Here is a 57,562-nt window from a genome sequence, read left to right on the forward strand (position 1 = left end):
TCAGGCTTGGACCAAAAGGCGTGAGCTTGCCACGCAATTGCGGTTGCTGGGTATTGAATTAAACACCATTATGAAAGTTATGCTCTGTGAGGCCTTATCGTTAACATTATTGGCGAGTATACTCGGTATGGCTATTGCCTTTGTTTTAGTGTCTTTTATATTGCCATTATTGGGCTTGACGCTAGAGCAACTTTATCAATTACAAGTTAGCGGCCAATTTCAATGGCAATGGCAATACAGTTTATGGGCCTTTGCGATATCGTCAATTGCTGTTATGGCGGCGTTACTGAAACAATTTAGACTGATTGGCTCAGCAAAAATCGCCTTCTCTGCACGGCTATCCCAACAACATTTTAGTTTTAAAACCACAGCCATAGTCGCTGCTATTCTCTTAGTTTTATTTGTTTTTTGGCCCGATAATAACTGGCATCATTTGATGTTTAAATACGGCTTGCTGTTACTCGCCAGTGTCGCGATATTGCCTAATTTGTTGAAGTTTTTTCTGCAAACATTGGCATTAATCAGCCGATCTTTTCGCTTAAAGTTTATTTTTCAAGATGCCAGTCAGCAAGTGGGTAGACGTTATCTGCCCATTGCCGCTTTTTATTTAGCCTTAACCGCCAGTATTGCCGCCGCTTTAATGGTGAATAGTTTTCAAAGTGCCTTTGTGTCTTATTTAAATCAGTTACTTAATGCCGACTTGTTCGTGCGTTACAACGCAGAGCAAAAACAGCCATTAAGCCAATGGTTGCAAAAACAAAACGGTGTTGAAGAATATGTTTTATTTACCAGCACGGTGGCAAAGTACCAAGCAGACACTGTTGAGGTCCATCGCCTGAGCTCGAAAAAGCAGCAACAAAGCTTGTCACTGAAATCAGGTCAGCTGGCTTCCCTTAATAGCACAGAAAGAAGCTGTTATATTAATGAACAACTAGCCTACAAACGTTTGATTAGAGTACAAGAGATCATTGAAATAAAACAAGGTCAACAAAGTTTATCTTGTCGTGTTCAAGCTATTTATTACGATTATGGTAATCAAGCTTTTGCCATAAAAATACCATCAAAACTCAACATTGATGAATTATCAGCGTGGCAAGAAACAGGCTTTGGACTGTTTTTAACCTTAGATGCCAATGTTATTAAAGAAGCGCTTATTGATGATGTCGGCATAGACAACAGCCAAATGTATCAACCAGAGCAAATCAAAAAACTGGCGCTAGCTGTGTTTGAGCAAAGCTTTGCTTTAACACAAGCTATTGCTTTTGTATTACTTTCTATTGCTTGTTTAGGTTTGTTTTTATCAGCGAATAGTTTGGAGTTAGCCCGCAAACCCGACTTACATATTTTAAGCAGTTTAGGCTACAGCCAGTTCGAGCTTTTTAGCCATATGCTATGGCAATGGTTGCTGTTAGCTTTTGGTGCTATTTTGTTAAGTTGGCCTGTTGCTACCGCCTTGGCAAATGCGCTGGTGAGCTTGATTTTACCAGCCTCTTTTGGTTGGTCAATGCCCTTGGTTTTTGAAATAGGGCCATTTGTGGTGAGTAGTGTACTCGGTATCTTGATGCTGATCCCTGCATTGGCTCTGCCATTATATAAACTTAACGTTAGAGCTAGTTTGTCATGATAAACCGTCCGGTATTGAGTAAATTTTTTCTGCCAACACTGCTTAGTTTTTTTCTGCTTGCGGCCTGTAGTGATGAAAAGCCAGCAAAACGCTCAGCTTTGAAAGGGCTTAGTGATACGCTTGGCGATTTTGAGCAACCGATTAAAGACCATGTCATTACATTTGAGCAAGCACAAGCTCCACATAAAAATTTTCAACAAGAGTGGTGGTATTTAACGGCTAATTTAACCACCGAAAGTGGTGAGGAATTGGCCGCGCAGTGGACCTTATTTCGTCGAGCAGTAGAAGACAAGCATTGGTACTTTGCTCATGCTGCATTAGCGGATGCAAACCAGCATCAATCGGCTTTTCGCAGCGGACGCGAAGAGTTGGGTAATGTGGAAATTACAACACAGCCTTTTAAGGCGGCAATTGATAATTGGCAGTGGCAATCAACACAAGGGTTATTACCGGCTAATTTACGCTATGGCAATGTTATGAGTGCTAATACTGAGCAACCGTTAGCCAGTTCATTAAAGCAACAGCCACTTGCCAATAAATTAACGGCTCAGCCGCCAATGAGTGATAAGGCAATTGTTGTCGAGCCAGCTGTCGAGCCAGCTGTCGAGCCAACTGTTGTAGCGACAGCTGAGCAAGCACAAGGCTGGCAGGTAAATTTGAATTTAAGCCTTGATGAAGCGCTGATAGGAAAAACACCGTATTTCCTACAAGGCGAAAATGGCTTTAGCCAAAAACATCATAGCTTAGCGATCGCCAGTTATTATTATTCACAACCTTTTATTAACGTCAGTGGCGAAGTGTTTTGGCAAAATAAATGGCAAAAAGTAACAGGTAATGCTTGGTTTGATCGTGAGTGGGGTTCACAAATGTTGGCAGAAGATCAACAAGGTTGGGACTGGTTTTCACTACGCTTAAATGAAAATACGGCGCTAATGGTTTACCGAATTCGTTCAGACATTAAAGATTACCTTTATGGCAGTATTATGCGGCGCGATGGCACAATTAAAACATTATCATCAAGCGATATCAGCTTGACTAGGATCAAAGCGAATACCAAGTCGCAATCATCAGGTGACAGTTCATCCTATCCTGAGCACTTTTCAATTGTCATTGCCCATGACGATATCGATATTGAGGTTAGCGTGATTAACAATAAACAAATTATGCGCTTTGGTATTGAGTATTTTGAAGGTATGGTGTCATTTTCGGGGAGTCATCAAGGCAGTGGCTTTTTAGAAATGACTGGCTATGTGAATTAAATTGGTTTTTAGTTAATTATAAATATGTAACTTACTGTGTAAATGTGCGACTTATTGTGTAAATATGTGACTTATTGTGTAAATATAGAAATAATTCAAAGTAATAGCAATAATTTTTAATTTTCCTTATGGACCACGTATAATGTTTAAGATTATAGATTAACGGATGTAGTTGAGTTCCAAAACAGGTTCACTAATGCAACAAAATGGCCTGTTTTATGATACGAAATAACTTCACCTATGCTTTTGTTAATTATATCTATTAAATTAAAAAATGTGTTAATTTAATAGATATTTAGGTGTCTTATTTACTCGGTTTTCAGTTGGTTTTCAGTTGGTTTTCAGTTGGTTTTTTGCAAAATCCAGTATAAATAAACACCTGTACGAAAAAATTTCAGCCTAATATTTATGACTAAGGTCGTTGGTTTGCTCAAAATTAACCTTTAGAGCGGCTTACGAGTAGTTTGAAAACTCGCTCTATATAGCAATTACATTTTTAATTTATATATTAAGCATTAAAGGAATAACGGATTTTGAATATCTTTAAGATAGTGGCTAATAAATTTTTTATATTTCCTGTGATATATTTTTGTTTTTTATCTGTAATTAATTCGGCATTCGCCAATGATTTGAACCTTACCTTGAATAGTATTCAACCATCACATAATTATGTTTGTCCAGTGGACAAGGTGTTGAGTGATCAAGTTGAATGGTTTTTAACAAACTCGCCTAATCTATCGACTCAAGCACGCTCAAAATTACTCTGGCAAAAAGCGACTGTTATTGGCTGTAAGTATGGGTTTAGTGAGGATTATTTAAGATACTTAAAAAAAATAACGCTTTTGCCTAGTAGCGAAGTAAATAAGAATATTTTATCCTTCGCTATTTATGATTTAACAGACTTTTATTATCAATATTCACCAACAAAAGCCTGCGATTTTTTGCATAAGAATCGGCTGTTGGTGACCAGTGCGTCACCAGAGTTTTTAAAGTACTTAGATATGGCTGAGCTTCAGTATTGCGCTGAAATGACCGCAGTTGAGAAAATTAAAGCCTTTGTTAGGCTGCGGGAGGTAAGTAAAGGCGATAACCCTTTTGTAGCTAATATATACCTGAGCATAGCTGAAATATATTCATCTTTGGGTCAGTTTACGCTTGCCGCGAACGAATTCAAAAAACACTTGTCTTATATCAAGGATGATTTCGATATACATTGGACTTATTATTTTATTGCGACTGAATTATTAGATGCAGGTGAAATTGAAGAAGGTAAGCGATATTTTAGAAAATTTGAATCAGGAGCCGAGCTTTTCGTAGACACTGAAAGTTACAACGTTTTACTATTGATTTTGAAAATAAAAATTGCCTACATGGAAAAAAAGTTTGCTCTAATGTTGGTGCTTATTGATGAATTTGAGCCCCATCAAAGTAGGATTCAAAAGTCGCAATCAAACAATAAAATGCTATTGTATAAAGCGATAGCCTGTGTAGAAAATAATCGAACTCAATGCGTTAATAGCTTTATCGCAAAGAAAGCAGCATTAATTAAGCAAACAAACCCATCAAACCTGCGTTATTTGTATGAGTTTTTGACCAAATATTATATTACTCAAAATCAGGCTGAAGCATCACAAAAACACTTTGAAAGTTACATTAATATTAATCAGCAAGCTTTGATTAATCAACAAAACTCGGTTCCTATTCTAGACATTGCCGAATTACAACAAGACATAGTGACACTGGAACTGAGTTTAGTTTCAGCAAAAGTAGAGCAATCAAAAATCACTTTAGTTCTATCCAGTTTATTAATATTTGTTCTACTCGCTATCGGCTTATTTATATGGCGTGAAAAAAACAAACAAAAAATATTGTTAGAAACTGATGAATTAACCCGTATTTACAATAGACGCGCTATTTTTGAACAAATAGCGAACCTAAAAAACACCAAGAACAATGATATACACGCTATTATCCTTTTTGACCTAGATAATTTTAAAGCCATTAATGATAAATATTCACATGTTATTGGTGATAAAGCACTGAGACATATTGTCAAATTAACTAAAGATAATATTCGACAGCAAGATTTATTTGGCAGAATTAGTGGCGAGGAATTTGTCGTTTGTTTAAAGGATTTAGAAAAAGTATCTGCGCAAATTATTGTTGAACGTATCCTCAGTAGTTTTGAAAACAATCCTATGTTATTAAATGATGCAAAAGAGATAAGGGTTACAGCAAGTTTTTCCATTACCTACATTGAAAAATCTATTACTGATTTTGAATCAATTTATCATAACTTAGATAGTGCGCTTAATAAGACAAAAGACCTAGGTCGAAATAGAGTTGTTGAAGTTTAATTGCTTAAGTACAGCCAACTAAAGGCTCTAATAATCGGCTCTAATAATTTACACTTGGCTTTTTACTAATGGACCTAGATGTTCAATGTTGTTTCTGAGCATAATCACCTTGCTTGATAATCATACTCTCTGCTTAATTTAAATTTACTGGCTAAACTTGTGAGTTAAGGCAATTTCACTCAGAGAAAAACTTTACGGTTGAAGCCTGTCAGCAATTAACTTACACTGCCAGTTCGTTTTTAAGAGAGCTTTGCCTGTGTTCAATCGCTTGTTAATTATAATGTTTGCACTATTGTTTGCCGGTCAAACAATTGCTGCTGCCTTTGATTCACACCGTAGTCATCAGGAAACAGACGGCGCTCAAAATATTTCCCATCGCAGCGTAGACTCGTCACATCAGTCACATCAAGAAGGTGCATTAACAGCGACTAATAATGCTGAGCAGGACCCATTCGATTGTCATCATTGCTGCCATTGTCATGCACCGACAGGTGTTTACATTGCTAGTGATTCAGTATCAAGCGTCATCCATAAATCTAATGATAATATTTTGACCAGAAAAATAGCATTATTATCGTTTTGGATCACACCAGAACACCGCCCTCCAATAGTTTAAAACTTACCTTAAATTTATAAGCACTTAAACGAGCATTTTTTGCTGGTTTAAGTATCTGGTTTATAAATCGGCATAGTGTTTTTTTTCAGCGAATTCAACAGGATTTCTTGTCTTTACGCTATTAATATCTGCGGCTATTGTTGAATGATAAGTTCAGCTAACTGCTCGGATAGTTTCGATTTATTAATCTTAAAAAGAAAATTAAGAGTATCAACATGCATAAGTTTTATATCAGCAGCCTCACTATGGCAGCACTATTTTTTCGATCTTCAAATATCAGCTTTTTAGCACATATCGCTATTTCTCCACGAGTATTAATGGGCTTGTTTAATGCGAAGCTACTATTGGTTTTAGTCTTGCTTGTGGTGTTTAGTGCTTCAGCGTTAGCCGTTAACATTGCACCCACAGCAATACCAAGCTCGAAATCAATAACAACCTCGCAATCAATAACAAGACACCATACAGAAGATGAACAGCAAGTCAGTCACCCCCTCAAGCAAAAAGAGCATGCTGCAGATGAAGTCAGCTCAAGACATGAAGATAAGGCTGAAAAACATTCACACCAACATGGCAATGAAGCACAAACGCTTATAGGTTCTGTACAAAGCGCTAAATCAAACTCTAGCCAAGATCTGATAGAAAACGCTTTAAAAGGTAATGAATCTGCAGCAGCATCCCATAAAGAAAGTGTCAGCTTAAGCCCTGAAAAAATGGCGATTGCGGGTATTGAAGTTGCCGAGGTATCCGCAAAGGTGTTTACCAATCATGTGTATGCGCCGGGTGAGATTAAAGCTAATGGCTATAAAAGCTATATTGTTTCACCGCGCACTGAATCTGTGGTGGTTTCTCGCCACGCCACGTTAGGGCAGCATGTGGAAAAAGGCGATGCGCTAGTCACATTATTTAGTGAGTCTGTTGTAGAAGCACAAGCGAAATACCGTGTTGCTTATAATGACTGGCAAAGAAATAAAAAGCTGGGTAAAGCGAGCGTTAGTGAAAGCCAATTATTAGCGGCCGAAACTGATTATATTTCGGCGTACAGTCGTTTGAAAGCCTTTGGTTTAACAGAGCAGGCTATTGCCTATGTGGTTAAAAACAACTCGTCAAATAATCATTTAGAAGAACTTGGCGAATACACCTTGATTGCACAGCGGGCTGGTGCGGTATTAAGTGATGATTTTTATCAGGGGCAACGGGTGTCTGCAGGCGACGCCATTATGGTGTTAGCAGACGAAAGTGAGCTCTGGGTTGAAGCACGGGTTTCGCCCAATAAGCAATTAAACTTACCCAAAGGTACGCAAGCTGTGATTGAAATGGCCAAGCAATTTTTTGTCGCCACTGTTATTCAAGAAGCGCACACCATAGACCCAAAAACCCGCACCCGCATCGTACGTTTAGTGGTTAAAAATGACCAGGATCGTCTTCATCCAGGTATGTTTGTTAATGTAAATTTTAGTTTTAAAACTGACACAAAAGTGATGGCCGTACCTGAGTCGGCATTGATGCGCTCAAGCGATGGTGATTGGACGGTATTTGTTGAAGATCACCCCGGAGAGTTTACCGCAGTAGAAATAACCTTAGGTCGTTCGTTAGGCGAATATCGAGAAATAATTGGCCTTGCGCCAAACACACGCATTGTTACTCAAGGCGCGTTTTTTGTTGCCTCTGAAATCGCCAAAGGCGGCTTTGACCCGCATAACCATTAAAGCCTAGCATTAGCGAAGAACCAAGGAATAGAAACTATGTTTAATAAAATAATTGATTTTTCTGTCAACAATCGCCTATGGGTGATTTTGATGTTAGTAGCAACCCTGATTGGCTCAGTGTTTATTATTCCGCAGTTAAATTTGGATGCTTTTCCGGATGTAACTAACGTACAAGTGGCGGTAAATACCGAAGCGCCGGGCCTAGCCGCAGAGGAAGTTGAACAACTCATTACTTATCCTATTGAAGCGGTAATGTACGCCATGCCTGATGTTGAGCAAGTGCGGTCAATTTCTAAAACCGGTTTATCAGGAGTGACGGTAGTTTTTAAAGCGGGTACCGATATTTACTTTGCCCGTCAATTGGTTTTTGAGCGCTTACAAGCAGCGAAAGAACTGATCCCCAAAGGTGTGGGTACGCCAGAAATGGGCCCCAATACTTCAGGGTTAGGGCAAGTATTTCAATACTTACTTATTGCCGATAAAGACGCTGGTTATGACGCAATGGCGCTGCGCAGCTTAAATGACTGGGTAGTTAAATTATTACTGATGCCGGTTGATGGTGTTACTGATGTTTTGTCATTTGGCGGCAATGTTCGTCAATACCAAGTTAATATTGAACCTAGTAAATTACTCTCTTATGAGCTTAGCCAAAGCGATATTGTTAGCGCCTTAGGTAATAACAATAGCAATGTTGGCGGTTGGTACATGAACCGAGGCCAAGAGCAGTTAGTGGTTCGTGGCACGGGTTGGTTTAGTGGTGGCGCAGCGGGTATAACTGATATTGAGCAAGTGCCGGTTAAAATCGTTGATGGTACGGTTATTACCGTGGCTGATGTTGCTAGCGTTGAACTGGGTAGTGAAATTCGCCAAGGTGCGGCCACTATGACTCGCCGAGCAGAAAATGGCGATATTGAAGTATTAGGTGAAGTGGTTTCGGGCATTGTGCTTAAGCGTATGGGGGCTAATACAAAATCAACCATTGATGGCATAAATGCCCGGTTACCCTTAATTGAGCAAGCACTACCAAAAGGGGTGCGCTTTGAAGCTTTTTACGATCAATCTGACTTAATTGTAAAAGCGGTTAATACCGTGGTTGACTCACTTATTTTGGCGTTTATTTTTATTGCGCTTGTGCTGGCCTTATTTTTGATGAATTTAAGGGCAACCTTCTTAGTATTAATCTCTATTCCTATTTCAATCGCAATGACCTTAATGATCATGTCATATTTAGGTTTATCGGCGAACTTAATGTCACTGGGTGGCATAGTCGTAGCGATGGGCATGTTGGTTGATGGCTCAGTAGTGATGGTTGAAAACATGTTTAGACATCTTAACCGAGCAGATGAAGCACAGCTAAGTGCCGCCACTCTTGGTAATGAAAAGGGTGCCTTGTCTATAAATAGTGAGTCTATTGATATAGCAGACAATGACAGAATAATAACTGACAGCGGCCCAGATGCTTTGGCAGATAAGCGCAATGCTATTCCTTTGAGATTAACACAAGCCGGCAAAGAGGTTGCTCGGCCGATATTTTTTGCCGCCACCATAATCCTAGTGGTATTTATGCCGTTATTTAGCTTTGAAGGTGTAGAAGCTAAATTATTTCAACCTATGGCCATTAGTATTATTTTAGCCGTGGTTTCTGCTATTTTTGTTGCTTTAATTGTCGTTCCTGCCCTAGCTACTTATCTGTTTAAAAAAGACGTTAAAATACGTGAAAGTATTATTTTACGACCACTAGAGCGTTGGTATCGTCAAGCTTTAGCGCTTGCCATGAAACACACCAAAGTTGTTATTAGCTCATCAGTGCTTTTATTACTCAGTGCTATCACCTTAGTACCACAAATAGGCACAGAGTTTGTGCCTGAGTTAGAAGAGGGCACGATTAATTTAAGAGTGACCTTAGCACCGTCTTCAAGCTTAGCTACCGCGTTGCAAGTTGCCCCAATATTAGAAAAAATGCTACTGACTTTTCCTGAAGTTGAATACGCGTTAAGTCGCATGGGACGTGCTGAAATTGGCGGCGATCCAGAGCCGGTAAATAACATTGAAATTTATATTGGCTTAAAGCCGGTTAATGAATGGACCAGCGCTACCAATCGTGATGAATTACAGCGCCTAATGGCCCTTAAGTTAGAACAATTTCCGGGTTTGTTACTGAATTTCTCTCAGCCTATCGCGACCCGTGTTGATGAATTACTGTCTGGCGTAAAAGCACAATTGGCCGTTAAGCTCTTTGGGCCTGATTTAGATGTTCTCGCCTCGAAAGGGCAAGAGATAGAAACGGCAATTAAAGCGGTAGAGGGTGCGCGCGATGTTGCTATGGAGCAAATTGTTGGTGAAGCGCAATTAGTCATTAAACCCGATAGGCAGCAACTTTCTCGTTTTGGCTTTTCTGTTGCTGATGTGATGGACTTAGTTAAAAATGGTATTGGCGGCACTACCGCAGGGCAGGTCATTAATGGCAATGAACGTTACGATATTTATGTCCGCTTACAGGAGAAAAGTCGTAACAACCGTGATGTTATCGCTGATTTACGTTTACAGTCACCTACTGGCGCTTGGGTGCGTTTAGGTGATATTGCTGATATTTCGCTAGCATCAGGCCCGCCGCAAGTGCGTCGTGATGATGTACAACGCCGCGTTGTTATTCAAGCCAATGTACAAGGTCGAGATATGGGCAGTGTAGTGACAGATATTCGTGCGGCTATTGCCGCTAGTGTTGATTTACCTGCGGGTTACTCTGTCGTTATTGGTGGTCAATTTGAAAACCAACAACGGGCACAAGCTAGGCTCGCTATTGTTTTACCTGTGTCGTTAGGTTTAATCGCACTATTACTCTATTTTGCTTTTGGCTCAAGCGGCCAAGCACTATTGATTTTAGTGACTGTGCCCTTAGCGGTTATTGGTGGTGTGTTCTCACTGTATTTTTCAGGACAATATTTATCAGTACCCAGCTCTGTCGGCTTTATTACCTTGTTTGGTGTCGCTGTGCTCAATGGTGTGGTGATGGTAGAAAGTATCAATCAACGTATTAAAGCAGGCTTGGTGGTATCAAAAGCGGTATTTGAAGGCGCTACCTCACGGTTACGCCCAGTGTTGATGACCGCGATAACTTCAGCTTTAGGTTTAATTCCTATGCTAATGTCAAACGGCGTAGGCGCTGAAATACAGCGACCTTTAGCGAGTGTTATTGTTGGCGGGCTAGTGACCGCGACATTGCTGACGTTATTTGTTTTACCTGTGCTGTTTTCCTGGTTTTCAAAGGAAAAAATAGCGCAGTTAACACACTAGTTTTATCGGGTTTAATCGCTATGGTATAAAATGTCTGTTTTTTATAGCGTGATAATCCTCTTTATCACGCTATTATTTTATTGTTACAGATAAATATTTAAGAGGTAAAAATGTCTCACTCACATTCACATTCACATTCTCAATCACATAAGGACAACGGTAAATTGACCTTTGCCGTATTGATTAATGTTTTATTAACCATAGTGCAGATCATGGGTGGTGTACTCTCGGGCAGCTTATCGTTAATTGCCGACGCCTTGCATAATTTAAGTGATGCAGGCGCGATTGTTATTGCGATTTTTGCGCGTAAAGTATCGGCTAAGAAAGCGGATGAAAATATGACTTTTGGTTATCAAAGAGCTGAAATTATTGGTACTTTGATCAATAGTATTACGCTGATTATTGTTGGCCTTTATCTTATTTATGAAGCAGTCAGTAAATATTTTAATCCAACAGAAATTAATGGCTGGATAGTGATTTATATCGCAGGTATTGCTTTGGTTATCGATATTGCCACCGCAGTATTAACTTATATGTCAGGGGCAAAAAGTAGCATGAATTTACGCGCAGCTTTTATTCATAATGTGTCTGATGCCTTGGCGTCGGTTGCAGTGATTATTGCCGGGGTTTTGATCATATTTTATCAGTGGTATTTTGTTGATGTGATAGCGACTGTTTTAATTTCAATATACGTACTTTATCACGGCGGATTACTTGCACTTCAAAGCATAAAGATATTAATGCAAGCGGTGCCTGAAGCGTTTGACATAAGTGAACTTAAAGCAGATATTGAGTTAAACGTAGCGGTGAATGCCGCGCTAGATATTCATGTTTGGCAACTCGATGAACATAAGTTGTTTTTAGAATGTAAATTACAACCTGCAACGAATATTGACCATATAGATTTAACTGAAATTAAAACCATGTTATTAGATAAATATGGCATTAAACACTCAACAATCGAAGTTAACCCATCTGGCCAAACGTTAGTGCCTAGTTGTTATTGAAGGGTATTTTATCTTAGTGGTAATTATTCCCTTTAAAACTTCATAACATACTAATAATTAACTTTAAAATTTGCTAAAGTAAGATTTATTGTCCAGTTACAACAACTCACTGCAATGTCAACAAGGATCAGCAACAATGAATTTCGAACAAATTGTCTCGAGCATAAATAATGTTTTATGGGGTGAAGGGCAAGTTCTCATTTATGTTTTGTTATTCGCAGGTTTTTGGTTTTCTTATAAGCTAAAGTTTGTTCAAATTCTCAATTTTCGTCATATGTTTTCTGTTTTAAAAAACAGTGCTAAAAATGATAAAAGCTCGACAGACAGCTCAGGCATAAGTTCGCTACAAGCGTTATTTATCGGTTTGTCGGCACGGGTAGGTACCGGTAATTTGGCTGGCGTGGCGGTCGCTATATCACTTGGGGGGAGTGGCGCAATATTTTGGATGTGGGTTATTGCCTTATTGGGTATGGCAACAGGTTTTGCCGAAAGCATTTTAGGCCAGCTCTATAAAGTCAAAGACGACCATAAAGAATATCGAGGAGGCCCCGCTTATTACATCCAAAAAGGTCTTAACCAACGTTGGTTGGCCATTTTGTTCTCACTATGTTTGTTTTTAGGTTACGGCTTTAGTTTCAGTGCGATGCAAGCTAATACCATTGCCGACTCGTTAAATCATGCTTTTAATATTCCTACAATGTACTCGGGGGCATTAATTACGCTACTTGCCGGTGCGATTGTGCTGGGTGGTTTAAAGCGTATTGCACGCTTTGCCGAGTTAATTGTGCCTTTTATGGGCATTGCTTTTATTTTGGTGGCGCTAACCATCACCTTAATGAACCTGAGTGCCGTACCAGCGATGCTATACGATATTATTACTTCCGCTTTTGGCTTACAAGAAGCTGGCGCTGGCATGTTAGGTGCTGCGATTAAAAATGGTATTCAGCGTGGATTATATTCCAACGAAGCCGGTGCAGGTAGTGTGCCGCATGCCGCCGCGAGCGCAAGACCTGTGCCTAATCATCCTGTTACCCAAGGCTACGTGCAAATGTTAGGGGTGTTTTTAGACACTATGGTGTTGTGTACCTGCACCGCGTTTATTATTTTACTTGCTGATATTAACATTAGTGGTGAAATGGAAGGTATTCGTTTAACCCAAAGTGCTATTACCCATCATTTAGGCGCGAACGGGGTTTATTTTGTTTCGGCAGCGATTAGCTTATTTGCTTTTACTTCGGTGGTCGCAAATTATGCCTATGCCGAAAGTAACTTACATTTTTTCAAACTGGATAATAAAGTTGGACGCACAATCTACACGGCAATGTATTTGGCGATGGTTTTTTGGGGCTCAAGTGCCAGTTTAATTCAAGTGTGGAGTATGGCTGATGTCGCGTTAGGCTTAATGACTTTAGTTAACGTTATCGCTATTGTACAACTTACGCCGACGATAGTGGCCCTAACAAAAGACTATAATGCTAAACGTCAGCTTGAAAATGTTAGCGATGCAGATATGGAATTTAAACAAGCCGATATTGAATTTCAAGGTAAAGTTGAGCCAGGTATTTGGCATAAATAACTTGAATTTATAGCCACATTTTTCTAAAATCTTGATGTTAAGTATTTATAAAGCTTTTATTGTGCCAAAAAATATACCAAAATAAATTATGGTATGATTAATACTTAAGTGAGTACCTTGAATTTTAGTAAAATATCAGCTGTAAACTTGTAACCCCCCTACAGGTAAGCTGATAAAGTGTTTTTACTGCGTTGTGGATTTTGATGATATAGCCATATTGAACGGTGTTATTAGGGCAACTGCGTGATAGTTTGCTCTAGCCTCACCATCTAAGATGTTGTCTTAAATCCATACTCTGTCTACACGGATGTATTTACTTAGGCTCAGTCTGAAACGATGAATCTGTTTAGCTAAGCCTTTCTCAACTCGCACCAATTTGCAGCTTGAAGTAGAGCGGGTATTTAGCTAAGAAAATTAACGATTAGATTGTTAGCCTAACTTTGCTTTTTTAATTACTCTTATCAAAGGATAAGTAATGACGTTTTCTGATATTTCATTTAAAAATAAAATCTTTATAGTATTGGCCTTACCACTTATTGGCTTTTTGTGGTTGAGTATTTTAACGATTAAACAAAGTTATATTGTTAATAACGAGATGAAAAACCTCACTGAATTGACTCAATTATCGATTAGTTATAGTGAATTAGTTCATGAGTTACAAAAAGAGCGTGGCACTACTGCTGGCTTTTTAGGCTCTAAAGGAAAAACCTTTGTCACTAGGTTGAATAAACAACGCATCGCCACCGATGAGAAATTAACTTCGCGTGATGACTTTTTAAAGCTTAATGACTTTAAGCAAGTGTCAATTGTGAAGTTAAATCAAGAGATTGCTGCTGAGTTAGAAAAATTAAACCTTATACGCTCGCAAGTGAGTGACTTAGCTATAGACAGTAGCAAAGCGATTGCTTACTACACAGGACTCAATACCAAGCTACTCTCGGTTTCTTACATCATTGCCGATCTCAGCATCAATGCAAAAATAACAGAGCATAGCATTGCCTATTACAACTTTCTTCAGGGTAAAGAGCGTGCTGGAATTGAGCGTGCTTTACTTAGTAGCACCTTTGCTCGTGATGAATTTAGCGATGGTACATTTGTTAAATTTGTTGCTTTAGTGACGGAACAAAAAATTTTTATGGCTAATTTTTTAGCTTTCACTAGTGCTGAAAATATCAGTTATTACCAAGAGCAGATGGCTCACCCAGCCATAAAAGAAGTGATAAAACTGCGCGCCATAGCTGAAAGTAAAACATCAGGTTTTGGTGTCGACCCGCTGTATTGGTTTCAACAAGCGACATTAAGAATCGGTCAGTTTCAAAAGAGTGGTCAGCAAATAGCTGACAACTTACTTTTATTTGTTAAAAATGCACAGGCCACCGCGTTTAATACTTTAGCTGTAAGCATTGCTGTAACCATAGCTTTACTGATTTTAGTTATTGTGATCACCCTTGTGTCAATTAAGGATTTAACTTCACGGGTAAATGAATTGACTCAAGTCATGAGACTGGTTAGAAACGAAAGTGATTTAACGGTACGAACAAAATTACAAGGTAAGAGTGAGCTAGGGCAAATTTCAATAGCATTAAACCTTACTTTGGAGCAATTCTCGAATACCATTAATGAAATTTTTAGCGCTAGCTTAACGCTATCTGCAGCAGCGGAAGAAACCTCAGTTACTTGTGAACATAATGCTATTACATTAGCGGAACAACAAGAGGGCATTGTTGCTATTGCTACTGCCGTAGAAGAATTGTCAGCAACGGTAAAAGAGGTTGCTGGTAATACCCAAGCTACCGCAGATTCAGCCAGAGAGGCTGATAGCCAAGCAAAAAGTGGTCTTGATGTTGTGCAGCTTTCCTATCACTCAATTGAAGAGCTTTCGCAAGAAATTGACAGATTAGCGCAAAGAATTAACAGCTTACATGCAAGTAGTGGCAATATAACTAAGGTTGTTGACGTAATTAAATCAGTTGCTGACCAGACTAATTTATTAGCACTTAATGCTGCTATTGAGGCCGCCAGGGCCGGAGAGCAAGGGCGAGGATTTGCTGTGGTTGCTGATGAAGTGCGAACGCTAGCTAAACGTACACATCAATCCACCTTAGAAATTGAGAGCTTTATTGGTTCATTACAAGCTGATGTAAATGCTGCCCATCAAGTTATCGAAAATAGCCAACAAAAGGCGAGTGTTGCGGTAGAGAATTCAAAAAATGTCGAGCATAGCTTGCAAGAAATAACCTCTACGATTAGTCATATTTTTGCTATGACAGAACAAGTGGCTACTGCGATTGAAGAGCAATCAGTTGTGACACAAGATGTTGCGCAAAATATTATTAATATAGAACTGAAATCTTCAGAAACTTCTGCAGGAGCGACACAAATAGCGACAACAGCAAAAGAACAAGCTTACTTAGCCACCAGAATGCAAGATTTAGCTAATCGTTTTCATATTTAAATTTACTGCTGTTAATATGAATAAATTTATCTAACGGCTTGTTGAAAATAAAAAGATAGCTTATTTATTAAGTTTAACTCGTTACTTAGCAATAAACTTAGTAGATAGCTTGAGAATGAGGTTGGTAATAGGCAGGTACTGTTGTGGGCAGCAGTAAAGAAAATAAACTCATGGTAGTTTCTCGCCCTGTTAGTGTTGCCAGTCACTGTCTATTGATAAGTTAGAATTTTTTATAAGTAAAAAGCTGCTGAAAAGCTTTATTTAAAATAAATTTATATAAAAACATCAGTCTGTGACACGTTTTATTTACTAACATTTGAACCGACATTTGAACCGACATTTGAACTGAAATTTTAAATGTCGGGGGTTACTTAGTGCGCTTGGTTGCCTTTTAAAAGTAAAGTGGCATGATTATCTAAACTCATCAAACTCATTAAACTCACTTCACAGTATTTATAGTGAGTTTATTATATTTAGATTCTTATATTTGCCAACTCGCATCAGGCTGCCAGTTATTGATCCAGGCGGGAATGTCGCTAGCGGGCATAGGTTTGGCAATGCCATAACCTTGTGCTAAGTCGCAACCTAGTTGCAGTAACGCAGTGCCATGTTCAATTGTTTCAACACCCTCGGCAATTACCTGACGTTTGAATGATTTAGCTAACGCTATTACGCCTTCAACAATGGCTAAATCATCAAGGTCAATTAACATGTCTCGGATAAAGCTCTGATCTATCTTGATCAAGTCTGCGGGCAGTCGTCTCAGGTAAGTTAAAGACGAGTAGCCGGTGCCAAAATCATCTAAGGTAAAGCTTACACCTAACGCGATACATTTATTCATGGTGGCTGAGACGTGATATACGTCATCTAGAGCAATGGTTTCCAGCACTTCTAGCTCTAAATAATGGGGTGCTATATTGGGGTGGGCGGCCAGTAGTTTTTTTAGTTTATGGGTGAAATCAGGCTGCTGCAATTGTACGGCAGCAATATTTACGCTAGTTTTTAGTGGGCGATTAAGGCCCATTTTTTGCCATGCGCTAATTTGTGTCAGTGCGGTATCAATAACCCATTCACCCATCTCAATACTCATGGGGTTATTCTCAATAAATGGCAAAAAATCAATAGGATTTAATAAGCCTAGTGTTGGGTGCTGCCAGCGAATAAGTGCTTCAACACCGGTCACTAAACCTGTTCTCATATTAACTTTAGGCTGATAATGGAGCACAAATTGATGGTGGTCTAATGCGTGGCGAATGGCTTCAAGATTGTCTTGTTGTAATTTAATGGCGTCATCTTGAGCGGTATCAAATAAGTGATAACGATTCTTACCTGATTCTTTAGCGACATACATGGCTTGGTCGGCATGGCGCATCAGTTGGTCGGTGTCAGCACTGTCTTGTGGGTAGATGGTAACGCCAATACTGGCTGAGACTTTTAATACAATGTTATTAATGGTAATCGGCTTAGACGCAGCCAATAACAGCCGTTGTAATACCGGATCACAGTCTGCAACTTTGGATAAATCAGCTAATACCGCAACAAACTCATCACCGCCAAACCGAGCTAAAGTATCACCTTCACGTAATGCCTCTTTCATGCGAAGTGAGAGGGCAATTAGTAGTTCATCACCCACTTTATGACCATGGGCATCATTGACACTCTTAAAGCCATCTAAATCTATAAATACCACCGCGAGTGACTGTTGATGACGGCTGCACTGTAACATGGCTTGAGATAATCGGTCGGCAAGTAAAACTCGATTGGGTAAATTAGTCAGTATGTCGTAATGAGCAATATGCTCTAGTTGATTTTGGTGTTCTTTTATTGGGGTAATATCCGTGAATAAGGCCACGTAGTTATTTGTTTGGCCATGAGCATTTTTGATTGAACTCATGTTGAGAATTTCACTGTACACTTGACCATTTTTACGGCGGCTCAATACTTCACCAGACCAAAAACCTTTTTCCAATAACACTCGCCATATATTGTCATAAAACTCAGGCGCTTGTTGATCCGACTGAAGCATACTTGGGTGCTGTCCAATAACTTCGTCACGGCTATAGCCGGTTATCGTCGTAAAGGTATTATTAACGTCAATAATCAATCCGGCAGCATCGGTAATGAAAATACCTTCACTGGCGTTGGTAAAAACGCTGGCGGCTAATTGCAGGCGAGCTTCAGCCTCTCTCTTACGTGCGGTATTATCGCTAGCAATTAATAGGTAGCCAATAATAATATTTTGGGCATCACGCAATACCGTTACCGACACTTCTGCTGGGAACCGGCTGCCATCTTTGCGGATATAGGTCAGTTCATAAATATCTTCAATGCTATGATTCGCTTTGTAAACCAAAGCTTCAAAGCCGGCACTAATGTTAGTATTAAATTCGATACTAAGGCCTTCAGCGCGCACAATCAGCTCTTGTGGATCAGAAATATCGGCTGGGGTGAGTTTATTCATCACCTCCGCAGCGCTATAGCCCAACATATGCTCTGCACCGGCATTAAATAGCTGAATAATTCCTTTGGTATCGGTGGCGATACTGGAGAAATTTTTACTTTTAAACATAGCGTTCTGTAAAACTTTGGCCTCCATGAGCGCTAATTCAGCTTTTTTACGCAAGGTATTATCGGTAGCAATTAATAGATAGCCAATAATCACACCATGAGGACTGTGCAATGGTGTTACCGACACCATTGCCGGCAAGTAGCTGCCATCTTTGCAAACATAGGTTAGTTCATAAATATCTTCAATACCGTGTCTAGCTTTGTAAACCATGGCCTCAAAGCCTGCGCTAATGGGCGTGTTAAGTTCGACGCTGAGGGCTTGGGCCCGAGTGATTAGTTCTTTTTTATTAGAGAAATCGGCGGGTGTGAGTTTATTAATTACCTCTTTAGCCGTGTAGCCCAACATATGTTCGGCGCCAATATTAAATATTTGAATAACACCTTTGGCATCGGTGACGACACTGGAGAAATTAATGCTGTTGAAAAGAGCAAGCTGTAATGCTCCGGCTCTGACCAGGGTACGTGCGGTATTATCGGTACCAATTAACAGGTAGCCAATAATATTTTTTTTAGCATCACGCAAGGCAGTCACGGATACTATCGCTGGAAACCGGCTGCCATCTTTGCGGATATAGGTCAGTTCATAAATATCTTCAATACTACGTGCAGCCTTGTAAACCAAAGCTTCAAAGCCGGCACTAATGTCAGTATTAAATTCAATACTGAGGCCTTCAGCGCGAACAATAATCTCTTGTTTATCAGAAATATCGGCTGGGGTGAGTTTATTCATCACCTCCGCAGCGCTATAGCCCAACATATGCTTGGCGCCAACATTAAATAGCTGAATAACGCCTTTAGCATCGGTGGCGATACTGGAGAAGTTGGCACTGTTGAAAATAGCGTTTTGTAAAGCCTCTATACTAACGAGCGCTGCTTTAGCCTGCTTGTTGTTATAATCATTTGATTGCATGATTTGACTCTTTAAGGATCAGTAATAAAAGGATCAGTAATAAAGATTTTTATAGGTTCACGTTGTTACTATTAATAATAGCAAATACTAAATTATTGACGGTTATACTTTAGTGTTAATGACAAGGTTGTTATCAACTGTATGTTAATAAAGTGATTTTTAAAACCGCCAAAAGGTATTGAGAAAAAGGGTGTCATAAAGTAGTGGTTGATTATGATGGTAGGCTTGTTGGTAAAGTTGGCATTAACGTTATTAACGTTATTGGCGTTAATGCCAACTCTGCGCTCAGAGCAGTTTAAAAATGGCATGGTTTTATAATTGTAGCGTACAAACCGTTACCTTAAAGTTTCACTGCTGTAAGTTCGAGCCTAAGCTAGTGGCTGACACTGTGATTGATAGTGCTTTTAGTGTTTGTAACTTAGTGAACTTTTCAGGACAGTATTGACTTATGTTTGCTGCAACTGACTAAATTATTTTTGTGCTCGCTCGATTAAACGACGTTTCTCTATAGCTTTGGGGATGATGTTATTGGCCAATTTTTTCTCCCAGCCTAGCATAAAGTAAACTTCGGCCATCAAAAACAAAGGGCCAATAGCTAAACCCATCATATCATCTAAGAAAGCCGGTTTAGCTTTTTCAAAGATATGGCCAATAAATTGAATAATCCAACCAACAACAAACACTATAATGGCTAGCCATAATACGTTTTCCATATCGGTGACTAAACTAGCAAGGTATAGGTTTACAGCGACATATATCAACATGCCAATGGCTAATTTTATATGTAATGTAAAGTAGTAAAGCATAGCAATAGTGAACAATATTATTGCGGGTGTGTAGGTAACTGTTTGTTCTGCTAGCACTAGGGTAAAAGTATTTAAACTTAACAAAACGGTAATCGCCCAAACAATCAGCGGCACGCCAATAAAGTGAGTGTGGATATTACGTTTATTCAAGTGCACACTTTTGTAATTTGATAATTGTTCTTCGACTGTTTTCATGACAGTTCCGCGTTATTATTTTATAAAATATCATGGCAAGTTATCGCTTAAAAGTAAAGCGAGCAGGCTAGGGGAGTGTGGCAAGATTTATTGTTTTTAACCAGGTATTTGATAAATAAGATAAGCATATAACGCGCTTGATTAATGTATTCTAATTGCCTTATTGCAGTTATGTTGCCTTACTCATACAATAAAGATATTTTTTACTGAAAAGTTAATATTATGTCCTCAGATACATTAGGCTCTAGCCTTAATTATAAACGCGAAGAGCAAGGTTATCGCGACCGAGCATTGAAATTATACCCTTGGGTTTGTGGACGCTGTGCGCGCGCGTTTGAATATTCAAATCTCAGAGAGTTAACAGTGCACCATGTCGACCATGATCACACGAACAACCCCAATGACGGTACTAATTGGGAGTTACTGTGTATTTACTGCCATGACAATGAGCATGCAAAATATACCGATCATGCAAAGTATCAGACAGAAATTAAAGCGGGCGATACCAATCAAGACACCGCAACCTATAACCCGTTTGCAAATTTAAAGTCGATGTTAAAAAAATAACTGATTAACTAACGTGTAATAGCAATTTAATAGCGAGTTAATAGCTTTGGTATAACGCTATTTATAAAAGGAGTTAAAGGTGGCAGGTTCGAGTTTATTAACCTTACTTGATGATATTGCAACGGTACTCGATGACGTGGCTATTTTATCAAAAGTAGCGGTAAAAAAAACCGCAGGTGTTCTCGGCGATGACTTAGCACTGAATGCCGAACAAGTTTCGGGTGTTAAGGCCGATAGAGAGTTACCTGTGGTTTGGGCTGTTGCCAAAGGCTCGTTTCTCAATAAATTGATTTTAGTGCCTTCTGCTTTGTTTATTAGTGCTTTTGTACCACCACTGATCACTGTGTTATTAGTGATTGGGGGCTTATTTCTTTGCTTTGAAGGTTTTGAAAAGGTTTCCCATAAATTTCTTCATAGTAAAAAAGCCTTGGCAGATGAACAGCAAGCACTACTTAACGCCGTTAACGATGAAAATATTGACATTGCGGCTTTTGAAAAAGAAAAAATAAAAGGCGCTATTCGTACTGATTTTATTCTTTCTGCAGAAATTGTGGTTATTGCTTTAGGCACAGTACAAGAAGCGGCGTTTCAAACACAAGTGCTGGTTGTTTCAACATTAGCTATAGCGATTACTGTTGGGGTTTATGGGCTGGTTGCTGGTATTGTCAAATTAGATGACTTAGGTCTTTATCTGCTGAAAAACTCGGTGTCAGGGCACTTTAAGGCTTTGCAAAGCACTATGGGTCGCGGTTTATTGATGTTTGCGCCATTTTTAATGAAGCTATTAACTGTGGTAGGTACCATTGCGATGTTTTTAGTTGGTGGCGGTATTATTGTTCATAGTTTTTCATGGCTTGGTCGTCAATTTCATTACCTTGAACTTTGGGTAGGGCAATATTTTGGTAGTTTATCTGAAAGTATTTTATCGATTTTACTTAATAGCATCACAGGGATTATTGCCGGTGGTATAGTATTGGCAGTGGTTAGCTTAATGTCACGGTTGAAAAATAGGCGATTAACCATAGAGTAGACCTAAGTTTATATTAATTTAATATAGGCTTTTCAATTGCATAGCGTAAATGCGACAAAATATTTCATTTTAGCTATTGTATTTTGTCGCTTTCGCCCTGAATATATAATTGAAGACAACCAATAAGGTAGCAATATGAAAATAATTATTTCCGGACATCACGTTGAAATTACCGACGGTATTAACCAAGCAGTTGAAAGCAAATTTGCTAAAATTGCTAAACATTTCCCAAGCTTAATGACCTTAGACGTCATTATCACCGTAGAGCCCAATCAACAAAAACTAGAAGTTTCTACCACTTATGAAGGCGCTACTGTCTCAGTTAACGCTGTCGACAAAGAATTGTATGCCGCGATAGCAAGTGCAGCGAGTAAGCTTGAAGCGGCTTTAGCACATCGTAAAGGTGTATTATCGGCTAAGCAAAAAAAGAAGTTTGAAGTAGAGCAGTCAAACGCTTTTGAAAGTCCTTAAAGCACGTCAGTTAGTATTAACTAACAGTTAAAACTAAAAATAAAAGTTAAATACCAAAGGCCGTTATTAAACGGTCTTTTTTATATTCAGGCCTATTTCAAACCTATTTTCTTTTGAAGCATGCGTGCGCTGATTACATTGCTAAATACATAGCTCAATACATGCCCCTAGTGAGTTAAAGCCAGTTACTTATATCTACATCAGATGAAATAATGCCAAGATATTACTCCTAGTTTATCCCGCTTGTGAATATTGCGAAAAAGCGCACTTTAATCTACTAAGATATAAAATTTAGCTACCCTTGAGGTTATTTACTTAACAATTAGATGAAGTATGGCTATTACTTAAATGTTTACGTAAAATAGCCCTATTGGCTTTATATGACAAAAACTCACTATAAAGCGTACTTTTATCTCCTCCAAGGAATTCCATGAAAAAAACATTCGAGTTAACTCACCCTAAAATTAAAGTCGCTAGAATGGTTGAGTCAGCGAAACACGAAGTTAAAAAATATTTAAAACGTGAGCGCAATAAAAAGCTACCTGAAGATGCGGATTATTGGGATTTTGATTGTAAAATTGGTAAGTCAGAGCAAACAGCTGACGTTATTCATGTGACAGCGATTAGCCAAGAAATTGATACGCTTGTAGCGGCAGAGTTAAACGCATTTTATCTTGAAATATTGGTTAAACCAGCGGTTCGTACTTTTGAAGAAAAATAGCGACTAGCAGCATTGATAGGGCTTTAAAGATCACTATTTACCCTGCTATGACCTAAAGCAAATGCTTTAGGTCAAGTTTACTTAAGCCAAAGGCTAGTGGTGATTATATTTCAACTAATAGCCAATTAAGCCATTAATATGTGCGACCGCACTTCTGCCTAAAGCGTTTAGAGCATATCCACCTTCAAGCACTGAGACAATACGCCCTTGAGCATATTTATCAGCAAGCGTTTTAAGTTGGTCAGTTACCCAACGATAATCTTCATCCACTAAACTCACTTGTGACATATCATCTTCGATATGCGCGTCAAATCCGGCAGAAATAAATATTATTTCTGGTTTAAACTTGTTCAATGCCGGCAGCCAAGTATCAAGAATAGCTTGTCGAAAATCAGCACTTTTTGCTGTCGCAGCTAATGGTGTGTTAATGATGGGGGGCGTAGTACTTTCTTTAATTTCAAAGGGATAGAATGGGTATTGATAAGTAGAACAAAATAAATAACCTTTTTTATTTTTTATAATATCTTCTGTACCATTGCCATGATGAACGTCAAAATCAACAATAGCCACGCGCTTTAATTTATAGTGCTCTTTGGCGTAGGCGGCGGCAATAGCGACATTGTTAAAAAAACAAAAACCCATACCTTTATTATATTCAGCATGATGGCCGGGTGGTCTAGTCGCGCAAAATGCCGATGAAATTTCTTTTGACATCACTAAGTCTACTGCGTCTTTGGCAGCACCGGCAGAAAGTAAGGCGGCATTAAGGGTATCTGGGGTCATAATGGTATCGTCATCAACATTATAAGTGCCTTCACTCGGGGCATTGGCAAAAATTGATTCGATATAGTTTTTGTCATGTGCTAAATAAAGTAGTTCCTTATCAATAGGTTTAGCGTTAAATTGTCGAATAACATAATCCAAACCGCTACGAATAAGCTGATCCTGAATAGCCGCCATACGTTCTGGCGCCTCAGGGTGATGCTCTCCCATATCGTGGGTCAAGCAATGGTGGTGACTAATTACGCCGACTGTCATATTTACATTCCTTTATCTCTGAGCTATTAAGTTATTTATAACTTACTTATCACTTAATAGTAGTTTAGTTGCTTAAATTTTCTTTTGTGTGCTTATACCCAATTGATTAACTATAGTGTGTAAACCAAGCTTACTTCGTCATAATCTTGTGAAGGTGCTCTTAAAAACCCTGCATTTTCAAATACTTTTAACATAGGAGCATTATCTCGTCGTACACTAGCTATCAATTGCGTTAAACCACGAATTTTAGCGATAGCGATTAATTCACTCAGTAGTGCTTTTGCCATACCTTTGCCGCGTTTACTCTCTTTAATAACAAAAGCCACTTCAGCACTATTACTGGCTTCAAGGTAATAATAGCGAGCAACACCTTGTATAGATTCACCTAAATCATCTCGTTCAGTTAAACACAAGGCTAAATCAACCTGCTGGTTGACACTGACGAGATCACAGGACTTTTCTCGGGTCATTTGTGTCATATGATGGTTGTATCGCATCATTAATGTTTCTTGGTTATGAGAATAAAAAAACTCTTGTAGTTTACGTTCGTCTGAAGGCGATAAGGGTCTAAGGAAGTATTCAGAATTAGCAAAAGTAAAACGTTTGATCTCAACTTTACCCAGTTCAGGTACTGATGTTGGCGTGTTTTCTTGGTATTCAGGCACCCAATAATGTTTTCGCACATCTTTAAGTAGTTGAGCGCGAAATTTAGGGTGGGCAATACGTATTAATTCTAATGCGCGTTCACGAATACTTTTACCTTGCAGCGAAGCGATACCATATTCAGTGACTACATAAGCCACATGACCCCGTGAGGTAACTACACCACCACCCTCGGTAATGTGTGCGACGATACGAGATATTTTGCCATCTTTGGTTGTCGATGGCAGGGCAATAATGGGTTTACCGCCTTTACTTAATGAGGCGCCACGAATAAAGTCAACTTGGCCACCAATACCACTATAAAAATAATAGCCGATGGAGTCAGAAACCACTTGCCCGGTTAAGTCAACTTCGATGGCGCTATTGATAGAAACCATGTTGTCGTTACGGGCAATGTTCACTGGCGAATTAATGTGTTCGCTCGGGTAGAACTCTACATGGGGATTACCATCAACAAACTTATATAAGCGACGAGTGCCGATACAATAACTGATGACGGTTTTTCCTTTATGAAAGGTTTTTTTGCGATTGTTGATAACACCGGAAAGCATTAAGTCGATAATGCCGTCAGATATTAATTCACTGTGTACACCTAAATCTTTATGGTTAGCTAAGTAACGCAAGATAGCAGATGGAATTTTACCAATACCAATTTGGATAGTAGAACCGTCTTCTACTAACATAGCCACGTATTGACCTACTTGTTCTGTGACCTGATCAATTTCAGGTTCGGGCAATTCGGGTAAATATTGTTCAACGGTGATGTGAGCGTGAATTTGACTCATATGGACAAAACTATGACCATTAGTGCGTGGCATTTTAGGGTTAATTTGTGCGATAACCACCTTAGCTTTTTTAATGGCTGCGGGTACAATATCAACCGTGACCCCAAGCGAACAATAACCGTATTCATCGGGTGGGCCAACCATGATTAAGGCTACGTCTAAGGGTAAAATATTTTCATTAAATAGCCTGGGGATTTCAGATAAAAATGTCGGGGTATAATCAGCGCGCCCTTCATTAATTGCCGTACGAATTTTTTCGCCACCAATAAAAAATGCGTTGACCTTAAATAGGTCTTGGTGCTTTTTATCAGCCCAAACGTTGTCTGAAAGCGTTAAAATATGAACAACTTCAATATCATGTAAACCATCGCTATTGGCAATAAGGTTATCAATTAAGGCATTGGGTACTGCGGCATTAGAGCCAATAAAAACTCGATTGCCAGATTTGAGGTATTTAGACCAGTCTATAGAAGATTGGCGCTGTTTGCGTATCTGCATAATTGTCTCTGAATTCTCTTGGTTTGGGCAAGGTTACAATTAAATTTATCACAGAATGTAAACTGTATCTGTTTAATAGCAGATTTATGAATTAGCGAGTCTACTTTATACCTAGGTAAAACCGCTAAATACAAAATATTTATTCAATAATTACTTGTTCTACTGATTAAATAAAAGCTACGTGAAAGTTACATAAACAACGAAAAGTTGGTTTTTTAGCCAGTAGAAATGATCAAATAATGAGTGAGTATCGTATCAGTATGCACTAAGGGTTAAGTTATTAGTTGATCCGAGTCAAAGCCTCTGCATTATTAGACTAAATAACTAACCAAATAGCAGGAGATAATATCTAACTTTTACAAATTAAGTATTAAGTATTAAGTAGTCATTATTTATTGTGTACCTTGACCTAGAGTGGCTATAGGCACTGAAATAACGCTTGTGAACGATTTTAAGCTTCAACACCATAGAATATAGTTGTTAGCGTTAGGCTATTCTTGCAGAAACGAGTCATGTGGATAATGTGTGGAGAGCTTTTTATTGAAAATTTTTTAATGACGCTCTTGCTTTTGAGCAAAGCAGACGTTGTTTGAGCTAGTAAACTGAGTTTGTCTTAGCGGGGATTTATGTCGGTATTAGTACAAGTACGTTTAATTAAGTTTTTTATTTTGCTAGGTATTACGCTCCTTATTTTAGGATATTACTTACTTTTATATGTAGACCTACCAACAAAAATGGGTGTTACGGGTATTATTATTTGTGCCTGCTGTATTGCCTTTGGTTTGCTTTTTTCATTACCGACAAAACTGTATTTAACTCTGTTATTAATGGCCCGTGAACGGGGTCAACAGCAAAACTTAACGGTAAATAAAAAAGCAGAGAAGTAGCTGATATTTTAACCATAAAAAAAGCCCAATGCTATTGGGCTTATAATAATTTAATTTCAATAAGCTGAGCTTAAAGTAAACACTAACCAAAAATGTTACGCATTAAGGTTATCGCTTGATCAACGGTTTTACCATCTTTAACGCTGTTCACTATGGTGCTGCGCATATTGAGAATAAAGTCAGGAATATCATCTGATTCAAAAGCTTTATCTACAATAGCTTCGGCTGACGCTTTACTACGTTTTACCGCTTTAGCGACACCAATTTTTATTTTTTTAGGCTTATCACGCATACGAATATAGTTAGAGTTTTGTGCCAATGAGTTGTCAGCAAACAAAAACAAATCAATTAATATGGCTCGATTTTGCCAAAGCTGAAGTTCAGCTTCATCGCTAGGCATTTCACTGCGCCACCATTGTGTGTTTCTAATGGCTTCTATCATCTCATGCCAATAATCATCAAAGCTTTGGTTGTTGAGTTTTACTAAACCTAAGCCTTGCGAAAGGGTATCTATTTTACCACTGTTTAGAGCAATAAATTGGTCTGGGCGGCGCATAGCCAATAAACGAGTTGCTGCACTTAAGGGCGCTTTTTCTTCATTAGTATGGTTGGCAAATATTGCTTTGTAGGCATTAACAAAGTTTTGATAGTCTGCCAAGGTAACGTCACCGTCTAACGGAATATGATCAAGCGCTTGATCAAAATCTTTTGGGTGAGACTTTAATAACTGGTGAAAGGTTTTTGCGCCGCGTGTGCCGGCAAACCATTCAACATCAAAGTCATAAACACTAATATCATGCTGGGCGCTATGCTTGCCTGCAAAAGCTAATCTGTCTTCATCAATCATTTCAGCTAATTTATTATGGCGTAGCGTCGCAATATAATTTAAGAGTTTAAGTCTTTCTGGTAAGGCTTGTAACTTTGAGTGTTCTTGTACAAAACTAGTAAATATTGGCCATGGGATAATACGAGCCATTTTTAATTGGCAAGCACTAACACCGTTTGACATGGTGTCTTGTAGTTTTTTTAAGGGTTTTTGTTGACTAGGTTCTAATAAATCTTGGTTGATGTCGTGTAAGCAAATTCGGTATAACTCTCTGCACCAGTTAAGAAAACTATCTGGATGACTCTCTACTTTTACTGCCATTAAATTAAGGCTGAGATCGGCAACTAACGACAAGGCATTTTGGTAAATTGTTTGTTCGGTAGCGCTAAGCGACATGGCATTTGGCGAGGTAAGTAATTTTCTCATGAAACAGGGGTTTTCCGATGATAAAAACAAAAATAGGTCGGCATGATACGTGTAAAATAACCTATTACAAGTGCTAAGACTTAAATTAGGGGATAAACTCTACGCTGGTGCATAAAAAAACAATATGTGGAGGGTTAATAAACGAAAACCTTTGCCGATTCAATTTTTAAAACTTAGCAGACAAAGGCTGACTGTTGCGAAAAGTAACCGTTAGTCGGTGGTTACTGTTTCTGGTGACCTGGTATAATACTTAACTAAACCAATCACCGAGGCGGCAATCCAAAATAGTTCAATAACAAAACTCGCCAAATTAAAGTTATAGCACAGGCTAATTAACAGTAATATTGCGCCAAAAAGGTTCGTTAGGTTATAAGCCAAACTTTTAGGATTTAATTTTTCTAGTTGTAACATTATAAATGCGGCAACGATGAGAAAGGTTCCTGACATGCCAATGATATTAAATAATAAATCAATCATAAGAAACTCCAAGCTATAGAGGGTGATCCAAAATGCTGGCCCTATCCGTGGGTTGGATCGTTTTCGTTCCATGAAACAGCTTGTCGCTTTACCGATAGTAAGACTATAAGCGTTACTAGGATAATTTCGCCGTTATTGTAGGCAGTTTTTTGCATAAGGTAAAGCAACAAACGCTGACCAAGTGACAGAAATAGCAAGGTAGACATTTTCTTAAGCGCCGCAATATTGTCATTTATACTCAGTTTGAGTAGATTATAAAAACTGAACACCACATAATTTTTTGCATGCTTGTGCTTTACTTTAAAATACCTAGCCTAATATCCTAGTTTGACCATCAGCTTATCGCTATTAATCGTCGTCATCTATTTTCATTGCTTCAATGTTAATAATAGTTGAGCGATTTAGTGTTATCTTAAATCGTTGTATTTGTTGAAGTTCTTGTTTGTCTGTTTGCATTAATACGACATTAATTTGGTAACGGCGTTCAACCGCTTGCTTGGTTATTTTACTGCCATCAAGTGAATATAAACGGCCTTCTCCTTTTTTCAGGAAGCGAATAAAGGGGGTTAAATTAAAATAGATACGTTGCTGAATTTCATCATAGCCAGGCAAAAAACTTTTAGCATTAACTTTAGTGTCACTGCGAAAATGTAGCAATTGTGCCGCTTGTTTGTTTTGATGACGCCGAGTTTGAAATAACTTATCAACTTGCTGAGGTAGATCTTTATTGCGAATATATTCTAGCCAAATGGTTTGACTAGCGATACGGGTTTTATTAACATTATTTGTGTAAATATTTCTCCATTTAGGTAAGCCTTTTTGAATGCTACGCCAAATAACACGGGTTATATCGTCTTTAAATATCTCCCTTAAACCATAAACAATGCCTAACATGCCTACTAAGGCAATCGTGACTTCAGTGAAGTTTGCCCGCGCGTTTAGCACTAACAACATCACAAACGCCATAATAATCGCTGTAACTGTGCCACGTACAATGCGCTTTAAATTGCGATTGAGGCTTTTCATTTCTTTTTGCAGTACGACGCCGTATTCGATTAATCGTTGCAGTAAACGCATTTTATTGGTGATGCGGTTAGGGTCAGCTAAGGTAACTTCTGAGTTATATTTATGGGTTGCACGGTATTCATTTTCACTGCGGCATAGTGCAAACAAGAAGTTTCTTTCAGTGGAAAATTCACTACTTTTTGGTCCTCGAGATAGCAACTTTAAAAATGACTGCTCTACTTGCCAACTAAGGTAGTTGTCAGCATTTTGAAAAAATGGACTGAGCTTTTTATCTGATGGCGTATATCGTCTTAATTTTTTCAGTAAACCAGAAATCAACTCTGCTAGTACAATGGCTTGTGGGTAAAAATCTTTACTTTCTTTAAGCTTAATCGTTTGTTTTATATCAGTGTCGAGAGCAATTAAAATTTGATAAGAAAATAAATTAAGGTTAAGTCGATAGTCACTTAGCTCACCTTTTTTTTGGCTAATAAAGCGGCTTCTTACTAACGGCAAGTGCAGTTGGTCTGAGTAATAAGCACTATGATTTTCTATACTGCTATGAAAGTAATGCTCCTCGTCTAGGGTTTTAGGGCCGATACCCATTTCAACCGGTAATGAAAAGTATAAATCGAGTCTTTGGTGGTCAGTAGGCAACAACTGGTAACTGACCTTGATGGAAAGGTTTTCGTCTTGGGTGAGTTTAGCGTTATTCACTTCTATCCTCTACTTCTTGTCGGTTTTATTGCCAAGCCTGAATCAAATCACTATCTATGACTTTGATGAGTAATCTCATCATAAAGTGAGTTAATTGCTGATCGTTTCTACTATAGGTTATTTTAAGGACAATTTTTTAGCTTTAAGATGAATACTATATTGGTAATTTCGCCAAATGTAATGAAAAAATCAGCGATTAATTAGTGCTTAATATATATTAAACTTGCATTAACTTAGCTATAGCTTGAAAATTTTGAGTTTATACTGCCCACTAGTAATATATGGCATTGGTTACTTTTTTGATACTCTTTTGATGGTCTTTTAACAGTCATTGCCCGATCACTTAGTACACTTTAAATAGTAAACTTTAGATAGTACAAATTAAAAGTTGATATTTACTGTTTGGTAGCCAAAATAAATTATTTTTCTGGGGCGTTTTTAGAGAAATAGGCCTGAAGTGGAGTTACTTTGAGTTATGCCCTTAGATAACGCTTTCAAATGAAAGTACAAATTTTATACTTTTATGGCAGTATAAGCTAAGCTGTTGTTCAAACATTGGATTTTTGTGAAAAAGGGAATTTATAACATGACCTTAACTAGAAGGATTACTCTACTTAACCTCACTATTATTATTACCTTACTTTTAGCGGCTTTTTTAGTGACAAAAGTATATGCCAAAACACCGACAGAAAATCATGCTGAATTGAAAAAATTTCAGCATTTAACGAGTGATAACAATCGTCTTTTTGTTGAGCATTTGTTAAGCCAAGTTGACGCGCAAACATACTTTAGCTTGCCAGCACCCACTTATGCTCATATCGCTAAGTTAAAAACCAATTAATAATGATGGCAGCTTCCCTGACTTGAAAGCTATTTCATTAAAATCTCTGCTTACAACAAGACCAAAAACTTAATCAAAGTGCTATTATATAAAGTGTATTCATCGAAGATAAAGTTTAAAGGTAATGTTAATAAATAATGCGTAAATCAGATAAGAAAATAGACAATCAAATCATAAAGTCGTTAACCGAAGTATGCCAATCAGCGCTAGAAGAAATTGACGGCTTTGAATGGTTAACCCATACGGTTAATTTCGATAACTTTCCCGACAGTCTAAAAGTTGTTTGTGTTTTTGATAGCAATAAAAAATTAGCGAGCTATCTCAAGTCATCTGATAGTAAGCACTTAGCGTTATTAATAGCCGATAGCTTGGCAGATATTGGCATAAAGCTAAACAGTGTTAAAAACCAAATAGAATTAGACAGCGAAGAAAATTGCACCCTGTATCACGCTGGAAATTGGCATAAAAGATTGTCTTAACTTGCTAGGCTATTAAATAATGACCATGCGATGGCGCACATGATTAGTCCAACAAGCATATCAATAACTCTTCTCACCTTAGCTTGGTTAAGCCAAGGTGACATTTTTGCTGCCGCTCCAGCTAAGCTATAAAACCACAGCATAGATGCCAACATAGTGCCGAGTGCAAAGGCGATTTTTTCATTACCTTGAAATTGTCCGCCAACACTGCCCAATACCACTACTGTATCAAGATAAACATGCGGGTTTAACAGGGTTACCGCTAACGTTGAAACAATCACCAAACCAGGCTTCTTGTGTGCTTTATCGGTTGAACTTTGCTCACTGGTGCTGCTATTAAGCCATGCTTGGCGAAATGACAAGCTAGCATAAGCCAGTAAAAAAATAATACCTGCCCAAGAAATTACTGTTACCAAGGTTGGCGATGTCGCAATAAGCTGTGCGCCACCAAACACCCCTAATGCAATAAGGACAACATCACAAACCATGCAAATTGAAGCGGCTAAAAAGTGATGATTTTTTTTAATACCGTGATTGAGGATATGAGAGTTTTGCGCGCCAATAGGTATAATCATGCTGGCCCCTAAAAAAAGGCCTTGTAGTAGGGGGGAAAACATTTTTGCTCCTAAAAATTTCATGCTGTGCTAAGTTATTGCGGCTAATTTAACGAAAAACAAATCATAAGTATAATTAATGATTTTAATCTTTAATTAGTTTTGCTAATGTTGTTTTTGCTAACATTAGTCATAAATCTTGTTAACATCAGGGGTAAATGGTCTTGCTAGATTATAAGTTATTGCATGCATTGAGCGTGGTATTAAATGAGCAAAGCTTTGACAAAGCGGCATCGGTATTAGCTATCACACAATCTGCCGTGTCTCAGCGTATTAAAAGCTTAGAGCAAATTATAGGCCAACCGGTATTAATTCGGGCACAACCGATAGTGGCAACGGCTATTGGCAAAAAATTACTTGGCCATTATCAACAGGTAAAATTACTTGAACAAGACATTATTCCTGATATTTCAGGTAATAAAAAACATGAAACTATTACCGCCAATATTGCTAGCAATGCCGACAGTTTAGCCACTTGGTTAATTGCAGCAATTGGTGACGTTAGTCATCAATATAACCTAGCGGTAAATTTTCGATTGGCTGATGAAAACAGAACCATTAACTATTTGAAAGATGGTGAAGTTTTTGGTGCGATTAGTACATATGATCAGGCTTTACCTGGTTGTACATTAGAAAAACTCGGTGATATGCACTATTTGTTAGTTGCTGCGCCAAGCTTCATTGCAAGCTATTTTCCTGAGGGTATTAATAAACAAACCTTGGCACGAACACCCGCGGTTGCTTATGATCAAAAAGACGATATGCATATTAAATATATCGAACAAACCTTTGGCTTAAAAGGCGGGTCATACCCGTGTCATACCGTGCGCTCTTCAGAAGCCTTTGTTAATTTTGCCAAACAAGGTTTAGCCTATTGTTTGATCCCTAAATTGCAAATACAAGCAGAACTTGCATCAGGAGAGCTGATCAATTTAATGCCAGAAAACCCGATAATTAGAACACTTTACTGGCATCATTGGGTATTATTGAAAGGGGTGTTTAAGCAGCTTTCAAGCGCAATAATTAGCCGTGCACAATACGCGCTAAATAATCAATAATTTGCTAATATTCAGTGTTATCTGAAATGGCCAGTAAAATAGCCAGTAAATGAGTCAATAAAATAGTCAGGAGTTAAATGTGAGCAATTTAGTCGTTAGAACAGCAACAGCAGACGATACCAGTATATTATTTAAATTTATTATCGATCTCGCTATTTATGAAAAAGCGGAACACGAAGTATTAGCAACCGAGCAAACAATAAAAGCCAGCATTTTTGCTGAAAATAGTCATGTTTTTGCCTTAATTTGCGAGCTAGATGGGGTTGCCGTTGGCTCAGCCATTTACTTTTTTAATTATTCAACTTGGTTAGCAAAATCAGGTCTTTATTTAGAAGACCTATACGTTATGCCAGAATATCGTGGTAAAGGCGCAGGCGTTAAGCTGTTAAAAGCTATGGCAAAAATTGCTGTGGAAAAAGACTGCGCACGGTTTGAATGGAGTTGCTTAGATTGGAATACACCGTCAAGAGAATTTTATCACTCACTCGGTGCTGTCGCGCAAGAAGAGTGGGTTGGCTATCGCATGACAGGTAAAACACTTAGTAATTTTGCAGCTGATCTGACTGAATAATACTAACACCCACTGGAGGGTTTTCTGCATAAACTAGCATAGCGTTTGCTACCTTCTTTGCTTGAATTACTTGGTATTTTTTTGGGATAATAAAAGCTAGCGCGTTCATCACTATTGTACCTAATTGCTCGCCAAGTCGAAATTCATCACGCTGCCCAGATAACATTGACGGGCGGAATAGACCCAGATGTTGGTAATCTAAGTTACTTAAGTCTTTTTCTATTTTGCCTTTTATCTGGTTATAAAATATAGCAGATGCTTCATTTGCTGACATTGCCGTGACTATGGCAAATAAAGTGGCATGTTGACCATAAAAGTATTTGGCGATAAGCAGCGGATAATGATGGTCAATTTCAGAAAAAGCAGTTTTAGAACCGGCTTTTTTTATGGTACTGCCCAGAGTGCAAAATATATGATCAATCGTTTTTATCTTGTGGTTAGCGCCTATATCCTGAGGTTTATTATCCAAAAAGGTACTTGAGGTCAATTCTGCTGCTAGATGTTCAAAATTAATTTGCCATTGTTCAAGTTTAGTATCTTCTATTAAGAGTGGTTTACGTACTAAGGCGATAACTTTGCTATAGGTTTTGCTGGCTAATAGTTGCTGTAACAAATGTTGTCCCACTAAACCACTGGCGCCAACAATTAGCGCCACTTTGGCTTGCTCTGGTTTATGTCCATTGGTACAAGTTGTCATTTTTTTTAACCCTAAGACAGTGGAGAATAATATACCCTAATAATAAAGTCTCATATTAAGTGCTTAACTAGCTACTTAAATCTTAAAAAAGACTAACATTATTGCCTAGCATTCATGCGAACATAAAATCGTTTTGGCCATGTTCAGACACTTATCTAAACCAGTAAATATCTCCTTATCCTTTGAAAATATAAACGTAATCATTTAATTTTAGATTGAGTTGTTGTAGGCAAATCAAAACGTTAAGTGATAAATGCTATGCCAGTATTACCTTATGTATATTAAGTAACTTAGCTGGTTAATAGGTAACGAATGAAGGTTTAAATGGATGTGGGTTTACTCATAAGTCAAAGTTTAATGTATTGTTTTATATAGATAAATTTATTTTATCCAAGCAGTTGTTTAGCGACTCAATTGGTCACAGCCTGGCCCGATTATTTTGTGCAAAACTCTTTTTTTAAAGCGCTTTATTTTTTAAAGAAACCATCTTAATTTGCTGATACAATCTGAAGAGTTTACATTTTAAATTAAGTACCCCCTAATGATTAAGCCTGCAGTGCCCAGAAATGAAGTTGAACGTTTGTATGCGCTTAGAACCTTAAAAATACTTGACTCATCACACGAAGAGCGCTTTGATCGAATTACTCGTATGGCTAAACGCATGTTTAACGTATCAATCTCGCTGGTCAGTATAATTGACGAAGACCGTCAATGGTTTAAATCCACGCAGGGACTCGAGCTTTTGGAAACGCCTCGCGACATTTCATTCTGTGCACATGCTATTAATCAAGATAACTTATTCATAGTGCCTGACGCTTCCAAAGATAAACGCTTTTTCGATAATCCTCTTGTTACTAGCGGTCCGAAAATTCGCTTTTATGCCGGCTGCCCTTTAAAAATTAGACAAGGTATTAATATAGGTACTTTGTGTCTTATCGATACAGAACCTAAACATCTTAACGAAGAAGACCAAGAGTTACTTGAAGATCTAGGGGCTATAATTGAGCAAGAAATCAAATCTATTGAACTCGCTACCTTAGATGAGTTAACCATGATTTCTAACCGACGTGGTTTTTTGACTCTGGCCGATCATAGTTTAAAAGTATGTCGACGTAATCAAATGTCAATGTCGTTTATATTCTTTGATCTAAACCAATTTAAGATCATTAATGATGAACATGGCCATCACGAAGGCGATTTTGTCTTAGCCACTTTTGCCAAAATAATGCTTAATTCATTTCGAGACTGTGATTTGATCGCTCGACTCGGTGGAGATGAATTTGTGGCTATGCTGAGCGACTCTGACTATTACTCAGGGAAAGCAAATATAGCACTAGAGCGATTTGCTGGCGCTATTGATCAAGCAAATAAAACCTTAAATAAACCCTATAAAATTGAGTACAGTGCCGGTGTTAGTTATTTTAAACATGACACGGACAAATCAATAGAAGCAATGCTCAAAGAAGCTGATGCAGCTATGTATAAGCAAAAAAAAATTAATGCTCTATAGCTCGACGTTATAACTGTTTCACTAAATTAGTAAGTTAAATATCAGGCCATGTAGTCGTTGATAAATGTCTGCCAAACGACTAAGTTTTAGCGATGAAAAGCAGTACAGAACAGTTGAGGATATTTTCTTAGTAAAATTTACTGGCAAGTTTTAGTGTTTTCACGCAGTTACAACTAGTGATTAACGATAGGTACTTTTTTCAAAATTTTAGCTTATACCAATTTCATTAATTAGATGGTCTATTTTATACGCAGGAAAAATGGCCAAATATAAGGCATTTATTTTAATCACTAGTTGTTCTAATTATTAAATAAATAACGCAGTAGTGGGTTATTTTAACCAGTAAAAATGAGCAGATAATGAGTGAGATTGGTATTATTGCCGTTGATAAATCACACTAGCTTAAAGCGGGATTAATCTACTATTCTTGCGGTAGTTCTATTAGCTATCAAGGTCATAAATACAGGCACTTAGCCATTTAGCAACAGACTATTCATAACTCTTTTAACTCAAGTCGTGTTTAACACTTATCAACAAAACTTATCAATATAAGTTACTTTAATAAAAGCTATTTATTAAAAGCTATTTATTAAAGTAACTGTCTATAAAATATCAACATTTAAAGTCATAAACTTTATTATTCGCTAGCGTTAATGACTTTAAATAGGGCTAAATTTTTTGCTCAACCAATAGCTTATGCATAGATAGTGTTAGCCCAGCGCGTTAGGCCAGCCGTTACGCTGCCAAAATGGTCACCAACAACAATAGGGGTATGTTGAAATTGCGATTGTAAAAACTTATTTAACATCGGTGATTTAGCACTACCGCCAGTGACAAACACCACATCAGGCTGACAGTTAGCTTGGGCAATTGCATCTTTCATTAGCGCGGCTATCGCACTGAGTTGTCGATGACATGCCTCAGTAAAACCGTCCCTATCAAGCTTAACAGTGAGCCCTTCATAGATATCAGATAAATCTATTTGCTGCTCGGTTTGCTCGGTTAAGCCAATTTTGCTTTGCTCTGCGGCATTAACTACACGGTAGCTCAACTTTTGTTGTTGAACAGTTAACAAACGAGTTAATAACTCAGGATGTTCTGCATCGCGGATCAGTTGCTGCAAAAACCGTCCATTTTCGGCACTGTAAAATTGTGTTTGATGACTAATATTGTTAATCGCCATAGCCTGAAAGTAACTGTTACTTGGCATTGTTTTACCAGATTTTAATAAACTATCTAAACCAAAACTCGGCATGATACCTTTAAGGGCAAAGGCAATATCAAAATCATTACCACCAACTCGTTCACCACTGTGGCTTAATAAATCATTGCTTCTATCAGTTAACGCAGCATGCTCTGGTCCCATTAAAAGCATGGAACAATCGGTAGTACCACCGCCAATATCAACCACTAATACTTTAGTTTCTGTAGTCAGACTAGCTTCATATTCAAAGCCGGCTGCAACAGGTTCAAATTGAAATTCAACATCTTTAAAGCCAACCCGTTTTGCTGCATTGGTTAATATTTGTATGGCTTGTCGATTACTTTCTTCGCCTTTCATACCTTGAAAGTTAATAGGGCGACCAATAACAGTTTGATCAACACTTCTGCCAAGACTTTCTTCGGTGAGCGTTTTTATATTGCTCATCATAGCGGCAACAATATCTTCAAATAAGTCAACTTGCTGTGGCATTAAACCACTGGCACCAAGAAACGATTTTGGTGATTTTATGTAGTAGCCTTCGTCCGGCTCTTGTAAATAGTTATTTAATGCGGCTTGGCCAAACGATAATTCGGTTGGATAGCCATCTAAGGTCAGCTCTCGTAGTGAGTTTTTTCCTTTGTTTAGCTGTGCTTGACGTTGCTGTTGAAAGCTTTTTTGTTCTGCCAAAGCCAAGTTGTCGTGCAGCCAGTTGACAATAATGTCACGACTGGGCGCATACAAAGTTGAGGAGATATAGCGACCATGATCACCTAAAGATAATAGTTCTGGCGTGTTGTTTTTCATTACGCCGACAGCACAGTTCGATGTACCGTAATCAAATCCGATCATGTTGATATCCAAATATAAAATGGCCGCGAAGGATACTGGGATATGTAGCACTAGGCAAGGGCTTTTAGCTTATTAGGTAACATTTTTAATAAGCTAAAAGCCAATAAGTCATTATTAATTTATTTCAAAGGCGCACAAACGTAGTTTTAATCCTGTCAATCACGGCCATGTCGACGCTCACAGCTTAAACTTTTGCCTGTGTAAATTTTTTCGCGGTTGAATCGATTTATGAATCGATTCAAATTTAGGCGAAAAATAAAAGCTAAAGTGCAGAAGAAGTGAGCTAGCTCGGCTGATAAAGCTAAAACCATGATGAAAGCAGCGAGTGATAAATTAACCCATTACCTAGCTAATACAGGTTTAACGCTTAAATAGTTTAATGCTGAAGGTGGTAACGGCTTACAAGCCCAGGTGCTTTTATTATTGATAAAAACGGCATTAGTTGTACCCTGCAAGCAAAAGTGGATTTAAAGTCGTATGTGGCGTTTTGAGTGATTATTGCTGCACTCAATAAAGGAGAAAATAGTCGGGTTATTAAGGGTAAATTATCCGAGTAATTCAAACCAAAAGGCAGCTTCAAGCTGCCTTTTGGTGTTTAATTTACCTAAGAGCAAGCTCATTCACTTGGAGAACATTTCAACGGGTTATTTTTTACCCGTATAAAATAGCTGAGCGCACTAATAAAATGGCGATAAAAGACTAAACTATCTTAACCCGAAGCCATGGCCAAAATAGTTTTAATATCAAGTGTGTCTTGATATTGCACAAAACCTTTTGTGCACTTAACGCGTGCTAATACCGCCATTCTATCGGAGAGTTCATTCCCTTCTATATTGGCATGGCCTTTAACATGACTAATAATTAAATTACTTTTCAATGCTTGGTAGAGCGCAAAACATTGCTTAATTATTTCAAGGTTTTTAATTTCTTCACCTTTGCCACGAGTCCAGCCTTTAGCTTGCCAACCTTTTGCCCACTTAGTGATGCAATCAATTGAATATCTAGAGTCAGACAAGACTTGCACGGTTTTACCTTGTTTAATATGATCTTGTGCGTAGTTAAATGCGGCAAGTATGCCATTAAGTTCGGCGGTATTATTAGTGCCCATCGGCTCATATAAACCGTACCACAATTCAATGAGCTGTTGCTCTTGATACACTGCCATGCCCGTACCTGACTTCCCTGGATTGGGAGAGCAAGCACCGTCACAATAAATATTAATATCAGCACTTTGTTTAACAGGCGCTAAGCTATTACTTACGGCGCTACGATCCGCTTTAACGTAGGCAGCAGAAGCGGCAGGTTTAGTACCGGCACTTTTACTCATCGAGCGCTTAGTTAATGCTTTAGTGTAGGTAGATTGAAACGCCGCCTCGGCTTCAGCTTTTGATGCAAAACCCATATATTGCGCATCGGCACGTCCTTGGGTGTGGCTTTTAACATCATTCCACTGTTCAAATACCCCAGTTTTTGCCCCTTTCCACACCACATAATATTTTTTACTCATCAATTGTTAACCCTATTTTATTCGCCATAATTTTTTATGCTCTGTACGCCATTTGTTAAGACTACTTTACTTTTTTATTGTTTTTAATTGACCAAACAATTAATAGGACACCGGCAATAAAAAACGGAATACTTAACATTTGCCCTGCAGTTAAGGCAATATCAGCCGCATAGGCCGCTTGTTTTTCTTTTAATATTTCAATAAGAAAGCGAGCAGTAAAAATTAAAACTAAGAAAACGCCTAAAATAGCACCGGGTGGTGTTTGGGCTTTTTTCTGTTTATAAAAAATCATCAAAACAAAAAATATCGTTAAATAAGACAAGGCTTCATAAAGTTGAGCAGGGTGGCGAGCAAGGTTATCAATACGGGCAAAAACTACCGCCCAAGGGACATTACTCGGTGTGCCTAATATTTCAGAGTTAACAAAGTTTGCGCTGCGAACAAAAAAACCAAACAGCGCGGTACATATCGCGAGTCTGTCGAGTAACCAGAGAAAGTTCATCTGGTTTTTTTTGCTATAAATCCCCGCCGCAATAATAGCCCCTAAACCGCCGCCATGACTGGCCAAACCACCTTCCCAAATGGCGATTATTTTCAGTGGGTTAGCAAAGTAATAGCTTGGGTCATAAAAGAAACAATGTCCTAAACGGGCACCGACGATAACACCAATAACGATATAGACCAGTAAGTTATCTAGCGCGACTAAATCTTGTTTCTCGGTTTGAAAAATCCACTTCATGACTTGTAAGCCAGATAAAATAGCGGTGGCGAATAACACGCCATACCAATGTATAGTCAATGGCCCAATGGAGAAAAATACGGGATCAAAGTCCCAAACTAAATGTTGCAAAGCGTAGCCCTTAATGTTGCTTATGTTACTTATGTTGAATGAGTTAAATGTGACTTAAGTTAAGTCTTCACTTAAACAGCGATATTCTAGCAAGCTAGTGGTTGCTGTGCTGAATTAATTTCGCTGAAAGCGTTAATCACGTCTATGGGGTGTTCAACCTTGATTAAAATTTACTCAAATGACTCAACAAAAGCCCCATCATGCCCCAGTATTTTATTGGCCGGTTAAAGGTTAGTTTTATATTGGTTTACGTTTAGTCAGCGCTGCACTTTTTCAGCGTTTAAGCACATTAATATCGAATGAGTAGTTTTGACAATCTATTGGAATTATTCGACAATTACCATAGCTAGATTAATTCCGTTAACCATAAAGTTAACACTCGCAAAAGCTACACTGTTAGATTATCCATTGATAAAGGCGAAAAGTAATGTAGCGACTTTGCTAGATTCAAGTCTATGTGTCACCTTATTTTCAGGAATGACAACTCAACAAGAAAATCCTCAATAAGTGAAGAATAATATGCTGTTGTGTCTCTATCAATGAAAAATAGCGACACTAAGTTCTAGTATCCATGAGTCAGTCTTGAGCAAAATTTGGCGAGCTAAGTCGCAATAAACCCCCTTTTTACATGACAATAAGCGGTTTTATTTTAATCGTGAAGAAAAAGATGATTATATTCATCGCCATCCTATATATATGTAGAATAACTATATGATATTTTAAAGGCTTTAATGAAACCTTCGGTTGTTCAATGGCCAGCACATGCGGCTGAACAATGGCCAACACAGGAAGAATTTTAAGTATATTTAATCAATAATAATGAAGAGTAAAGACATGAAAAAAGTCTCAATGGGTAACTCGAGCATCGAATCTTCTCGTTTTATATACGGCTGCATGCGTATTGCCGGTGACAATAGTGCCAGTGATCGTATTAAAGGAAAAACAGCGATAATGGCTGCGCTAGAGGCGGGTTATAATCACTTTGACCATGCGGATATTTACGGTGCTGGTGAAAGTGAAAGTATTTTTGGTGAGCTGTTAGCTGAAAAACCACATTTACGTGAGCAAATTATTCTCACCTCTAAAGCCGGTATTCGACCGCGCAATAATGAGCACGACACTTATGCCCCCACGCGTTATGACTTTAGCCAGCAATATTTGTTGGCCAGTGTTGAAGGTTCACTTAAACGTTTAAATACCGATCACTTAGATATGTTTTTATTGCATCGCCCAGATTATTTATTTGATGTGCATGAAGTCGCTGAAACTTTTGCGTTATTAAAAGCCAGTGGCAAAGTTAAGCATTTTGGTGTCAGTAACTTTAAACCGTCGCAAGTTGAATTATTAAAGTCTGCGTTAGCTATGCCCTTGTTGGTGAATCAAGTTGAAATTAATATTCACAATATTGACACCTTACTTGATGGAACCTTAGATCAATGTCAGCAGCATGGTATTACACCGATTGCTTGGTGTCCTTTAGGGGGTGTTGCTTACTCTGCTTGGGGAAATACTTTTTCAGGTGAAGATGAACAAAGAATTGAAAACGAATTAAGTCACCAAAGTGAAAAATATGCTTGCGCGCCTTGGCAAGTTATTCTGGCTTGGTTATTAAAACATCCAGCCAATATTTGCCCCATCATAGGGTCAACCACACCAGAGCGCATTGTTGCCGCTAAACAAGCTTTAACACTAGATTACTCGCGAGAAGATTGGTATCGCTTATTAGAAGCTAGAAACGGCCAAGCTGTGCCATAACTATATTGAATCAACAATATATCGCATAAAAAAAGCCACTGAAAATGTCAGTGGCTTTTTTGTCATTTTAAGACCGGGCAGTAGCGAGTGATTTAGTTACAAACCATTATGATATTGAATATTGGTTGACTCAGGCACTAAATTATTCAGCTGTTGTTTTGCTGATGAATGGCTATCTATCGGATTTTTAGACTCGTCAGTAGGCTTTTTATCAGCTAATAACTCTTCAAACTGGCTGATCAACAACGCCTTATCAGGCGCTTGGCGATCACCGGTACCTATGTTGGTTAAATCAATCATAAAACCGTCGAATAAATCAGATAAGTCTTCAATAATTTCCATATTTAAAAACTGATCTTGGTTATAAATACTCGGGTAACCGGCTTTTTGTTTATCAATCGCGAACGACACACCTTTGAGATTAGTGATGGTTGTTGATTTATCACAAGAGAGCATACAGCCATTGTCGATACGTGGTTTTTCACAGCCAACACTTTGTTGGAAGAAACACTGTCGGCTAGTCATCAACAAAATAGGGTGGTAAATACTGTAAAATAATTTAAAGTTTTCTGGGCGAGCAATATGTTTCATTTGCATGGCGTTAATTTCGTTAGAAATAAAGGCACCGCTACAGTCAAAGTCTTCTTTCATCGCTAACAGCGCGTAGGAATTCGTAGTATTTAAAAATGGGCCTGCTATCCATTTTATGCCTAAAGCATTGGCTTTATAAGCAATGCCAGTATTGTTAGTGACAATTAATAGCGGCTTTACTTGCTCTAAAATAGTTACGGCAGCGTCATAATCTTTACCAATTAGCACAGCCGGAAACCACGGAATTAAACGTGGATTGTCCTGTAAAAAACCAACATATTTTGTACAGTCACGTTTATAAGCATCAGGCAATTTAAAATAAATATCGGCATGAGTAATATGCGCTAACTCAGCATCTGCTTCGTCACAGATCAAAATAGACAATTCATTTTTTGCTTGGCTTTGAACTTCGCTGTTAACTTCGCTGCTTAGTTGAGAGGCTACTTTTGGATGATTAACTAATGGCGGCAAGGTCACTTCTGGAATGATATCAACAGCATTATTTAACAAACTGGCGATTTGATTTTTCAGCGCGGTTAGCTCTTTAAACGGAATGCTTAAGCCGGTATTTAAGTTGTCACAGTTTAGCTCGGTCAGTAAAAACTCGGCGTTGTTAAAGCTTTTAAAGCGTTTTTCTATCGTGGCCTTATCAATACTGGCGTTTTCACTGGCGCGTAATAAGCTAGTGGATTGCACAGTGAAGCTATTTTGCTCAACAGAGAAGCCGGTAGTGGTTACGCTAACCTCTAAATGTTGTGCTGCTTGACCAGAAAAACGTAGCGTTAGTGGTACTTTTTCAATACTTAAATGCTTTATTTTCTCAACTACTTCGGCTTCAATTTCATTTTTGTCAGTTTGTAGGTTTTGCTCAACCTCATGAATTTGTACCACTGAAATTTGTTGCGACTTATCTGGCGAATGGCTTTGGCTTTCAGTGGCGTTATGTTTATTTATGGCATGAACTTTTGAATTATCACGCGGATTATCAATAAACATTGATTGATTTAAATCGCCTCTTAAAAAGGCATTGGAAAAATCACGATTAAATACTTTGTAAAGGCGTTCGCCATCTTCGGTTAATTCGCCGGTATTGAGGAAGCCATCAATTTGTTTACGAAAACTATCCACCACGGTATGTACATAGTTTGCGCCTTTAATACGTCCTTCAATTTTAAACGAATGCACACCAGCGTCGATTAAGGCGGGCAAATCAAAAAAGGCAGAGTTGTCTTTAATGTTTAATGGAAAATTATGACCTGTTGCTGTGGTTTCATATTCTTCTCGACAAGCTTGGCTACAACGGCCGCGGTTACCTGAATTGCCAACACTGGCAGAGGTTGAATAACATAAACCTGAAAAGGCCACGCAAAGCGAACCATGAACAAATACTTCGCTCAACAGGTTATATTCACGACACACAGCGGTTATGGCGGTAATTTCACGTAAGTTTAATTCTCTTGATAAATTAACCCGCGAAGCACCTAATTTTTTTAGGAACGGAATTTGTCCGATATTATGAGTGGTTAACTGGGTTGAAGCATGAATGTCTAAGGTCGGGAAATGCTTCTTGATGATATTAAACATGCCGATATCTTGTACGATAACGCCGTCTAACGTAGTGTTAACCAGTTTACTGAGTAACTTGGCAATAGACTTAAACTCACGTTCTAAAATAATCACATTTAAGGTTAAAAATATTTGGCATTGGTATTGGTGTGCCAAACGAATGATGCCAATCAGCTGTTCAAAGGATATATTAGCGGCGCGATTACGGGCATTTAGGGTATCTAAGCCGCAATATACCGCGTCTGCACCCGCTATAATGGCCGCTTTAATTGCGTCGACATCTCCACCGGGGGCTAATAATTCTATTTTATGATCCATTGGTACAACTTATTTTTTTCGCTAAATTTAAGAGCAGGGATTTTACCCGTATATTTCACCAATGAATACCGTTAAAGTTGCCGTTTATAAATAATGTTAATTCAATAGTTGCGTGTTATGGCATTACCTATCCTTTATTCGTTAAGAAACTGTCCTTATGCAATGCGAGCACGTATTGCTATTTTTAAATCGCATCAACCGGTTGCGCTGCGTGATCTGGTATTAACGGATAAACCTGCCGCGATGATTTTAGCTTCCCCCAAGGCTACCGTGCCTATTTTAGTCTTGGATGAAAACAGCCCGTTTAAGGAGGATAATGCGCGAGGGAATAAAGCATTAAGCGAAGCAAGTACAAATCGAGCAGAAGATAACCGTATCGTTATCGATGAAAGTCTAGATATTATGCTATGGGCGCTTAAAAAATCGGATCCCAACAACTTACTCCATGCTGATAACAGGGTTAATTTACCTATAAAGCCAGACGAAAAAGTAAATACCTTCCTAAACAAGACCAACAAGCCCAACGAAAAGTTAAATGAAATGCTGGCACTCATTAGCGAGTTTGATGTTGAATTTAAACGGTGTTTAGAAGCTTATAAATGCGCAAAGCGTTACCACGAAACTAACCTTAATGAATGCCGAACCGCATGCGAGCATTATATTCAATTATTGGAGTCACGCTTAATACAGCATGACTATTTATTCTCCGCACAAGAGAGTTTAGCTGACATTGCTCTGTTGCCGTTTATTCGTCAATTTGCCCGCATAGAACGCCAGTGGTATTTGCAATCACCGTATCCTAAGCTGAAAAATTGGCTGAATCGTTACCTACAAAGCCCGATGTTTACCCGAGTAATGGCAAAGCATCCACTGTGGCTTGAGTGTGGTGAAGAGGTTATTTTTGTTGGTAAATAAAGTAGCCGGTAAGCGAGGGCAGGAAATTATCATGGGTTTAATTTTTTCGCTATTGTAGGCCTTATATTAGCTGTCTTATACTAGCGATAAAACAGCTAAAATCACGATAGCCTGACATCAAAAATAAGCGGTATGTAGCTTAGTGATCATGATCAAGGCACTGTCAGCACTTATAATAAATAGCTAGAAATTATTTTTGATATTTCTAGCATTGAGGATTGCCCTGAAAACTCAAATTTCACTTTACCTAGGGCAGAAAAATATATTTCTAGTTCAGAATCAAGATCGAAGGTACCTGATGTTTCAATAGAGTAGGCAACAATATTTTTGTAAGGTAAAGAGGTGAAATCTTTTTTACTGCCAGTAATACCCTGAACATTAACCGCGATTATTCTCTTATTGGTAAAGACTACACCGTCACGCATGGTTTTATATGAGTCAACTATTTGTTCATCATCTAATAGTAGGCTGCTTACTTTTTCAGCATAATCAGTGTCTTGCTTAAGCTTGAAAAAACCTTTGTTATTAAAGTCAATCATCGAAAAATCCTTGTATTGTTAATAGTTAAGCTTTGATCCCTTGTTAGGGGTGCAGGTATAAGTACTCTATTGGGCTGTTCAGGTAAGCGTTATGTGTTTTTTTGGTCAACTCAGTGCATAAAAGTATGTTGAGTCGATAACCACACTGATCAGTCATGATTTAATCATTACTTAGTTGTTGTGCTTTTTCAAGATGCAATTTAAGTTGCGATCCCTTTGGGCAAGTCTGAACTTTGAAACCGCACAAGTATAAGCCTATTAAGACGATGACGTTGATTCGGTTGCAGGAAAGTCTCTAGCGGCACCATGATCACACTTTATACAGTTTAGCTGCTGACCTAGCATGGCGTGTCTGGTTGCCTTATTGACTACCCATGGGCGGTTAATAAAAGGCGGTTGATGACGAACATGTTGGAAGTGGCCACATTCTAGTCTGGCTACCCAATGATTTTCGTCATCAAGATGGTAGTCGATGATAGCTTGTAGCATATTGTTTTTTCCATTGACAATTTTATGGGATAGTTAGCGTGAGTTATGAGTAATCTGTCGTTGTTTATTGCTTATCGGTAATAGGTAGTTAACAACATAAAATCAGTAAGTTAATTTACAAGCCAAAAGTTATGATGAATAAGAAAAGTTACTAGGCGTTAGTTAAGGGGTTTTATTCATTATTACTTGTCATTGTTACTTGCCATTGTTGCTCGCCATGTTTGTTCATCAATGGCATTAGCTTCATGGTCGAGTCGTTCAATAAAAGTAATACCATCAAGATGGTCTAACTCGTGCTGAAAAATACGCGCAAGAAAGTCAGTGAAGGTCTGTTGATGTGGTTGGCCTTGTTCATCGAGATATCGTACAGAGATACTTTGATGACGACTGACCAAAGCTCGTTTGCCTTTCACACTTAAACAGCCTTCCCAGCCTAACACTTGCTGGGTACTGGCGCTGAGTATTGCTGGGTTAATGATAACTGCAGGCGCTAATAACGGCGCATCAGGGTAGCGTTCACTGGGCGCAGAACACATGATAAATAAACGCACACTTTTGCCAACTTGCGGCGCGGCAATACCAACACCATTGGCTTGGGCAACGGTAGCTTTTAGATCTTTAATTAGCTGCTTTATCTCCGCAGTGTGAACATTGGCTATTGGTTTTGCGATAGCAGATAAAACCGGCTCACCACGTTGTAAAATAGTTAAAGTGCTCATGATGATACTTCTCTTTTTTGCTCTGCATTGAGCGCAGTGTCTGTGGCGGCAGAGGTTTTATTTATTTTTTCACGTTCTTTTTTAAAGTAAAACCAGCTAACAACGAATAAGATAACAATAAAAGGTAAACCGGTTAATACCACCACATGCCAACCTGCTTTAAACAATATCCAGCCAGCCATTAATGACGCGATAGCCTGAAAGCCAAAAATAATAAAGTCATTAATCGCCTGTACTTTATGACGTTCGCTAGCTTGATAACTTTGTGGTAAAAGCGAGGTGCCGGTAAGAAAAAGAAAATTCCAGCCAATGCCCAATAAAATTAATGCCCACCAATAATGCATCACTTGTTCACCGGACAAGGCAATAACCGTGAGCACCGCATAAATGATGGTGCCTGCGAGCATTAAGTTTTTTAAGCCAATGCGTTTGACTAATAAGGCGGTAAATAACGATGGAATAAACATGGCGGCAATGTGACTTTGGATCACCCATTTTGTATCGTTTAAACTATGACCATGAAGTTTGTGCATGCTCAGGGGAGTTGCGGTCATTAGATAACTCATCAGAGCAAAGCCAATAGCGGCTGACAATATGGCGATAATAAAAATAGGTTGTTTGACGATTTCACTTAAGGGCCTAGCTTCCCCTTGGTTATCACTCGTTGTTACTTCAGGATTAGTAAAGTTCAACATCAGCAACATAGCCAGTAGAAACAGCCCAGACAAAAATAAGAAAGAACCAGCATAGCCGTGTGGTGAGCTTAACCAGTCTTTTGCAGTTACGGCTATTTCAGGCCCTAAAAAAGCAGAAAAAATGCCACTGAGCATTAAAATCGATAATACCGTAGGCACTTCATTGCGGTTGCTAACACTTTCAATCGCGGCAAAGCGTAATTGTTGGGTAAAAGCGGTGCTAATACCCAGTAAAAAACTGGCTAAAATGAGTAATTCAAAATGGGCGTTTAAGGCAGCAAACATGGCGACCAGTGTGCCGGAAAAACCTAGTGTGAAGCCAGTAAATGTCGCAAAACGTCGACCTTTATTTTTAGCTAATAACGCGGCTGGAATAGCGCCACTGGCCACGCCGAGTATCATCATAGTCACCGGTAGGGTAACTAGTGCAGGATCAGCCCCCATGCTAGTGGCAAGTATACCGCCAATAAAAACAATCACTGGCGATGCGGCCATCACTAAAGGTTGCACTAAAAAAAGTAACCAGACGTTTTTGGGTAGCGTAAACAGCCGTTGTAAGCCAAAAAAGCTTAAGAGCAATAACGCCAACGTGATGAAAATATTGATTAGCATTAACTGCCCTTATAGATGACTGCCGAATTTGGCTAAATAGTCTGAGACTATCATACTGAAGTTTTTAAAGCTTTGGGGGGAAATTAGCGATTTTGAAGGTAATAAATTTTTTTAATTATTTATTATCAATCGTTAAATCGAGTGATAAACTCCGTTTTGAAAATTATTCGTTTGCTTGATAAAGAGTCATAGGATTAATGGCAATAACTCTTTAGCCAAGCACTTTGCAAAAATTAATAATAGCAAACCGAGCCATTAATTAGTCGATTTGCTATAAGCCTAGAAAGAGTTGTAATGAAATTTAGCCCGTTAGTTCAAGAACTTATTGATTCATTAAAATGTTTACCTGGGGTTGGTGCAAAATCAGCGCAGCGTATGGCCTTTCATTTACTTGAGCGAAACCGTCATGGCGGTAACAAGCTTTCACAAACCTTGGCTCGGGCCATGGAAAATATTGGTCATTGCGAACAATGTCGTACATTTACTGAAGAAGCCTTGTGCGATATCTGCCTGAGTCCAAAGCGTAAAATAGCGGCGCAACTGTGTATTGTTGAAACACCAGGTGATGTTATTGCTATTGAACAAACGGGTGAGTTTCAAGGGCTTTATTTTGTTTTAATGGGACATTTATCCCCCCTTGATGGTATTGGTCCAGACGATTTAGGTTTAGACGTGTTGGAAAAACAATTGGCGACAGGGCAATTTAGCGAAGTGATCTTGGCGACTAACCCGACCGTGGAAGGAGAAGCCACCGCGCACTTTATTGCTGAACTGACTCAAACCTACGATGTTAAAATTTCACGTATTGCTCACGGTGTGCCGGTCGGTGGTGAACTAGAATATGTTGACGGAAATACCTTGTCACATGCACTGTCAGGTCGTAAAAATTATAGCTTTTAGTCTTGATAAACATCAGTTTTAGGAGTTATTAGCTTGCAAATAATGTTTAGTTTGCGAAAAATCATGGCGTTGCAGATAGTGAGTATTGTCTGCTTTATTCTACTCACTGGCTGCACAGCAAAAAATCAGTTAAGGCAGATAGAACAAGCTGACTCTGTTATAAAATATAAAGAAAGTTTAGCTAAACCCACACGTTTTTCTAATTTATATCCCGGCAAAAAAAGTTACTTAATTACCTGTAAGGACAATTGTTATCAGTCCTCACCAGTCGTTGAATGTGAAACACCGGCTGAAAATTGTCGCTTTATTGGTGAACAATCGCCACCTAAGGTCAACACAGGTTTTAGCTTTCGCTGGCTTGGGCACGCTAGTTTTTATATCAAAAGTCCTGAAGGCAGTACCTTACTGCTAGACCCAGTGAGTGAACAATTTGATTGGCCAGTGAATTGGGCTTTTAAGTTAAGCGCCGGCTTTTTTCGTAATGAACCACAGTGGCCATCGCTCAGTGAAATTGGCGATGTTGACGCTGTATTGTACTCACATATTCACTATGATCATTTTAACAAAGCTGATATTGAAAAAATTGGCACCGATACGCAATATTTTGTGCCTTTAGGTTTTGCAGCGCATTTTCCTAATAACGGCTATCGCATTAATGAAATGGCTTGGTTTTCAAAAACTACATTAGCCGAGCTGAAGATTAACTTTGTGCCTGCACATCATTTTAGTAGTCGAATTTTAATCCCTTATTTATACGAAGATAAAGATGTTACGCTTTGGGGCGGTTGGGTTATCGAACACCAAGGTCAACGGATATTTTTTGCGGGCGATACCGGATATTCAGAGCATTTTAAAGATATTCAACAGCGTTATGGTGATATGGATGTTTGCTTGATGCCAATTGCTTCGTATTTTCATCGAGAAAATAGCGCATGGTATCGCTATGTTCACACCACGCCCGAAGATGCTTTAGTAGCGGCGCAAGCGCTAAACTGTAAAGTCATGATCCCATGGGGTTATGGCAATAATAGCTGGAAAATGGGCGATCATAGTTCTCATTCGCCGTTATTACGCTTATTAAAAATGCATAAAGCAATGAACTCGCCAATACCTTTACATATTTTAAATGAAGGTGAAGAAGTTACCTTTTAGCAGCAGCTATGCTTAAATTTATTCAACACGCTTACTGGTTGAATAAAGGCTAGTTAAGCTCAGTGTTAATCATCACAATTTTAGTATGGCCAATGTTTTTAATATGCTATTTGGCGGCGGGCAGGTATAAAGTTTGTCGGTTAGTGGCTATCAGGTTTACTCGCTTGGTTGGGCTTTAATTCATAAAGTTAAATAAAATTTAACTTTCTTCAGCACAAATGCCGATAAAAAAAACAAAAACAACAGCCACTGCAGATATTTATTGGCCCATTACTTTGATCCCCCGCTAAACGTTTGACGGACTAAAGTCCGACCTACAAAAGAGCTATAAAAGACCGATAAAACAATTGCCTAACGCTATACTATCACCCGTAAGCCCTATGTAGGTTGGACTTTAGTCCATCAAGTTAAATGAAATTTAACTTTTTTGGTATTAATGTTGGGTAACAAAGCAATACCTGCTGCATATTTTTTGTTAACCCATTGCCTTGATCGTCGGCTAAGCGTTTGACGGACTGAAGTCCGACCTACAAAAGAGCTATAAAAGACCGACAAAAGATCTATGAAACAATTTCCTAACGCTATATTATCACCCGTAGGACCTATGTAGGTTGGACTTTAGTCCATCAGGTTAAATGAAATTTAACTTTTTTTTGTATTATGATTGCCTAACAAAGAAAGACCTGCTGAAGATTTATTATTAACCCATTGCCTTGATCGTCGGCTAAGCGTTTGACGGACTGAAGTCCGACCTACAAAAGAGCTATAAAAGACCGACAAAAGATCTATGAAACAATTGCCTAACGCTATATTATCACCCGTAGGCCCTATGTAGGTTGGACTTTAGTCCATCAGGTTAAATGAAATTTAACTTTTTTTGGTATTAAGATGGCTCAACAAAAAAAGACCTGCTGCAGATTTATTATTAACCCATTGCCTTGATCGTCTGCTAAGCGTTTGACGGACTGAAGTCCGACCTACAAAAGAGCTACAAAAGATCTATAAAACAATTAGCTAACATACTCTTTCCTCTCTAGCCTTTTAAAAATAAGACCTCATAACTTAACGCCTTGTTGTCGAACAGAGCGTTTTAATTAATCATCTATAAATTACTCGCAAGTTGGTTATGAGTCATTAAATTATTTTTCGCATATTTGAGTAATAATATGCCACATAGAACAATAAAAGCGGTTAAATACAGTGCCGCGTTATAATTGTTAAATTGCGCGATTAACGCCACACAATAAAGTGGTGCAACTACTTGCCCAACGCCATAAGCTGCAGTAATTACCCCCATGATAAACACGGGGTTTTTACCGGCTAATTGGCCACCAAAATTCATAAACAGTGAAACAAGGCCAATAAAGGTGCCACCGTATAACACGCCACTGAGTAAATTAAGCCATATATTGGCAGAGAAGGTCGGGATTAAAATAGCAATGACCTGCAGTGCCATCGCCACCATCATAATGTCGATACTATTGAACCTGTGTGCTAAACGCATCCAAATAATGCAAGAAGGAATACCCGCTAAACCAACCGCTAACCAAGCATAGCCGCCATAACCCGCTAACCCTGGCAGTGAGTTTACTATGTCAGGAAGAAAGGTCGCTTGTACCACCATGCCAACACCTTCGGTGAAGTAGGCCAGCGCTAACACAATCACCAGTGGCGTAAATAACGATTTATCAAATTTGTGGCTAATAACTTTGTCAGCCCCTTGCTTGTCAAAACTGAGAATATAGGCGGAATAGCAGGCGAATATTACCCCCGCAATCGCTAAAGCTAACCAAGCATGTTGCCAATTGTCACTATAGGCAAAAACACTGCGCATGATTAAGTCAGACACCAATATTGAAAAACCTAAACCACTAAAGTGTATACCCATTGCTTTGGTTTTATTGGTATTTTGTAGTTTTGACATCACGATGGCAGAGCCAACCACTAATGCCATCGCCGCGCCAAAGCCTGCAAATAGGCGAGACAGTAGCCAAATAGTATTGTTTTCGGTAAAAGCCAGTACCAGTGATGTGATAACACACAAGGCTAAGCCAATGCGGAAAAATTTCACTTTGGCATGAATATCTTTAATAAAAATAGAGAAAATTGAACCCGATAAATATCCAACATAGTTAATTGACGCGAGTACACCGGCGAAAGCGATACTGAGGTGGTTTTCCAACATGGATGGCAGTAATGAGGTAAAGGCAAAACGCGCGACGCCAACACCAACGACTAAGGCTAAAATGCCAGCCAATAAGATTGCGGCATTGTTATTTCGATCAAGCAACATGTTAAATTCCTGTGTTATCGCTTACGGTCAATACTGATAAAAAGACAGTAATTGAGCCAATTTTGGTCATTAGAGCACAAACAAGCTAATACTCTAATGTAAGGACAGAAGTTACTGAAAGCAAATCATTATTTGTTATTAAGCGTATATAAAAATAGCGAGAAATAAAATTAAAGCCAAGCAATGATAAAGTCGAACAGAACTATTATCTCTGATGTTTTTTTAATTTCTTGCTTGAAAACCTTATCGCCACCCCCACATGTTAACTATCGAGTGAGTATTGGATAATGATGTTTAATATTCACGATAAACAATCATTTTAATGTTAGTTAGAGTAGGAAGTTTCCAGATGTCTGAGACAGGCCAAAAAGAAGTTCACGGTTTTCAAACCGAAGTAAAGCAACTATTACAGTTGATGATCCACTCACTTTATTCAAATAAAGAAATATTCTTACGCGAGTTAGTTTCAAACGCTGCTGATGCCGCTGATAAATTACGTTTTAAAGCATTATCGAATGCTGATTTATATGAAGGTGACGGTGATTTACGTGTACGAGTAAGTTGCGATAAAGAAAACAATACCCTGACTATTTCTGATAACGGTATTGGTATGACACATGACCAAATCGTTGAGCATTTAGGGACTATTGCCAAATCAGGTACTGCTGAATTTTTCTCACAACTTTCTGGTGACCAAGCGTCTGACTCACAATTAATTGGTCAATTTGGTGTCGGCTTTTACTCAGCATTTATCGTTGCTGACTCGGTTACTGTGCGTTCACGTGCTGCCGGCGTTGATGCTTCAGAAGGTGTTGAATGGACAAGTGCTGGTGAAGGTGAATTCACTACCGCTAAAATTGAAAAAACCAACCGTGGTACTGACATTATTCTTCACTTAAAAGAAGAAGAAAGTGAGTATGCTGATGATTGGCGTTTAAAAACTATTGTCACTAAGTATTCAGACCATATCTCTGTTTCAGTTGAAATGTTAACACCAGAAGTACCGGGTGTTGACGCGATTGAAGAAGTAAAAGATGATGAAGGTGAAGTAACAAAACCAGCCGTTGAAGCACGCGACGCTGTTCCTGCTATATGGGAGCCTGTGAACAAAGCCACCGCACTTTGGACACGAGAAAAGTCTGAGATTACTGACGAAGAATATAAAGAGTTTTATAAGCATGTATCACATGACTTTGGTGACCCACTTTTATGGGAACATAATAAAGTAGAAGGTAAAACTGAATATACTTCATTACTTTACATTCCATCTAAAGCCCCGTTTGATATGCATAACCGTGAGAAACAGCATGGTTTAAAATTATTTGTTCAACGTGTGTTTATTATGGACGACGCCGAGCAATTCATGCCAAGTTATTTACGTTTTGTAAAAGGCTTATTGGACTCAAATGATTTGCCTTTAAACGTATCACGTGAAATTTTACAAGATAATAAAATCACGCAAGCCATACGTAAGGGTTGTACTAAACGTGTTTTAAAAATGCTTGAAAAATTGGGCAACAAAGATGCTGAGCAATATCAACTATTCTGGAACGAATTTGGTCAAGTACTAAAAGAAGGTCCAGCAGAAGATTCTTCTAATAAAGATGCTATTGCTAAGCTCATGCGTTTTGCTTCTACTCATGAAGATAACAGCCTGCAAAGTGTTTCACTTGCGCAATACGTTGAACGGATGAAAGAAGGCCAAGATAAAGTTTATTATGTCGTTGCTGATAGTTTTGAAGCGGCTAAAAACAGCCCTCATCTAGAAGTGTTCCGCAAAAAGGGCATTGAAGTACTATTGATGGCTGATCGAATTGATGAATGGTTAGTAAGCCATTTAACTGAGTTTGATGGTAAGCAATTACAATCAGTTACCCGTGGTGGTTTAGACTTAGGTGATATGGATGATGCTGAAACGAAAGAAGCACAAGAAAAACTTGAGCAAGAATTCGACTCAGTTGTTATTCGTATAAAAGCTGCGCTTGCAGGTAAAGCCAAAGACGTTAAAATATCACAACGCTTAACCGATTCACCGGCTTGTATTGTTGCTGATGAACATGATATGAGCAGCCAAATGATGAAGTTGATGCAATCAGTGGGTCAAGAAGTACCAGATTCATTGCCAATTTTTGAAATTAACGCTGAGCATGACTTGATCAAGCACGTTGCTGAAGAGCAAGACGATGAAAAGTTCACACAATGGACTGAAGTTTTATTTGAACAAGCCATGTTAGCAGAGCGGGGCAGTTTGAAAGACCCAGCAACTTTTGTTGCTCGTTTGAACAAACTAATGTTGAGCCTAACTAAATAAACTGCAGTTAGGTTAAATAATGATCTAGGTCATATTATCATTCGACTATCATTAGACTTTAGTCAAAAAAAGGAGCTTTTTAGCTCCTTTTTTGTTTTTTTGCACCGCTAGCTACTTGTTTGAAGCCCTTTGAATATGTATAGTGTTTGCTCTTTCACAATACTAATTCATTAATTAAATAGGGTTATACTAAATGCGCATTATTTTATTAGGTGCACCAGGTGCCGGTAAGGGTACTCAAGCACAATTCTTAATGGCTAAATTTGGCATTCCACAAATCTCTACCGGTGACATGCTTCGTGCTGCGATTAAAGCAGGCACTGAACTCGGCCAAAAAGCCAAAGCAGTGATGGACGCAGGACAGCTTGTATCTGATGAATTAATTATTGGTTTGGTTAAAGAGCGTATAGCCCAAGACGACTGTAAAGCCGGTTTCTTACTTGATGGCTTTCCACGCACAATTCCACAAGCTGATGCAATGAAAGCGAGTGGCGTTACTGTTGACCACGTTATTGAGTTTGATGTACCAGATGAAGTGATTGTTGAACGCATGGCAGGCCGTCGTGTTCATGCCGGTTCAGGTCGCGTTTATCATCTCGTTTACAATCCGCCAAAAGAAAACGGTAAAGACGATGTAACGGGTGACGACTTATCTGTGCGTCCAGATGACGAAGAAGCAACTGTACGTAAGCGTTTAGGTATTTATCACGAACAAACTAAACCATTAGTTGACTACTACCAAGGCGAAGCTAAAGCTAACGCTTGTGCCTATTTAACGATTGATGGCACACAACCGGTTGAACAAGTGAGCTCATTGTTAGATGAGAAACTATCATAAGTTAAGCACTGAATGCTAAGTTATGAAATATGAAGCTCGCTTATGCGAGCTTTTTTATGTTTAGTATGAAGGGATTTTTTTGTGCCAAATAAAATCTAAGGCTTTATGTAGGCTGGACTTCAGTCCATCAGGTTTAATGAAATTTAACTTTTTTACTATCAAGACAGACAAAAATAAAACCTGCTGCAGATGTTTATTGCTTATCTAATTAATACCAATTTGATTAATTAACTTCCCACTTTTATCCAATCTCTAGAGCAAAGATCTATCACCCTAGATGCATCTGAAACAAAAATATTCCAGGTTCGACTACATTCATTAACAATATCTTCATATCCACTAAAACATCTGTTCGCTAATTCATTCTGCCTCAGCCATTGCCATACTTGCTCAATAGGATTTAGTTCAGGTGAATAAGGGGGCAACTTTATAATTGATAAGTTATCAAATTTTTCGGTTAAATGGACTTGATGCCAAGCTGCACCATCCACAACTATCACGGCGTGTCTTCCTTTGGGTACCTTTTGGGCAATCAATGCTAAGTGTTTTTCCATCACATCCATATTCATGATTGGCGCTATTAATGCCTCGGTATCTCCTGTTGCCGGCAAACAGCACCAAAAAGATAAGCATACTCAAACTGCTGTTGCTTAACCGCTCTTGGTCTTGTTCCTTTTTTTGCCCAGAGCCTTGTCGTTGTATTCTGCTGGCCAAAGCGTGCTTCATCTTGAAACCACACATCTACATTTTTAAGGCTGACATTCCACGGGATCGTACGGATCATTTCCATTTCGAATTTTTTTAAAAGCTTCTTGTACTTCATCTGATTGCTTAGGGTGCCTTGACCGACTCGTTATCCATGAGAAGCCTAGCTGATGTAAAAGCCGATAAATATTATCAACTGAATAGTCGACTTTAAATTCTTGCGTAATATAAGCAACAAGTGTTTGTGCTTTGAGCCTTCCGCCTTTGGGTTTAATACTATTATCATGAATGTACTGGCTTAGTTGGGAGAGCTGTTGTTCATTTAGATTACAAGGTCGTCCAGAGCGAGGTTTTTCTTTTAAACCATCAAGACCTTGTTCATAAAATCTTTTAACCCAGTCATTAACAATACGTCGACTAATATGTAAGTTTCGTGCTGTCTGTGTGTTATTAGCGCCACTTTTGATATGAGAAAGCGCCATCAAACGAACCCGCATTCG

At 38.6% G+C, this 57,562-nt stretch carries 46 protein-coding genes (1 of these 46 only partly in view); 25 read left to right on the top strand and 21 right to left on the bottom strand.

Annotated elements, in window-relative coordinates; translation table 11 throughout:
• The 9 genes from H4J61_RS02015 to H4J61_RS02055 form a co-directional block, all read left to right on the top strand.
• Positions 1 to 1,624: the 3' portion of an FtsX-like permease family protein gene (locus H4J61_RS02015; RefSeq protein WP_182183205.1), read on the top strand. Its footprint begins 791 nt before the window's first position; only the last 1,624 of its 2,415 coding nucleotides appear in the window; the start codon falls outside the window, past its left edge; it ends in the stop codon at positions 1,622 to 1,624.
• Positions 1,621 to 2,883, top strand: a complete 1,263-nt coding sequence (locus tag H4J61_RS02020) for a lipocalin-like domain-containing protein (RefSeq protein ID WP_182183208.1) — start codon at positions 1,621 to 1,623, stop codon at positions 2,881 to 2,883. The genes H4J61_RS02015 and H4J61_RS02020 overlap by 4 nt, the downstream gene beginning before the upstream one ends.
• A gap of 692 nt (positions 2,884 to 3,575) precedes the next feature.
• Complete coding sequence (locus H4J61_RS02025) at positions 3,576 to 5,240, top strand: GGDEF domain-containing protein (RefSeq protein ID WP_182183211.1); 1,665 nt, start codon at positions 3,576 to 3,578, stop codon at positions 5,238 to 5,240.
• Between the two features lie 280 nt (positions 5,241 to 5,520).
• Positions 5,521 to 5,856 (top strand): hypothetical protein, encoded by a 336-nt coding sequence (locus H4J61_RS02030; protein ID WP_182183213.1) that lies wholly within the window; start codon positions 5,521 to 5,523, stop codon positions 5,854 to 5,856.
• A gap of 317 nt (positions 5,857 to 6,173) precedes the next feature.
• On the top strand, positions 6,174 to 7,562 hold the full coding sequence (locus tag H4J61_RS02035) for an efflux RND transporter periplasmic adaptor subunit (protein WP_182183295.1): 1,389 nt from the start codon (positions 6,174 to 6,176) through the stop codon (positions 7,560 to 7,562).
• Between the two features lie 36 nt (positions 7,563 to 7,598).
• Positions 7,599 to 10,856: an efflux RND transporter permease subunit gene (locus H4J61_RS02040; protein ID WP_182183216.1), complete on the top strand. Its 3,258-nt coding sequence runs from the start codon at positions 7,599 to 7,601 to the stop codon at positions 10,854 to 10,856.
• Positions 10,857 to 10,966: 110 nt separating this feature from the next.
• On the top strand, positions 10,967 to 11,863 hold the full coding sequence (locus H4J61_RS02045; protein ID WP_182137547.1) for a cation diffusion facilitator family transporter: 897 nt from the start codon (positions 10,967 to 10,969) through the stop codon (positions 11,861 to 11,863).
• 136 nt (positions 11,864 to 11,999) lie between these two features.
• Positions 12,000 to 13,439 carry a sodium:alanine symporter family protein gene (locus tag H4J61_RS02050; protein WP_182183218.1) on the top strand — a complete coding sequence of 480 codons (1,440 nt, stop codon included), beginning with the start codon at positions 12,000 to 12,002 and terminating at the stop codon, positions 13,437 to 13,439.
• Between the two features lie 475 nt (positions 13,440 to 13,914).
• Positions 13,915 to 15,894: a methyl-accepting chemotaxis protein gene (locus H4J61_RS02055; RefSeq protein WP_182183221.1), complete on the top strand. Its 1,980-nt coding sequence runs from the start codon at positions 13,915 to 13,917 to the stop codon at positions 15,892 to 15,894.
• A gap of 481 nt (positions 15,895 to 16,375) precedes the next feature.
• On the opposite strand, the gene H4J61_RS02060 is transcribed toward H4J61_RS02055, so the two are convergent.
• Complete coding sequence (locus H4J61_RS02060) at positions 16,376 to 19,372, bottom strand: bifunctional diguanylate cyclase/phosphodiesterase (protein WP_182183223.1); 2,997 nt, start codon at positions 19,370 to 19,372, stop codon at positions 16,376 to 16,378.
• A 470-nt stretch (positions 19,373 to 19,842) separates the two neighbouring features.
• Positions 19,843 to 20,373 (bottom strand): DUF962 domain-containing protein, encoded by a 531-nt coding sequence (locus H4J61_RS02065; protein ID WP_182137551.1) that lies wholly within the window; start codon positions 20,371 to 20,373, stop codon positions 19,843 to 19,845.
• 222 nt (positions 20,374 to 20,595) lie between these two features.
• Here H4J61_RS02065 and H4J61_RS02070 point away from each other — a divergent pair, with 222 nt between their 5' ends.
• The 4 genes from H4J61_RS02070 (at position 20,596) to H4J61_RS02085 (ending at position 23,162) form a co-directional block, all read left to right on the top strand.
• Positions 20,596 to 20,940, top strand: a complete 345-nt coding sequence (locus tag H4J61_RS02070) for a YajD family HNH nuclease (protein WP_182137552.1) — start codon at positions 20,596 to 20,598, stop codon at positions 20,938 to 20,940.
• A 79-nt stretch (positions 20,941 to 21,019) separates the two neighbouring features.
• Entirely contained in the window at positions 21,020 to 21,970 is a 951-nt protein-coding gene (locus H4J61_RS02075) for a DUF808 domain-containing protein (protein WP_182183226.1), read from the top strand.
• A gap of 135 nt (positions 21,971 to 22,105) precedes the next feature.
• On the top strand, positions 22,106 to 22,441 hold the full coding sequence (gene hpf, locus H4J61_RS02080; protein ID WP_182137554.1) for a ribosome hibernation-promoting factor, HPF/YfiA family: 336 nt from the start codon (positions 22,106 to 22,108) through the stop codon (positions 22,439 to 22,441).
• A 430-nt stretch (positions 22,442 to 22,871) separates the two neighbouring features.
• Complete coding sequence (locus tag H4J61_RS02085; RefSeq protein WP_182137555.1) at positions 22,872 to 23,162, top strand: DUF6172 family protein; 291 nt, start codon at positions 22,872 to 22,874, stop codon at positions 23,160 to 23,162.
• A gap of 114 nt (positions 23,163 to 23,276) precedes the next feature.
• On the opposite strand, the gene H4J61_RS02090 is transcribed toward H4J61_RS02085, so the two are convergent.
• On the bottom strand, positions 23,277 to 24,200 hold the full coding sequence (locus H4J61_RS02090; protein WP_182183229.1) for a histone deacetylase family protein: 924 nt from the start codon (positions 24,198 to 24,200) through the stop codon (positions 23,277 to 23,279).
• Between the two features lie 110 nt (positions 24,201 to 24,310).
• Positions 24,311 to 26,146 carry a GNAT family N-acetyltransferase gene (locus tag H4J61_RS02095; protein ID WP_182183231.1) on the bottom strand — a complete coding sequence of 612 codons (1,836 nt, stop codon included), beginning with the start codon at positions 26,144 to 26,146 and terminating at the stop codon, positions 24,311 to 24,313.
• Between the two features lie 626 nt (positions 26,147 to 26,772).
• On the opposite strand from H4J61_RS02095, the gene H4J61_RS02100 reads away from it, so the two are divergent.
• Positions 26,773 to 27,033 (top strand): hypothetical protein, encoded by a 261-nt coding sequence (locus H4J61_RS02100; RefSeq protein WP_182183234.1) that lies wholly within the window; start codon positions 26,773 to 26,775, stop codon positions 27,031 to 27,033.
• An 82-nt stretch (positions 27,034 to 27,115) separates the two neighbouring features.
• Here the strand turns inward: H4J61_RS02100 and H4J61_RS02105 are convergent, their stop codons facing one another.
• The 3 genes from H4J61_RS02105 to H4J61_RS02115 form a co-directional block, all read right to left on the bottom strand.
• Positions 27,116 to 28,285 carry a hypothetical protein gene (locus H4J61_RS02105; RefSeq protein WP_182137559.1) on the bottom strand — a complete coding sequence of 390 codons (1,170 nt, stop codon included), beginning with the start codon at positions 28,283 to 28,285 and terminating at the stop codon, positions 27,116 to 27,118.
• A gap of 210 nt (positions 28,286 to 28,495) precedes the next feature.
• Positions 28,496 to 28,762: a hypothetical protein gene (locus H4J61_RS02110; RefSeq protein WP_182137560.1), complete on the bottom strand. Its 267-nt coding sequence runs from the start codon at positions 28,760 to 28,762 to the stop codon at positions 28,496 to 28,498.
• A 348-nt stretch (positions 28,763 to 29,110) separates the two neighbouring features.
• Positions 29,111 to 30,484 carry a hypothetical protein gene (locus H4J61_RS02115; RefSeq protein ID WP_182183236.1) on the bottom strand — a complete coding sequence of 458 codons (1,374 nt, stop codon included), beginning with the start codon at positions 30,482 to 30,484 and terminating at the stop codon, positions 29,111 to 29,113.
• Between the two features lie 586 nt (positions 30,485 to 31,070).
• On the opposite strand from H4J61_RS02115, the gene H4J61_RS02120 reads away from it, so the two are divergent.
• Positions 31,071 to 31,325 carry a hypothetical protein gene (locus H4J61_RS02120; protein WP_182183239.1) on the top strand — a complete coding sequence of 85 codons (255 nt, stop codon included), beginning with the start codon at positions 31,071 to 31,073 and terminating at the stop codon, positions 31,323 to 31,325.
• Positions 31,326 to 31,462: 137 nt separating this feature from the next.
• Positions 31,463 to 31,804 (top strand): Fis family transcriptional regulator, encoded by a 342-nt coding sequence (locus tag H4J61_RS02125; protein WP_182137563.1) that lies wholly within the window; start codon positions 31,463 to 31,465, stop codon positions 31,802 to 31,804.
• On the opposite strand, the gene H4J61_RS02130 is transcribed toward H4J61_RS02125, so the two are convergent.
• A complete protein-coding gene (locus H4J61_RS02130; protein ID WP_182183242.1) occupies positions 31,801 to 32,421 on the bottom strand; it encodes a LysE/ArgO family amino acid transporter in 621 nt (206 codons plus the stop codon). The two genes, H4J61_RS02125 and H4J61_RS02130, sit on opposite strands and share 4 nt — an antisense overlap.
• 155 nt (positions 32,422 to 32,576) lie before the next feature.
• Here H4J61_RS02130 and H4J61_RS02135 point away from each other — a divergent pair, with 155 nt between their 5' ends.
• Positions 32,577 to 33,476 (top strand): LysR family transcriptional regulator ArgP, encoded by a 900-nt coding sequence (locus H4J61_RS02135; RefSeq protein ID WP_182137565.1) that lies wholly within the window; start codon positions 32,577 to 32,579, stop codon positions 33,474 to 33,476.
• 79 nt (positions 33,477 to 33,555) lie between these two features.
• On the top strand, positions 33,556 to 34,047 hold the full coding sequence (locus H4J61_RS02140; protein WP_182137566.1) for a GNAT family N-acetyltransferase: 492 nt from the start codon (positions 33,556 to 33,558) through the stop codon (positions 34,045 to 34,047).
• On the opposite strand, the gene H4J61_RS02145 is transcribed toward H4J61_RS02140, so the two are convergent.
• Complete coding sequence (locus H4J61_RS02145; RefSeq protein WP_182137567.1) at positions 34,016 to 34,744, bottom strand: oxidoreductase; 729 nt, start codon at positions 34,742 to 34,744, stop codon at positions 34,016 to 34,018. The genes H4J61_RS02140 and H4J61_RS02145 overlap by 32 nt on opposite strands.
• A gap of 541 nt (positions 34,745 to 35,285) precedes the next feature.
• Here H4J61_RS02145 and H4J61_RS02150 point away from each other — a divergent pair.
• Complete coding sequence (locus H4J61_RS02150; protein ID WP_182183244.1) at positions 35,286 to 36,254, top strand: sensor domain-containing diguanylate cyclase; 969 nt, start codon at positions 35,286 to 35,288, stop codon at positions 36,252 to 36,254.
• Between the two features lie 694 nt (positions 36,255 to 36,948).
• On the opposite strand, the gene yegD is transcribed toward H4J61_RS02150, so the two are convergent.
• The 3 genes from yegD to lgt all read right to left on the bottom strand — a co-directional run bounded on the left by yegD (position 36,949) and on the right by lgt (position 40,664).
• The gene (gene yegD / locus H4J61_RS02155) at positions 36,949 to 38,307 is read right to left on the bottom strand and encodes a molecular chaperone (protein WP_182183247.1); all 1,359 of its coding nucleotides are present in this window, start codon (positions 38,305 to 38,307) and stop codon (positions 36,949 to 36,951) included.
• 709 nt (positions 38,308 to 39,016) lie between these two features.
• Positions 39,017 to 39,814 carry a ribonuclease H family protein gene (locus H4J61_RS02160; protein WP_182183249.1) on the bottom strand — a complete coding sequence of 266 codons (798 nt, stop codon included), beginning with the start codon at positions 39,812 to 39,814 and terminating at the stop codon, positions 39,017 to 39,019.
• Positions 39,815 to 39,875: 61 nt separating this feature from the next.
• A complete protein-coding gene (gene lgt / locus H4J61_RS02165; protein ID WP_182183252.1) occupies positions 39,876 to 40,664 on the bottom strand; it encodes a prolipoprotein diacylglyceryl transferase in 789 nt (262 codons plus the stop codon).
• Between the two features lie 834 nt (positions 40,665 to 41,498).
• Between lgt and H4J61_RS02170 the strand changes: the two genes are divergently transcribed.
• Entirely contained in the window at positions 41,499 to 42,419 is a 921-nt protein-coding gene (locus tag H4J61_RS02170; RefSeq protein ID WP_182183255.1) for an aldo/keto reductase family oxidoreductase, read from the top strand.
• Positions 42,420 to 42,515: 96 nt separating this feature from the next.
• Here the strand turns inward: H4J61_RS02170 and H4J61_RS02175 are convergent, their stop codons facing one another.
• Complete coding sequence (locus H4J61_RS02175; protein ID WP_182183258.1) at positions 42,516 to 44,894, bottom strand: peptidase U32 family protein; 2,379 nt, start codon at positions 44,892 to 44,894, stop codon at positions 42,516 to 42,518.
• Positions 44,895 to 45,011: 117 nt separating this feature from the next.
• On the opposite strand from H4J61_RS02175, the gene H4J61_RS02180 reads away from it, so the two are divergent.
• Entirely contained in the window at positions 45,012 to 45,809 is a 798-nt protein-coding gene (locus H4J61_RS02180) for a glutathione S-transferase (protein ID WP_182183261.1), read from the top strand.
• A gap of 170 nt (positions 45,810 to 45,979) precedes the next feature.
• On the opposite strand, the gene H4J61_RS02185 is transcribed toward H4J61_RS02180, so the two are convergent.
• The 4 genes from H4J61_RS02185 to H4J61_RS02200 form a co-directional block, all read right to left on the bottom strand.
• The gene (locus H4J61_RS02185) at positions 45,980 to 46,348 is read right to left on the bottom strand and encodes a PH domain-containing protein (protein WP_182183264.1); all 369 of its coding nucleotides are present in this window, start codon (positions 46,346 to 46,348) and stop codon (positions 45,980 to 45,982) included.
• Positions 46,349 to 46,606: 258 nt separating this feature from the next.
• Positions 46,607 to 46,837 (bottom strand): DUF3565 domain-containing protein, encoded by a 231-nt coding sequence (locus H4J61_RS02190; protein ID WP_182183266.1) that lies wholly within the window; start codon positions 46,835 to 46,837, stop codon positions 46,607 to 46,609.
• A gap of 182 nt (positions 46,838 to 47,019) precedes the next feature.
• The gene (gene def / locus H4J61_RS02195; protein ID WP_182183268.1) at positions 47,020 to 47,556 is read right to left on the bottom strand and encodes a peptide deformylase; all 537 of its coding nucleotides are present in this window, start codon (positions 47,554 to 47,556) and stop codon (positions 47,020 to 47,022) included.
• The gene (locus tag H4J61_RS02200) at positions 47,553 to 48,863 is read right to left on the bottom strand and encodes an MFS transporter (RefSeq protein WP_182183271.1); all 1,311 of its coding nucleotides are present in this window, start codon (positions 48,861 to 48,863) and stop codon (positions 47,553 to 47,555) included. Before H4J61_RS02200 ends, def begins: the two co-directional genes overlap by 4 nt.
• A gap of 294 nt (positions 48,864 to 49,157) precedes the next feature.
• Here H4J61_RS02200 and recR point away from each other — a divergent pair, with 294 nt between their 5' ends.
• Both recR and H4J61_RS02210 read left to right on the top strand, forming a co-directional pair.
• Positions 49,158 to 49,763 carry a recombination mediator RecR gene (gene recR / locus H4J61_RS02205; protein WP_182137581.1) on the top strand — a complete coding sequence of 202 codons (606 nt, stop codon included), beginning with the start codon at positions 49,158 to 49,160 and terminating at the stop codon, positions 49,761 to 49,763.
• Between the two features lie 42 nt (positions 49,764 to 49,805).
• Positions 49,806 to 50,915 carry an MBL fold metallo-hydrolase gene (locus tag H4J61_RS02210; protein ID WP_259363061.1) on the top strand — a complete coding sequence of 370 codons (1,110 nt, stop codon included), beginning with the start codon at positions 49,806 to 49,808 and terminating at the stop codon, positions 50,913 to 50,915.
• A 1,102-nt stretch (positions 50,916 to 52,017) separates the two neighbouring features.
• Here the strand turns inward: H4J61_RS02210 and H4J61_RS02215 are convergent.
• On the bottom strand, positions 52,018 to 53,208 hold the full coding sequence (locus H4J61_RS02215; protein WP_182183274.1) for a YbfB/YjiJ family MFS transporter: 1,191 nt from the start codon (positions 53,206 to 53,208) through the stop codon (positions 52,018 to 52,020).
• A gap of 349 nt (positions 53,209 to 53,557) precedes the next feature.
• On the opposite strand from H4J61_RS02215, the gene htpG reads away from it, so the two are divergent.
• On the top strand, positions 53,558 to 55,519 hold the full coding sequence (gene htpG / locus H4J61_RS02220) for a molecular chaperone HtpG (RefSeq protein ID WP_182183276.1): 1,962 nt from the start codon (positions 53,558 to 53,560) through the stop codon (positions 55,517 to 55,519).
• A 193-nt stretch (positions 55,520 to 55,712) separates the two neighbouring features.
• Positions 55,713 to 56,357 (top strand): adenylate kinase, encoded by a 645-nt coding sequence (adk, locus tag H4J61_RS02225; protein WP_182137584.1) that lies wholly within the window; start codon positions 55,713 to 55,715, stop codon positions 56,355 to 56,357.
• A 227-nt stretch (positions 56,358 to 56,584) separates the two neighbouring features.
• Here adk and H4J61_RS17840 read toward each other — a convergent pair whose 3' ends face one another.
• From H4J61_RS17840 to H4J61_RS17845, 3 genes are all read right to left on the bottom strand, one after another.
• Positions 56,585 to 56,968 (bottom strand): transposase, encoded by a 384-nt coding sequence (locus tag H4J61_RS17840; RefSeq protein ID WP_259363057.1) that lies wholly within the window; start codon positions 56,966 to 56,968, stop codon positions 56,585 to 56,587.
• A complete protein-coding gene (locus H4J61_RS18115) occupies positions 56,938 to 57,180 on the bottom strand; it encodes a transposase (RefSeq protein ID WP_404852052.1) in 243 nt (80 codons plus the stop codon). The genes H4J61_RS17840 and H4J61_RS18115 overlap by 31 nt, the downstream gene beginning before the upstream one ends.
• On the bottom strand, positions 57,107 to 57,562 hold a 456-nt coding region (locus H4J61_RS17845), incomplete at its 5' end, for an IS630 family transposase (RefSeq protein ID WP_259363058.1). The genes H4J61_RS17845 and H4J61_RS18115, both read right to left, overlap by 74 nt.

This window comes from Colwellia sp. MB3u-4 (assembly GCF_014077065.1).
Lineage (GTDB): Bacteria > Pseudomonadota > Gammaproteobacteria > Enterobacterales > Alteromonadaceae > Cognaticolwellia.

What these genes read in the sequence shown, in the direction of transcription:
- H4J61_RS02020 (WP_182183208.1), top strand. Translation starts at nt 1,621, where the DNA reads ATGATAAACCGTCCGGTATTGAGTAAATTTTTTCTGCCAACACTGCTT.
- H4J61_RS02030 (WP_182183213.1), top strand. Translation starts at nt 5,521, where the DNA reads ATGTTTGCACTATTGTTTGCCGGTCAAACAATTGCTGCTGCCTTTGAT.
- H4J61_RS02035 (WP_182183295.1), top strand. Translation starts at nt 6,174, where the DNA reads ATGGGCTTGTTTAATGCGAAGCTACTATTGGTTTTAGTCTTGCTTGTG.
- H4J61_RS02040 (WP_182183216.1), top strand. Translation starts at nt 7,599, where the DNA reads ATGTTTAATAAAATAATTGATTTTTCTGTCAACAATCGCCTATGGGTG.
- H4J61_RS02045 (WP_182137547.1), top strand. Translation starts at nt 10,967, where the DNA reads ATGTCTCACTCACATTCACATTCACATTCTCAATCACATAAGGACAAC.
- H4J61_RS02050 (WP_182183218.1), top strand. Translation starts at nt 12,000, where the DNA reads ATGAATTTCGAACAAATTGTCTCGAGCATAAATAATGTTTTATGGGGT.
- H4J61_RS02055 (WP_182183221.1), top strand. Translation starts at nt 13,915, where the DNA reads ATGACGTTTTCTGATATTTCATTTAAAAATAAAATCTTTATAGTATTG.
- H4J61_RS02060 (WP_182183223.1), bottom strand. Translation starts at nt 19,372, where the DNA reads ATGCAATCAAATGATTATAACAACAAGCAGGCTAAAGCAGCGCTCGTT.
- H4J61_RS02065 (WP_182137551.1), bottom strand. Translation starts at nt 20,373, where the DNA reads ATGAAAACAGTCGAAGAACAATTATCAAATTACAAAAGTGTGCACTTG.
- H4J61_RS02070 (WP_182137552.1), top strand. Translation starts at nt 20,596, where the DNA reads ATGTCCTCAGATACATTAGGCTCTAGCCTTAATTATAAACGCGAAGAG.
- hpf (WP_182137554.1), top strand. Translation starts at nt 22,106, where the DNA reads ATGAAAATAATTATTTCCGGACATCACGTTGAAATTACCGACGGTATT.
- H4J61_RS02085 (WP_182137555.1), top strand. Translation starts at nt 22,872, where the DNA reads ATGAAAAAAACATTCGAGTTAACTCACCCTAAAATTAAAGTCGCTAGA.
- H4J61_RS02090 (WP_182183229.1), bottom strand. Translation starts at nt 24,200, where the DNA reads ATGACAGTCGGCGTAATTAGTCACCACCATTGCTTGACCCACGATATG.
- H4J61_RS02095 (WP_182183231.1), bottom strand. Translation starts at nt 26,146, where the DNA reads ATGCAGATACGCAAACAGCGCCAATCTTCTATAGACTGGTCTAAATAC.
- H4J61_RS02100 (WP_182183234.1), top strand. Translation starts at nt 26,773, where the DNA reads ATGTCGGTATTAGTACAAGTACGTTTAATTAAGTTTTTTATTTTGCTA.
- H4J61_RS02105 (WP_182137559.1), bottom strand. Translation starts at nt 28,285, where the DNA reads ATGAGAAAATTACTTACCTCGCCAAATGCCATGTCGCTTAGCGCTACC.
- H4J61_RS02110 (WP_182137560.1), bottom strand. Translation starts at nt 28,762, where the DNA reads ATGATTGATTTATTATTTAATATCATTGGCATGTCAGGAACCTTTCTC.
- H4J61_RS02120 (WP_182183239.1), top strand. Translation starts at nt 31,071, where the DNA reads ATGACCTTAACTAGAAGGATTACTCTACTTAACCTCACTATTATTATT.
- H4J61_RS02125 (WP_182137563.1), top strand. Translation starts at nt 31,463, where the DNA reads ATGCGTAAATCAGATAAGAAAATAGACAATCAAATCATAAAGTCGTTA.
- H4J61_RS02130 (WP_182183242.1), bottom strand. Translation starts at nt 32,421, where the DNA reads ATGTTTTCCCCCCTACTACAAGGCCTTTTTTTAGGGGCCAGCATGATT.
- H4J61_RS02135 (WP_182137565.1), top strand. Translation starts at nt 32,577, where the DNA reads ATGGTCTTGCTAGATTATAAGTTATTGCATGCATTGAGCGTGGTATTA.
- H4J61_RS02145 (WP_182137567.1), bottom strand. Translation starts at nt 34,744, where the DNA reads ATGACAACTTGTACCAATGGACATAAACCAGAGCAAGCCAAAGTGGCG.
- H4J61_RS02150 (WP_182183244.1), top strand. Translation starts at nt 35,286, where the DNA reads ATGATTAAGCCTGCAGTGCCCAGAAATGAAGTTGAACGTTTGTATGCG.
- yegD (WP_182183247.1), bottom strand. Translation starts at nt 38,307, where the DNA reads ATGATCGGATTTGATTACGGTACATCGAACTGTGCTGTCGGCGTAATG.
- H4J61_RS02160 (WP_182183249.1), bottom strand. Translation starts at nt 39,814, where the DNA reads ATGAGTAAAAAATATTATGTGGTGTGGAAAGGGGCAAAAACTGGGGTA.
- H4J61_RS02170 (WP_182183255.1), top strand. Translation starts at nt 41,499, where the DNA reads ATGAAAAAAGTCTCAATGGGTAACTCGAGCATCGAATCTTCTCGTTTT.
- H4J61_RS02175 (WP_182183258.1), bottom strand. Translation starts at nt 44,894, where the DNA reads ATGGATCATAAAATAGAATTATTAGCCCCCGGTGGAGATGTCGACGCA.
- H4J61_RS02180 (WP_182183261.1), top strand. Translation starts at nt 45,012, where the DNA reads ATGGCATTACCTATCCTTTATTCGTTAAGAAACTGTCCTTATGCAATG.
- H4J61_RS02185 (WP_182183264.1), bottom strand. Translation starts at nt 46,348, where the DNA reads ATGATTGACTTTAATAACAAAGGTTTTTTCAAGCTTAAGCAAGACACT.
- H4J61_RS02190 (WP_182183266.1), bottom strand. Translation starts at nt 46,837, where the DNA reads ATGCTACAAGCTATCATCGACTACCATCTTGATGACGAAAATCATTGG.
- def (WP_182183268.1), bottom strand. Translation starts at nt 47,556, where the DNA reads ATGAGCACTTTAACTATTTTACAACGTGGTGAGCCGGTTTTATCTGCT.
- H4J61_RS02200 (WP_182183271.1), bottom strand. Translation starts at nt 48,863, where the DNA reads ATGCTAATCAATATTTTCATCACGTTGGCGTTATTGCTCTTAAGCTTT.
- recR (WP_182137581.1), top strand. Translation starts at nt 49,158, where the DNA reads ATGAAATTTAGCCCGTTAGTTCAAGAACTTATTGATTCATTAAAATGT.
- H4J61_RS02210 (WP_259363061.1), top strand. Translation starts at nt 49,806, where the DNA reads ATGTTTAGTTTGCGAAAAATCATGGCGTTGCAGATAGTGAGTATTGTC.
- H4J61_RS02215 (WP_182183274.1), bottom strand. Translation starts at nt 53,208, where the DNA reads ATGTTGCTTGATCGAAATAACAATGCCGCAATCTTATTGGCTGGCATT.
- htpG (WP_182183276.1), top strand. Translation starts at nt 53,558, where the DNA reads ATGTCTGAGACAGGCCAAAAAGAAGTTCACGGTTTTCAAACCGAAGTA.
- adk (WP_182137584.1), top strand. Translation starts at nt 55,713, where the DNA reads ATGCGCATTATTTTATTAGGTGCACCAGGTGCCGGTAAGGGTACTCAA.
- H4J61_RS18115 (WP_404852052.1), bottom strand. Translation starts at nt 57,180, where the DNA reads ATGAAGTACAAGAAGCTTTTAAAAAAATTCGAAATGGAAATGATCCGT.